The 54,612-nt window shown below is 63.3% G+C and carries 60 protein-coding genes and 1 pseudogene (1 of these 61 only partly in view); 31 read left to right on the forward strand and 30 right to left on the reverse strand.

The window, feature by feature from the left end; all coding sequences use genetic code 11:
- Positions 1-128 precede the first annotated feature (128 nt).
- The 3 genes from NKJ20_RS24610 to NKJ20_RS24620 form a co-directional block, all read right to left on the reverse strand.
- Complete coding sequence (locus tag NKJ20_RS24610) at positions 129-416, reverse strand: ArsR/SmtB family transcription factor (RefSeq protein ID WP_023678497.1); 288 nt, start codon at positions 414-416, stop codon at positions 129-131.
- A gap of 31 nt (positions 417-447) precedes the next feature.
- Entirely contained in the window at positions 448-1,695 is a 1,248-nt protein-coding gene (locus tag NKJ20_RS24615; RefSeq protein ID WP_023678496.1) for an MFS transporter, read from the reverse strand.
- Between the two features lie 96 nt (positions 1,696-1,791).
- Complete coding sequence (locus NKJ20_RS24620) at positions 1,792-1,986, reverse strand: DUF1192 domain-containing protein (RefSeq protein WP_023678495.1); 195 nt, start codon at positions 1,984-1,986, stop codon at positions 1,792-1,794.
- A 124-nt stretch (positions 1,987-2,110) separates the two neighbouring features.
- Here NKJ20_RS24620 and NKJ20_RS24625 point away from each other — a divergent pair, with 124 nt between their 5' ends.
- Positions 2,111-3,121, forward strand: a complete 1,011-nt coding sequence (locus tag NKJ20_RS24625; RefSeq protein WP_352452476.1) for an NAD(P)H-quinone oxidoreductase — start codon at positions 2,111-2,113, stop codon at positions 3,119-3,121.
- 132 nt (positions 3,122-3,253) lie between these two features.
- Positions 3,254-3,394, forward strand: coding sequence for a DUF1127 domain-containing protein (locus NKJ20_RS24630; protein WP_023678493.1), 141 nt, complete (start codon positions 3,254-3,256; stop codon positions 3,392-3,394).
- Here NKJ20_RS24630 and NKJ20_RS24635 read toward each other — a convergent pair.
- On the reverse strand, positions 3,391-3,756 hold the full coding sequence (locus NKJ20_RS24635; RefSeq protein WP_352452477.1) for a hypothetical protein: 366 nt from the start codon (positions 3,754-3,756) through the stop codon (positions 3,391-3,393). The two genes, NKJ20_RS24630 and NKJ20_RS24635, sit on opposite strands and share 4 nt — an antisense overlap.
- On the opposite strand from NKJ20_RS24635, the gene NKJ20_RS24640 reads away from it, so the two are divergent.
- Positions 3,749-4,444, forward strand: coding sequence for a DUF1013 domain-containing protein (locus NKJ20_RS24640; protein WP_023678492.1), 696 nt, complete (start codon positions 3,749-3,751; stop codon positions 4,442-4,444). The two genes, NKJ20_RS24635 and NKJ20_RS24640, sit on opposite strands and share 8 nt — an antisense overlap.
- A gap of 58 nt (positions 4,445-4,502) precedes the next feature.
- Here the strand turns inward: NKJ20_RS24640 and NKJ20_RS24645 are convergent, their stop codons facing one another.
- From NKJ20_RS24645 to NKJ20_RS24655, 3 genes are all read right to left on the reverse strand, one after another.
- Entirely contained in the window at positions 4,503-5,222 is a 720-nt protein-coding gene (locus tag NKJ20_RS24645) for a helix-turn-helix transcriptional regulator (protein WP_023678491.1), read from the reverse strand.
- A gap of 18 nt (positions 5,223-5,240) precedes the next feature.
- Positions 5,241-5,648, reverse strand: coding sequence for a hypothetical protein (locus tag NKJ20_RS24650; protein ID WP_352747633.1), 408 nt, complete (start codon positions 5,646-5,648; stop codon positions 5,241-5,243).
- A 141-nt stretch (positions 5,649-5,789) separates the two neighbouring features.
- Positions 5,790-5,957, reverse strand: a complete 168-nt coding sequence (locus tag NKJ20_RS24655) for a hypothetical protein (RefSeq protein WP_023678489.1) — start codon at positions 5,955-5,957, stop codon at positions 5,790-5,792.
- 202 nt (positions 5,958-6,159) lie between these two features.
- Here NKJ20_RS24655 and NKJ20_RS24660 point away from each other — a divergent pair, with 202 nt between their 5' ends.
- A complete protein-coding gene (locus NKJ20_RS24660) occupies positions 6,160-6,321 on the forward strand; it encodes a hypothetical protein (RefSeq protein ID WP_352540257.1) in 162 nt (53 codons plus the stop codon).
- Positions 6,322-6,438: 117 nt separating this feature from the next.
- Here NKJ20_RS24660 and NKJ20_RS24665 read toward each other — a convergent pair whose 3' ends face one another.
- The 7 genes from NKJ20_RS24665 to NKJ20_RS24695 all read right to left on the reverse strand — a co-directional run bounded on the left by NKJ20_RS24665 (position 6,439) and on the right by NKJ20_RS24695 (position 13,163).
- Positions 6,439-7,170, reverse strand: coding sequence for an SGNH/GDSL hydrolase family protein (locus tag NKJ20_RS24665; protein WP_352634153.1), 732 nt, complete (start codon positions 7,168-7,170; stop codon positions 6,439-6,441).
- An 86-nt stretch (positions 7,171-7,256) separates the two neighbouring features.
- Positions 7,257-7,994, reverse strand: coding sequence for a DUF899 domain-containing protein (locus NKJ20_RS24670; RefSeq protein WP_352747636.1), 738 nt, complete (start codon positions 7,992-7,994; stop codon positions 7,257-7,259).
- A gap of 150 nt (positions 7,995-8,144) precedes the next feature.
- Positions 8,145-9,170 carry a class I fructose-bisphosphate aldolase gene (locus NKJ20_RS24675; RefSeq protein WP_352747639.1) on the reverse strand — a complete coding sequence of 342 codons (1,026 nt, stop codon included), beginning with the start codon at positions 9,168-9,170 and terminating at the stop codon, positions 8,145-8,147.
- A 140-nt stretch (positions 9,171-9,310) separates the two neighbouring features.
- Positions 9,311-10,507: a phosphoglycerate kinase gene (locus NKJ20_RS24680; protein ID WP_352746021.1), complete on the reverse strand. Its 1,197-nt coding sequence runs from the start codon at positions 10,505-10,507 to the stop codon at positions 9,311-9,313.
- Positions 10,508-10,668: 161 nt separating this feature from the next.
- Positions 10,669-11,523: a lytic transglycosylase domain-containing protein gene (locus tag NKJ20_RS24685; RefSeq protein WP_352746007.1), complete on the reverse strand. Its 855-nt coding sequence runs from the start codon at positions 11,521-11,523 to the stop codon at positions 10,669-10,671.
- A 4-nt stretch (positions 11,524-11,527) separates the two neighbouring features.
- Positions 11,528-12,781, reverse strand: a complete 1,254-nt coding sequence (gene ispG, locus NKJ20_RS24690; RefSeq protein ID WP_352683417.1) for a flavodoxin-dependent (E)-4-hydroxy-3-methylbut-2-enyl-diphosphate synthase — start codon at positions 12,779-12,781, stop codon at positions 11,528-11,530.
- Between the two features lie 202 nt (positions 12,782-12,983).
- A complete protein-coding gene (locus NKJ20_RS24695) occupies positions 12,984-13,163 on the reverse strand; it encodes a YdcH family protein (protein WP_023678481.1) in 180 nt (59 codons plus the stop codon).
- Positions 13,164-13,402: 239 nt separating this feature from the next.
- On the opposite strand from NKJ20_RS24695, the gene NKJ20_RS24700 reads away from it, so the two are divergent.
- Entirely contained in the window at positions 13,403-13,606 is a 204-nt protein-coding gene (locus NKJ20_RS24700; RefSeq protein WP_023678480.1) for a YdcH family protein, read from the forward strand.
- 50 nt (positions 13,607-13,656) lie between these two features.
- On the opposite strand, the gene NKJ20_RS24705 is transcribed toward NKJ20_RS24700, so the two are convergent.
- Positions 13,657-14,460 (reverse strand): IclR family transcriptional regulator, encoded by an 804-nt coding sequence (locus tag NKJ20_RS24705; protein WP_352747644.1) that lies wholly within the window; start codon positions 14,458-14,460, stop codon positions 13,657-13,659.
- Positions 14,461-14,588: 128 nt separating this feature from the next.
- On the opposite strand from NKJ20_RS24705, the gene NKJ20_RS24710 reads away from it, so the two are divergent.
- The 12 genes from NKJ20_RS24710 (at position 14,589) to NKJ20_RS24765 (ending at position 23,976) form a co-directional block, all read left to right on the forward strand.
- On the forward strand, positions 14,589-15,470 hold the full coding sequence (locus tag NKJ20_RS24710; RefSeq protein ID WP_031212143.1) for a transporter substrate-binding protein: 882 nt from the start codon (positions 14,589-14,591) through the stop codon (positions 15,468-15,470).
- Between the two features lie 66 nt (positions 15,471-15,536).
- On the forward strand, positions 15,537-16,202 hold the full coding sequence (locus NKJ20_RS24715; RefSeq protein ID WP_352746000.1) for an amino acid ABC transporter permease: 666 nt from the start codon (positions 15,537-15,539) through the stop codon (positions 16,200-16,202).
- Position 16,203: 1 nt separating this feature from the next.
- On the forward strand, positions 16,204-16,854 hold the full coding sequence (locus NKJ20_RS24720; protein ID WP_023678476.1) for an amino acid ABC transporter permease: 651 nt from the start codon (positions 16,204-16,206) through the stop codon (positions 16,852-16,854).
- Between the two features lie 4 nt (positions 16,855-16,858).
- On the forward strand, positions 16,859-17,653 hold the full coding sequence (locus NKJ20_RS24725) for an amino acid ABC transporter ATP-binding protein (protein WP_023678475.1): 795 nt from the start codon (positions 16,859-16,861) through the stop codon (positions 17,651-17,653).
- A gap of 34 nt (positions 17,654-17,687) precedes the next feature.
- The gene (locus NKJ20_RS24730) at positions 17,688-18,149 is read left to right on the forward strand and encodes a RidA family protein (protein ID WP_023678474.1); all 462 of its coding nucleotides are present in this window, start codon (positions 17,688-17,690) and stop codon (positions 18,147-18,149) included.
- Positions 18,150-18,172: 23 nt separating this feature from the next.
- Positions 18,173-19,378, forward strand: a complete 1,206-nt coding sequence (locus tag NKJ20_RS24735; protein WP_352747646.1) for an aminotransferase class V-fold PLP-dependent enzyme — start codon at positions 18,173-18,175, stop codon at positions 19,376-19,378.
- A gap of 165 nt (positions 19,379-19,543) precedes the next feature.
- Complete coding sequence (locus tag NKJ20_RS24740; protein WP_502895005.1) at positions 19,544-20,491, forward strand: metallophosphoesterase family protein; 948 nt, start codon at positions 19,544-19,546, stop codon at positions 20,489-20,491.
- Between the two features lie 11 nt (positions 20,492-20,502).
- Positions 20,503-20,850 carry a cupredoxin domain-containing protein gene (locus NKJ20_RS24745; protein WP_352747649.1) on the forward strand — a complete coding sequence of 116 codons (348 nt, stop codon included), beginning with the start codon at positions 20,503-20,505 and terminating at the stop codon, positions 20,848-20,850.
- Positions 20,851-20,875: 25 nt separating this feature from the next.
- Positions 20,876-21,436, forward strand: a complete 561-nt coding sequence (locus NKJ20_RS24750) for a sigma-70 family RNA polymerase sigma factor (RefSeq protein ID WP_352817726.1) — start codon at positions 20,876-20,878, stop codon at positions 21,434-21,436.
- Positions 21,433-22,281, forward strand: coding sequence for an anti-sigma factor family protein (locus tag NKJ20_RS24755; protein WP_352747652.1), 849 nt, complete (start codon positions 21,433-21,435; stop codon positions 22,279-22,281). The genes NKJ20_RS24750 and NKJ20_RS24755 overlap by 4 nt, the downstream gene beginning before the upstream one ends.
- A gap of 124 nt (positions 22,282-22,405) precedes the next feature.
- Positions 22,406-22,903 (forward strand): 5-(carboxyamino)imidazole ribonucleotide mutase, encoded by a 498-nt coding sequence (gene purE / locus NKJ20_RS24760; RefSeq protein WP_023678468.1) that lies wholly within the window; start codon positions 22,406-22,408, stop codon positions 22,901-22,903.
- Positions 22,900-23,976 carry a 5-(carboxyamino)imidazole ribonucleotide synthase gene (locus NKJ20_RS24765; protein ID WP_352747654.1) on the forward strand — a complete coding sequence of 359 codons (1,077 nt, stop codon included), beginning with the start codon at positions 22,900-22,902 and terminating at the stop codon, positions 23,974-23,976. The genes purE and NKJ20_RS24765 overlap by 4 nt, the downstream gene beginning before the upstream one ends.
- A gap of 92 nt (positions 23,977-24,068) precedes the next feature.
- On the opposite strand, the gene NKJ20_RS24770 is transcribed toward NKJ20_RS24765, so the two are convergent.
- Positions 24,069-24,491 carry a lysozyme inhibitor LprI family protein gene (locus tag NKJ20_RS24770; protein WP_352454859.1) on the reverse strand — a complete coding sequence of 141 codons (423 nt, stop codon included), beginning with the start codon at positions 24,489-24,491 and terminating at the stop codon, positions 24,069-24,071.
- Positions 24,492-24,726: 235 nt separating this feature from the next.
- Here NKJ20_RS24770 and ykgO point away from each other — a divergent pair, with 235 nt between their 5' ends.
- Together ykgO and NKJ20_RS24780 are read left to right on the forward strand one after the other, a co-directional pair.
- Complete coding sequence (ykgO, locus tag NKJ20_RS24775) at positions 24,727-24,852, forward strand: type B 50S ribosomal protein L36 (protein WP_006203764.1); 126 nt, start codon at positions 24,727-24,729, stop codon at positions 24,850-24,852.
- A gap of 94 nt (positions 24,853-24,946) precedes the next feature.
- Complete coding sequence (locus NKJ20_RS24780; protein WP_352747657.1) at positions 24,947-25,546, forward strand: tetratricopeptide repeat protein; 600 nt, start codon at positions 24,947-24,949, stop codon at positions 25,544-25,546.
- A 133-nt stretch (positions 25,547-25,679) separates the two neighbouring features.
- On the opposite strand, the gene NKJ20_RS24785 is transcribed toward NKJ20_RS24780, so the two are convergent.
- From NKJ20_RS24785 to NKJ20_RS24795, 3 genes are all read right to left on the reverse strand, one after another.
- Complete coding sequence (locus NKJ20_RS24785) at positions 25,680-26,762, reverse strand: NAD(P)H-dependent flavin oxidoreductase (protein WP_352747660.1); 1,083 nt, start codon at positions 26,760-26,762, stop codon at positions 25,680-25,682.
- Between the two features lie 215 nt (positions 26,763-26,977).
- Positions 26,978-28,408: a pyruvate kinase gene (gene pyk, locus NKJ20_RS24790; RefSeq protein ID WP_352452495.1), complete on the reverse strand. Its 1,431-nt coding sequence runs from the start codon at positions 28,406-28,408 to the stop codon at positions 26,978-26,980.
- On the reverse strand, positions 28,405-28,851 hold the full coding sequence (locus NKJ20_RS24795; protein ID WP_473505739.1) for a DUF1036 domain-containing protein: 447 nt from the start codon (positions 28,849-28,851) through the stop codon (positions 28,405-28,407). The genes pyk and NKJ20_RS24795 overlap by 4 nt, the downstream gene beginning before the upstream one ends.
- Positions 28,852-29,137: 286 nt before the next feature.
- Between NKJ20_RS24795 and NKJ20_RS24800 the strand changes: the two genes are divergently transcribed.
- The 4 genes from NKJ20_RS24800 (at position 29,138) to NKJ20_RS24815 (ending at position 32,069) form a co-directional block, all read left to right on the forward strand.
- Entirely contained in the window at positions 29,138-29,935 is a 798-nt protein-coding gene (locus NKJ20_RS24800; RefSeq protein ID WP_352747663.1) for an N-formylglutamate amidohydrolase, read from the forward strand.
- A gap of 26 nt (positions 29,936-29,961) precedes the next feature.
- Positions 29,962-30,270, forward strand: coding sequence for a DUF1244 domain-containing protein (locus NKJ20_RS24805; protein ID WP_352747666.1), 309 nt, complete (start codon positions 29,962-29,964; stop codon positions 30,268-30,270).
- A gap of 9 nt (positions 30,271-30,279) precedes the next feature.
- Complete coding sequence (locus tag NKJ20_RS24810; RefSeq protein WP_352452498.1) at positions 30,280-30,741, forward strand: cupin domain-containing protein; 462 nt, start codon at positions 30,280-30,282, stop codon at positions 30,739-30,741.
- A gap of 146 nt (positions 30,742-30,887) precedes the next feature.
- On the forward strand, positions 30,888-32,069 hold the full coding sequence (locus tag NKJ20_RS24815; protein ID WP_352747668.1) for an MFS transporter: 1,182 nt from the start codon (positions 30,888-30,890) through the stop codon (positions 32,067-32,069).
- Here NKJ20_RS24815 and NKJ20_RS24820 read toward each other — a convergent pair.
- A complete protein-coding gene (locus NKJ20_RS24820) occupies positions 32,027-32,938 on the reverse strand; it encodes a LysR family transcriptional regulator (protein WP_352745982.1) in 912 nt (303 codons plus the stop codon). The two genes, NKJ20_RS24815 and NKJ20_RS24820, sit on opposite strands and share 43 nt — an antisense overlap.
- 93 nt (positions 32,939-33,031) lie before the next feature.
- Between NKJ20_RS24820 and NKJ20_RS24825 the strand changes: the two genes are divergently transcribed.
- Positions 33,032-34,003, forward strand: a complete 972-nt coding sequence (locus NKJ20_RS24825) for an SDR family oxidoreductase (RefSeq protein WP_352745979.1) — start codon at positions 33,032-33,034, stop codon at positions 34,001-34,003.
- Positions 34,004-34,056: 53 nt separating this feature from the next.
- Here NKJ20_RS24825 and NKJ20_RS24830 read toward each other — a convergent pair whose 3' ends face one another.
- The 6 genes from NKJ20_RS24830 to NKJ20_RS24855 all read right to left on the reverse strand — a co-directional run bounded on the left by NKJ20_RS24830 (position 34,057) and on the right by NKJ20_RS24855 (position 42,216).
- Positions 34,057-34,215, reverse strand: a complete 159-nt coding sequence (locus NKJ20_RS24830) for a DUF3309 family protein (RefSeq protein ID WP_023678456.1) — start codon at positions 34,213-34,215, stop codon at positions 34,057-34,059.
- A 99-nt stretch (positions 34,216-34,314) separates the two neighbouring features.
- Positions 34,315-37,491: an efflux RND transporter permease subunit gene (locus NKJ20_RS24835; protein ID WP_352747672.1), complete on the reverse strand. Its 3,177-nt coding sequence runs from the start codon at positions 37,489-37,491 to the stop codon at positions 34,315-34,317.
- Positions 37,492-37,493: 2 nt separating this feature from the next.
- Entirely contained in the window at positions 37,494-38,705 is a 1,212-nt protein-coding gene (locus NKJ20_RS24840; protein WP_352747674.1) for an efflux RND transporter periplasmic adaptor subunit, read from the reverse strand.
- Between the two features lie 281 nt (positions 38,706-38,986).
- On the reverse strand, positions 38,987-40,117 hold the full coding sequence (locus NKJ20_RS24845) for a patatin-like phospholipase family protein (RefSeq protein ID WP_352747698.1): 1,131 nt from the start codon (positions 40,115-40,117) through the stop codon (positions 38,987-38,989).
- Positions 40,118-40,143: 26 nt separating this feature from the next.
- Complete coding sequence (locus NKJ20_RS24850; protein WP_352747676.1) at positions 40,144-40,926, reverse strand: 3-hydroxybutyrate dehydrogenase; 783 nt, start codon at positions 40,924-40,926, stop codon at positions 40,144-40,146.
- 201 nt (positions 40,927-41,127) lie between these two features.
- Entirely contained in the window at positions 41,128-42,216 is a 1,089-nt protein-coding gene (locus NKJ20_RS24855) for a citrate synthase/methylcitrate synthase (RefSeq protein WP_352747679.1), read from the reverse strand.
- A gap of 92 nt (positions 42,217-42,308) precedes the next feature.
- On the opposite strand from NKJ20_RS24855, the gene NKJ20_RS24860 reads away from it, so the two are divergent.
- On the forward strand, positions 42,309-43,457 hold the full coding sequence (locus NKJ20_RS24860; RefSeq protein ID WP_352747700.1) for a citrate/2-methylcitrate synthase: 1,149 nt from the start codon (positions 42,309-42,311) through the stop codon (positions 43,455-43,457).
- Between the two features lie 66 nt (positions 43,458-43,523).
- Here NKJ20_RS24860 and phaR read toward each other — a convergent pair whose 3' ends face one another.
- Positions 43,524-44,132, reverse strand: coding sequence for a polyhydroxyalkanoate synthesis repressor PhaR (gene phaR, locus NKJ20_RS24865; protein WP_352747681.1), 609 nt, complete (start codon positions 44,130-44,132; stop codon positions 43,524-43,526).
- 278 nt (positions 44,133-44,410) lie between these two features.
- Here phaR and NKJ20_RS24870 point away from each other — a divergent pair, with 278 nt between their 5' ends.
- From NKJ20_RS24870 to NKJ20_RS24895, 6 genes and pseudogenes are all read left to right on the forward strand, one after another.
- Complete coding sequence (locus NKJ20_RS24870) at positions 44,411-45,595, forward strand: acetyl-CoA C-acetyltransferase (protein WP_352747684.1); 1,185 nt, start codon at positions 44,411-44,413, stop codon at positions 45,593-45,595.
- Positions 45,596-45,699: 104 nt separating this feature from the next.
- Entirely contained in the window at positions 45,700-46,425 is a 726-nt protein-coding gene (gene phbB / locus NKJ20_RS24875; RefSeq protein WP_352747686.1) for an acetoacetyl-CoA reductase, read from the forward strand.
- A 731-nt stretch (positions 46,426-47,156) separates the two neighbouring features.
- Positions 47,157-50,564 (forward strand): helicase-related protein, encoded by a 3,408-nt coding sequence (locus NKJ20_RS24880; protein ID WP_352747688.1) that lies wholly within the window; start codon positions 47,157-47,159, stop codon positions 50,562-50,564.
- Between the two features lie 12 nt (positions 50,565-50,576).
- A pseudogene (locus tag NKJ20_RS24885) lies at positions 50,577-50,964 on the forward strand (RNA-binding S4 domain-containing protein).
- A 148-nt stretch (positions 50,965-51,112) separates the two neighbouring features.
- A complete protein-coding gene (gene fdxA, locus NKJ20_RS24890; RefSeq protein ID WP_352452512.1) occupies positions 51,113-51,451 on the forward strand; it encodes a ferredoxin FdxA in 339 nt (112 codons plus the stop codon).
- Between the two features lie 368 nt (positions 51,452-51,819).
- Complete coding sequence (locus NKJ20_RS24895) at positions 51,820-52,401, forward strand: CarD family transcriptional regulator (protein ID WP_006327799.1); 582 nt, start codon at positions 51,820-51,822, stop codon at positions 52,399-52,401.
- 78 nt (positions 52,402-52,479) lie between these two features.
- On the opposite strand, the gene NKJ20_RS24900 is transcribed toward NKJ20_RS24895, so the two are convergent.
- The 3 genes from NKJ20_RS24900 to NKJ20_RS24910 form a co-directional block, all read right to left on the reverse strand.
- The gene (locus NKJ20_RS24900; RefSeq protein WP_352747691.1) at positions 52,480-53,250 is read right to left on the reverse strand and encodes an amino acid ABC transporter ATP-binding protein; all 771 of its coding nucleotides are present in this window, start codon (positions 53,248-53,250) and stop codon (positions 52,480-52,482) included.
- Positions 53,247-53,927, reverse strand: a complete 681-nt coding sequence (locus NKJ20_RS24905) for an ABC transporter permease subunit (RefSeq protein WP_352747694.1) — start codon at positions 53,925-53,927, stop codon at positions 53,247-53,249. The genes NKJ20_RS24900 and NKJ20_RS24905 overlap by 4 nt, the downstream gene beginning before the upstream one ends.
- 122 nt (positions 53,928-54,049) lie before the next feature.
- Positions 54,050-54,612, reverse strand: the 3' portion of a protein-coding gene (locus NKJ20_RS24910) for an amino acid ABC transporter substrate-binding protein (RefSeq protein ID WP_352452514.1). It continues 211 nt past the right edge of the window; only the last 563 of its 774 coding nucleotides appear in the window; its start codon lies beyond the right edge, outside the window; its stop codon occupies positions 54,050-54,052.

The raw sequence follows: 54,612 nt of genomic DNA on the forward strand, positions 1-54,612 counted from the left end.
CGAAAGCTCATCATCCTCGCAAACGCACTACTCAGGGACAATCGGACCTGGACACCATCTCTCCCTTGACCAACACGGATACTCTAGGCCCGATGCTGCATAGTTGCTCGACGCGCTGACGATGCCTCTCAGCTTCCGGGTGAACCGAGCTGCTCCGCATCCCAGAACTGGTCAAGCCAGATGTTGAGCTTCAGGAAGCCGGCATTGCTGACCGTATAGACGCGCCTGGTGCCTTCCGGCTTGGCGTTGACCAACCCCGCATCAAGCAGCACCTTCAGGTGCTGCGAAACGGCCGGGCGGGACACCGGCAAGCCGGATGCCAATTCGTTGACGGTCTTCGGTCCGCGCCGGAGCTCTTCCAAGAGATGGCGCCGGTTGGGATCGGCAATCGCCATGAAGGCGTCGGAAAGCATCATGCCTTATTTGTGGGGCAAAGCGCCTCGAATCTCAACTGTCGGCTTCAGCTTTTCTACGCGGGTCGAGCCGCAACGCTTCCGGCGTCACCGAGCGATCGGCGGGCTGGGTCTTGAAGGCATCGCGGCCTTCGATCGGCACCGGCGCGCGACGGCTGATGCGCAGCAGCGTATAGCCAGCCAGGCTGAGATGCGCGAGCGCAGTGGCCAGGAACAGCCCCTCAGGGCGCATCCAGCCCATCAGGCCGGCGGCCACCAGCGGACCGATCATCGTGCCGAAGCCATAAAGCAGCAGCAGGCCGCCCGACACTTTGACGAAGTCCTCCGATCGCGCATGGTCATTGGCATGCGCCACCGCGATCGAATAGAGCGTGTAGGCGAAGGCGCCGTAGGCGGCGGTGCAGACGATGACGAAGACGCCGGAGCGCGGTTCGAACAGGAAGATGGCGATGGCAAACAGCGCAGCGCCGAAGGCCGCGCCCGCCAGCACGAAACGACGGTCCGTCGTGTCGGAGAGCCGCCCGGCCGGAAGCTGCATGGCAGCGCCGGCGATGACCACGAGGCTCATCATCAGCGCGATCTCGGCTGTCGAGATGCCGATGCGCGCTCCATAGACGGCACCAAGTGTACCCCAGGCGCCGTTGGCGATGCCGATCAGCACGCAAGCGATCGCCGACACCGGCGAATTGACGTAGAGCCCCTTGACGTCAAGCGACACGTCCTGCAGCGGCTTGGGGTGAGACGCCGTCGAGACCGCCGTCGGGATCAGCGACAGGCAGAACAGAATGCCGGTGATCATGAACAGCGACGCCGATCTCACATCGCCGCCGGCAACGATCATCTGACCGCCCATGATCGAGGCATAGGTGACCATCATGTAGAGGCCGAAGACGGTGCCGCGGTTTTCGTTGGTGGCCTTCTCGTTGAGCCAGCTTTCGATGACCATGAAGGCGCCGGCCATGGTGAAGCCGGTGAAGGCGCGCAGCAGGATCCAGGTATATTCGTCGATGATCAGGCCGGTGAGCAGTGCGACGATCGCTCCCGATGCGGCAAAGGCGCCGAAAGCCCTGACATGACCGGCGCGGCGCACGATGCGTGGCGCAAAGAAGCAGCCGGTGACGAAGCCGCCGGCCCAAGCCGTGCCCATCAGGCCGAGCGATGCCGTCGAGAAGCCCTCCACCTGGCCGCGCAGCGGCAACAGCAGACCGTGCAGTCCGGATGCCGCCAACAGGAACGCGGTGCCGCGCAGCAGCGAGAGGATCGGTCTGTAGCTTGCGAACATTTTTCAATCCGGCTGGGGGTTAGGGCACAAGTCTGGAGACAGCGGCATTCGGGCTTTTCGGCGGCGTGCCCGAGCTTTTGGAATTACCCGCAGTAACTACCCGCGGCGAAACAGCGCCTCTGCCGCCGACTTGGTCGAGCCCTTGGTCTTGAGCTCGGCTTCCAGCCGGGCGATCTCGTCGCGCAGGATGCCGATCCGTTCGGACAATTCATCGACGGAAAGCAGCGACAGATCCTGCCCGATCTCGTGCGGGCGCGCTTTCTTCTTGGGTTCGTCGTCGAAGATCGCCATCGTCGCTCCTCCGTGATTGCCCATTTGCCTGATTTGCCAATGAGCATACATAGGGCAAGGGTATGGATGCAAATGGCGGGCAAGAGCTGGCACGAGAAACCGGCGGAGCACGACGGGAAAATTCATGGCGAACGCACAGAAAATTCCGGCGAAGATGATGGCGATCGCCATATCGGAACCGGGCGGGCCGCGGGTGCTGAAAGCGGAAACCCGCGACGTACCGGTTCCCGGTCCCGGCGAGATCCTGATCCGGGTGCGGGCCGCCGGCGTCAACCGGCCGGACGTGCAACAGCGCAAGGGCGCCTATCCGCCACCGCCGGGAGCGTCGGATCTGCCGGGCCTGGAAGCAGCAGGCGAAGTCGCTGCCCTTGGTGACGAGATATCGCGCTGGCGCGTCGGCGACCGGGTCTGTGCGCTGACGGCGGGCGGCGGCTATGCCGAATATGTCAGAGTGCACGCCGGCAGCGTGTTGCCGCTGCCCGCCGGCTTTACCTACACCGAAGCGGCGGCGCTGCCGGAAAACTACTTCACTGTTTGGCACAATGTCTTCGAGCGCGGCGGCCTGAAGAGCGGCGAGACCCTGCTCGTGCATGGCGGCTCGTCGGGTATCGGCACCACGGCGATCCAGCTTGCTGCCGCTTTCGGCGCCTATGTCGTCACCACCGCCGGCAGCAAGGAGAAATGCGACGCCTGCCTCAAGCTCGGCGCCGACCGGGCGATCAACTACCGCGAGGAGGACTTCGTCGCCGCAGTCAAGGAGGCAACCGGCGGCAAGGGTGCCAATGTCATCCTCGACATGGTCGGCGGCGACTATGTGGCGCGAAACTATGAGGCTGCAGCCATGGAAGGCCGCATCGTCCAGATCGCGACGCAGGGCGGGGCGGTGGCGAGCGCCGATTTCTTCAAGATCATGGCCAAGCGGCTCGTGCACACAGGATCGCTGCTCAGGCCACGCACCGTGGAGTTCAAGGCGGCAGTTGCGGCTGCGCTGGAGGCGCAGGTTTGGCCGCTGCTCGGCACGCGCAAGGTTGCGCCGGTGATGGATACGATCTTCCCGCTCAAGGAAGCGTGGCGGGCGCATGAGCGGATGGAGGAGGGTGAGCACATCGGCAAGATTGTGCTCGATGTCGCCTGACGGCCCGCAAACAGGCTGAACGAAAGCCTAATGGTGCAATGCAACAAACGCATTGCGGCCATGCAAAAGCGTCTGTTCAATTTTTCATCGCCGATGCCTATTTACGCGGCATCAAAACGATGGAGGACTATCATGAACCCGATCCGCGCTTTCCGTAACTGGCGCATGTACAACGAAACCGTGCGCGAACTGAACCGGCTGAATGCTCGTCAGCTCAACGACCTCGGCATCAACCGCGGCGACATCGAGAGAATCGCCCGCAAAGGGCTTTAATCTCGAGCACGATCCCGCTCGAAGACCGGGCGCTGCTTTTCGGCAACGCCGAGCCGCGGTTCGGGATCAAGCTTTAGAAGCCAGAGCCGCAGCAGACGGATTTCCGTCGCCGGTTCCGAGCCCGCCCGACCTTGGTCTGGCGGGCTTTGTCTTTTTGAAGCTTTCGACTGCATGGCGTCATCTGCCGACCCTTCGCGGTCTGCTGGTCGCGCTGCCGTGCCGTCCTTGACGCGCGCCTGCCAAAAACATTGCGAAACGGCGAGCGAGCGGTTATATAGACCGCGATTTTCCCATTTTGGTGGCTCTAAACCACCGCCCGCGCGGGAACGCGGGCGAACGAGAAGGATTTTTGTAATGGCCAATACGCTGCTGATGCCAAAGGCGACCGCCGTCTGGCTGGTTGACAACACAGCGCTTTCCTTCGAGCAGATCGCGCAGTTCTGCGGACTGCATCCGCTTGAGGTCAAGGCGATCGCCGACGGCGAGTCGGCGCAAGGCATCAAGGGCATGGACCCGATCATGACCGGCCAGCTCACTCGCGACGAGATCGCGCGCGCCGAGAAGGACGCGAACCACCGGCTGAAGCTCTCGGATCCCAAGGTGCGGGTGCCGGAATCCAAACGCAAGGGTCCGCGCTACACGCCGCTGTCGAAGCGCCAGGACCGGCCCAACGCCATCCTCTGGCTGGTGCGCAACCATCCCGAGCTCAAGGATGCGCAGATTGCCCGCCTTGTCGGCACAACGAAGTCGACGATCGACCAGATCCGCGACAGAAAGCACTGGAACTCCGCCAATCTCCAGCCGATGGATCCGGTGACGCTCGGCCTGACGTCGCAGATCGACCTCGATATGGAAATCAACCGCGCCTCGCGCGGCCGCGAGCAGGCGCAGCCGGTCGGCGATACGCTGCTGCCGGCCGCCTTGACCGAACGGCTGGTGCCGGCGCCCGAAAAGCCGAAGGACGAGGACCGCGAACTTGACGCCAACGCCGTCTTCGCCAAGCTTTCAGCGCTGAAGTCGAAGGACAAGGACGCCGACGAAGAGGAATAGGTCTGGCATCCAAAACAAAAAGCCCGCTTTCAAGCGGGCTTTTTTGTGATCTTCCGTGTCAGCTTCGCGCCGCCCGGTCCGGCGCCATGCCGTAATCCTCGCTGCGCTCCACCGCGCGATAGAAATCGGCGAGCTGCTTGCCGCGCTCCGGCTTGAAGGTGCGGCCGGCGATGACCACCGAGGCGATGCGGTCGATGCGGAAGGCGCGGAAATCGCCGCGCATCTCACACCAGGCGACCAAGGTCCACACCTTGCCCCAGAACCACAGGCCGAGCGGGCGGATGTCGCGCGCGGTGCTGCGGCCGGCCTCATCCGAATAGTCGATGGTCAGCACCTGACGTTTCTCGATGGACCGCTCGATCAGGTCGATGGCTTCGCGGGCGGCATCGCTTACCACCCACATCGGCGTGTGGATCTCGGTACGGGCGATGCGGTCCTTTTCGGCGTCGGGCAACACGGCGCCTATCTTGACCAGCGCCTCGTCGGCGGCTCGCGCCATGGCCGCGCCACCAAAGGCGCGCACCATGCGGGCGCCGGCGACCAGCGCGACGATCTCGTCACGCGTGAACATCAGCGGCGGAAGGTCGAAACCCTCCCTCATCATGTAGCCGACACCGGCCTCGCCGTCGATCGGCACGCCGGTCGACTGCAGGTCTGCGATGTCGCGATAGATCGTCCGCTCGGAAACCTCGAGCCACGTGCCCAGCTTCTGGGCGGTGACCAGACGACCACCACGCAGATGCTGCACGATTTGGAAGAGCCTGTCGGCGCGGCGCATCGTATGGTCCCTCGGCGTCTATCGTTCCAGCCCTTCGCGCTTGCGCTGCGCGGCGACGAAGGCCGCGCCGAAGGACAGTTTCTTCGTTGTCGGCGTGCTTGCGTCGACCACCCGCCAGAACGGCGCAACATCGCCCAGCGCCATACCACGCTCAAGATCCTCGTTGGCGGCCTCGGCGACGGTGCGCAGATGATAGCCGATGGTGACCGGACATGTCATCTCGGCACCGTGCTCGATGGCGAGAGCGGTGCGCAAAGCGCGGATATTCATGTCCATGCCTTCGGGGATAGAGCGGATGAATGCGTGGACCTGGCGAGCTGTAGGAACCAGCATCGGCTGGCCTTCGACGACGTCGCCGATGGTGCGTGGCGACGGTGTTATGCCGTTGATGCCAGGCGTGTTCAGCCTGTCGTTCCAGCTTTTCATCGATCGTCCTCTCGGCCATCCGGCTCCGGCGGCCATTGCACTATGGCACGAGCCTCCTGACACCATACTGTCAGGAGGCTTCAGCATGCCCATTTCAGCTCGTCGCCAGGTCGCATCCAAACGCCACGCGGAAAGCTTGCCTCAATTGCCGCCATTGCGGCGGTCGCCATACATGTCCGGCCAACCAATATCCTTGCGGATGTCCGCCGGCAGGGTGTTCATGAATCGCTGGGTGCGGATCTCATTGCGGATCGTCCGGATCTTGCCGACATAGTGCTGCACGCTACGCAGAATGGTAATACCGTTCATGGCTGGTCTCCTCTCTTTCGATGCAGGCACTATCGCACACCCCTGCTGACAGCAGTCTGTCAGGAGGGTGCGGCTCTCATGACCGGCGTTCCGATTTATCCATCGAAGTGACAAGGCAGTGCTGAAAAGAGGCTTGCCGCAGTGGAAGCCGGCGATCCCGGAGCCGCTTTGACAGCCAGCCGCGATGCTGATCAAAGGCTGCATGTCGAAACTTCTCGCGCTCGTCATCATCTTCATGATGGTCATCCAGCTCATCAAGCCGCTCGGCTGGCCCGGGCTGAAGCGGCGCAGCGATTTCTGGAAGCTGGCGCTGCTGGCGATGGCGGCGATTTCGATTACGGCGGTGCTCGGGCACTGGACGTAATGCATGTCGCGCAAAATTGTGCAGCGGTTTTGCGACAACGACATGCATAAAAACAAGAACCTGAAGCGCGTCGGATGAGACCAATCGAACGCGACGCGCTTTAGTGCGGGCGGCCCGCTACGCGACGCCCGGTTCGTTGGCGAGCACCAGGCTGACCAGATGTTCCGCCCAGGCTCGGTAGCCGGCTTCCGAAGCGTGAAATCCATCCGATGCGAAGCCGGCATCGGCATCCGTGATCGGCAGCCGGGGCGCCGGTATGGCGCCGCGTTCGAGGCAAAGGCGCTCGCCCATCCGGTTCACCTCGACGGCGCGGATTTCGAGGATCTTGCCGAGCAATGGCGGCATTGCCGGAGCCCGGGTGAACTCCAGCACCGGCGACCACACCACGCGCGCTTCCGGCCATTTGGCGCGCAGCGCGTAGAGCAGGCCGCCAAACTCGCGCTTGAAGCGCGGTACGGAATGAAAATTCTTGGTGTCGTTGGTACCGATGGCCAGCACGATATGCGTCCACGGATCGGCCGATAGATTGGGCAGCACATGATCGCGGATCTGGCCAGAGGTTGCCGAGTTGAAGCCGGCCGCCCGCCAGCGCACGGTGCGGCCGGTGCGTTGCGCAATCAGAACTGCCAGTTGCGCGGCCAATCCGTTTTCGGAATTGCCGATGCCGACCGAGGCGGCGGAGGAATCGCCAAGCACCAGAACCGAGATTGCTGGCGCCAGGCCAGATATCTCGTGCATGACCGGACCTTGTGCCGGCAGCATGCGGGCGGTGCGGCGACGCACGCCAAGTCCTTGCCAGACATAAACCGGAAAGGCGAGCCAGGTGAGAAGGGTCGGAAAGCGCCGCATGGCAAGTCCCTTTTAGGGCATAGCGAACAGCACTTAGCGCATGTTGCACTGAAGGTGAACGACCTTGCAGCGACACCCTTGTCGCCTCAATGGCAGCAGTCATGTGTTCCGGATCGGTCTTCATACTCGTCGTGCAGCCGCACCCAGTCGCCGAGGCTATGATGCGGGCCAGTTTCGTTGCGGCCTTTCGGCGTCAGGTCGAGATAGTGATAGGCGCCGATCAGCGGATCGCCGCCTCTGGAGCGCGAGATGAAAGTCAGGAAGATGTCGCCTTTCTCGTCGCGATAGAACACGCTGGTGCCGGGAAGGTCTTTCGATCTCCGCGCGCGCCGCTCGAAATTGTAGGTCGTGTCGCCGGCCGCGATCTGCTTGTCGGTGAATGACACCTGCATGTCGAAGTTGAAGTCCGAAGCGTACGACGACACCCAGTCGAATTTCCAGCCCATGCGCTGCTTGTAGGGCAGAAGCTCGGCCAGCGGCGCCCGCGCCACCACCACGAGCGAGACGTCGTGGTGCCTGAGATGCTGGTTGGCACCGTCAATGTGGTCGGCAAGGAACGAGCAGCCCTCGCAACGATAATCGGCGCCCGGCCCGAACATGAAATGGTAGACGATCAGCTGGCTGTTGCCGCCGAACAGGTCGGGCAGTTTCTTTGGCCCTTGCTCGGTCTCGAAGACATAGTCCTTGCGGATCTTCAGCCACGGCAATTCGCGGCGTTCGGCGGCGACGCGGTCGCGAAAGCGCGTCAATTCCTTTTCGCGCGCCAGATGCGCCTTGTGCGCCTGAAACCAGTCTTCCTGCGATACGGTCTTGTTGTTTGGCATAGGTCTGCTCCTCTTTTCACGGAGGACGTTCGGCAGCGAGGAATGCCGACACCGAGCTGCATTTTTAGTTGCAGGAAATTGCGGCCCTTGCTGCTTTCAAACAAACCCGGGCACATGGCCCGGGTCGGAGGGAACGCAACCTGAATTCCGTCAGGCGGCTTGCTCCAGCGTCGGCTGCCATTGTCCAAGGGCTGCCAGATGGTTCATGTGGGCTCGATGGGCGAAGGCGGCCTGCGCGGCGGCGACGTTCGCCGGCTTGCCGCTCCAGGCCTTCTGCGGAGCGGCCTGCAAGGCGCGACCGTAGGAAAAGGTCAGCTTCCACGGATGCGGGCCAATGGCATTGATGGCGTTGAGGTTGGCGGTCGCCTCCTCGTCAGATTGTCCGCCCGAAAGGAAGGCAATGCCTCCAATAGCGGCCGGCACCGTCTCGCGGAACAGTTTTATCGTCTTTTCGGCAACTTCGTCGGGGCTGCTGACCTTGCCTGATTTCTTGCCGGCCAGCACCATGTTCGGCTTCAGGATGGTGCCTTCGAGGACGACGCGCGCCGCATAGAGTTCCGTGTAAAGCTTTGTCAGCGTCGCCTTGCTGATCTCGTAGCAAATGTCGATGTCGTGAGCGCCGTCCATCAGCACTTCCGGCTCGACGATCGGCACGATGCCGGCCTCCTGGCAAAGCGCTGCATAGCGGGCGAGCGCATGGGCGTTCGAGCCGATCGAGGTGGCAGAGGGCACGCCCTTGGCAACATCGATGTCGATCACCGCGCGCCATTTGGCAAAGCGGGCGCCGAGCTTGTAATAGTCGGCAAGGCGTTCGCGCAGGCCGTCCAGGCCCTCGGTGATGGTGTCGCCGGGAAAGCCGGCCAGCGGCTTGGCGCCGGCGTCGACCTTGATGCCGGGGATAGCGCCTGATGCCTTGATGATGTCGACCAGCGGTGTGCCGTCGGCGGCCTTCTGGTGAATGGTCTCGTCGTAGAGGATGACGCCGGAAATGTACTTGGTCATTGCATCGCTGGCGCGGAACATCATCTCGCGATAGTCGCGGCGACTGTCGGCGGTCGACTCGACACCGATGACGTCGAAGCGCTTCTTGATGGTGCCGGAGCTCTCGTCGGCGGCCAGCAGGCCCTTGCCATTGGCCACCATCGCGGCGGCAATGTCCTCGAGACGTTCGCTCATCGTGCTTCTCCTGAAAGAATTGATACGCGCCCAGCAGACCACCAGAGCAACGCAGGTTCAAGTCGAACCATTTCGTCAAACAAGCGCGAATCGATTGAAAGTCGCGGGCGCACTCCTTCGCGCTGCTCTTGCGGCCGCGCTCAGCGCTTCAAGACGTCGACGCCGGGCAAGGGCTTGCCTTCCATCCATTCGAGGAAAGCGCCGCCGGCCGTCGAGACATAAGTGAAATCATCGCTGACGCCGGCATGATTGAGCGCCGCCACCGTGTCGCCTCCGCCAGCGACCGAGATCAGTCTGCCGGCCTTGGTGCGCGCTGCCGCGTGCCTGGCCGTCGCCACCGTTGCATGGTCGAACGGCTCGATCTCGAAGGCGCCGAGCGGCCCGTTCCAGACCAGCGTCGCGGCGCGGTCGATCCATTCGGCAATGGTTTTCACGGTCTTTGCGCCTACGTCGAGGATCATGCCGTCGGCCGGCACGTCTGCTATGGCGACGGTCTCGCTGGCGGCGCCGGCCTTGAACTCCCTGGCGACAACGCCGTCGGCGGGCAGGATGATGGCGCAGCCGGCCTCGGCCGCCTCGATCATGATCTGCTTGGCGGTGGTCGCGAGATCATGCTCGCACAAGGATTTCCCGACGTCGGTGCCGCGCGCCGCTAGAAACGTATTGGCCATGCCGCCGCCGATGACCAGCGCGTCGACCTTCTTCACCAGGTTCATCAACAGGTCGATCTTGGTCGAGACTTTGGCGCCGCCGACGATGGCGACAACCGGGCGGACGGGATTGCCAAGCCCCTTTTCCAGCGCATCGAGCTCGGCCTCCATGGTGCGGCCGGCGAACGCCGGCAGCACATGCGCCAGCCCTTCCGTCGACGAATGGGCACGGTGCGCAGCAGAGAAGGCGTCGTTGACGAAGATATCGCCGTTAGCGGCGAGCTTTTCGGTGAAGGCCGGGTCGTTCTTCTCCTCGCCCTTATTGAAGCGGGTGTTCTCGAGCAGCAGCACGTCGCCATTATTCATGGCAGCAACTGCATTTGCCGCCTTGTCACCGATGCAGTCGGCGGCAAAGCCAACCGGACGGCCGAGCACGTCCGCCGTCGCCTTGGCGATCGGCTCGAGCGAGAATTCCGGCGCAGGTCCATCCTTGGGCCGGCCGAAATGGGCAAGCAGGATGACCTTGGCTCCCTTGCCGGAGAGCTCGGCAATGGTCGGCGCAATGCGCTCGATGCGGGTGGCGTCGGTGACCTTGCCCTCGGTGACGGGAACGTTGAGGTCGACACGCACCAGCACACGCTTGCCGCTGATATTGCCGATGTCGTCCAGTGTCTTGAAGCCGGCCATGCTGATCCCTTTCACGAAAAATCGCGGGGACCTTACCCCGCATCGACGACGATGCAAGACCTGCCTAACGGTTCACCGAAAATATGATTCACGTATCGAGGACGAAGTGCCACGGGGAGCGAGATGGGCAGCAATGGCGCAAAACGCTCCGACATATGGCTTTACCGGTTGCGTACCACGATGCAGGCGCCGCCGACGCTTTGCAGCTTGTCGCAGATCGTGTCGGCCTTGGCTCTGTTATCGGCGCCGATCCGCACGGCATAGATGCCGCGCCTGCCGATCGGGGTACGGACCCGGCTGACCACCGGATCGTGGCCGGCAAGCATTGCCGGGAACCGGCTTTTCACTCTCAGCCACTGGTTGAGCGCCGCGGCGCGGCGAAAATTGCCGGCCACCTGCACGCCCCACGGCTTGATGTTGATCGACGACATCGGCACGGTTCTGGACATGATCACCGGCAGCTCGCGGCAAGCAGCAGCGAAACTCGCCTTCTTGTCGAGCGGCCGGATGACGCCGGCGTAGGCGGTATTGGTGAAGTTGTCGGCCGGCTCGCCCATGACGTCCAACACGTAGCTTTCGGTCTCCATCGGCAAGAAGCCGCCGGAATGCAGCCAGCGCGTCACCCGGCTCTCGCCGGCATTGTAGGCTGCGGCGGCGAGGCCGAGATTGCCGAAACCGGATTTCATTTCGGCGAGGTATTTTGCCGAGGCCGGGATCGCCTGTTCGATGTCGAAGGAATTGGCGAGCCCGCGCATCCTGGCGGTGCCCGGCATGAACTGGGCAATGCCTTCGGCGCCGACCGGGCTGACCGCATTGGGATCGAAACGGCTTTCCTTCCAGATCAACCGGGCAAAGAAATCCCTGGGCAGCCCGTTCCGGTCGGCATGGGCCTCGATCAGGTTGCAAACCTGGTCGATCAGCTTCTTTTTGGCGGGCCGTGGTGGATCGGCCTGAACGGCTGTCGCCCAGATCAGCCCGCAAATGAGAACCAGCGCCGCGCCCAGCAAACGCCGCATTCAACTACTCCGCCGCGGCTTTGTCGTGCTGCCCGAACCGCCGTTCGATATAGTCGGCGACCATCTTCTCGAAATCCGCGGCAATCGATGGGCCGCGCAGCGTCGCCGCCTTCTTGCCGTCGACGAACACCGGGGCGGTCGGTGTCTCACCGGTGCCGGGCAGCGAAATGCCGATATCGGCATGTTTGGATTCGCCCGGACCGTTGACGATGCAACCCATCACCGCGACCTTGAGGTTCTCGACGCCGGGATAGCGTTCGCGCCACACCGGCATGTTCTTGCGCAGGTCGGCCTGGATGTTCTGGGCAAGCTCCTGGAACACGGTCGAGGTCGTGCGGCCGCAGCCCGGGCAGGCGGCGACGATCGGCACGAACTGCCTGAAGCCCATGGTCTGCAACAGCTCCTGCGACACCTGCACTTCGCGTGTGCGGTCACCGTTCGGCTCCGGCGTCAGCGAGATACGGATGGTGTCGCCGATCCCTTGCTGGAGCAGGATGCCCATGGCCGCGGACGAGGCGACGATGCCTTTCGAGCCCATGCCGGCCTCTGTCAGGCCGAGGTGCAGCGCATGGTCGGATCGGGTGGCAAGCTCGGTGTAGACGGCGATCAGATCCTGCACGCCGCTGACCTTGGCCGACAGGATGATCTTCTCGCGCGCAAGGCCGATCTCTTCGGCCATTTCGGCCGACAGGATCGCCGATTGCACGATTGCCTCGCGCGTCACTTCCTGCGCGGTCAGCGGAAAGCCTTGGGCCTGGTTGTCATCCATCAGCCGGGTCAGCAGCTCCTGGTCGAGCGAACCCCAGTTGACGCCGATGCGCACCGGCTTGTCGTATCGGATCGCCATCTCGACGATTGCCGCGAACTGCCGGTCCTTCTTGTCCTTGAAACCGACATTGCCGGGGTTGATGCGGTACTTGGCCAAGGCCGCGGCGCAGGCCGGATGATCGGCCAGGAGCTTGTGGCCGATATAATGGAAATCGCCGACCAGCGGCACGTTGATGCCGAGCCGCTCCAGTCGCTCGCGGATGGCCGGCACAGCGGCAGCGCTTTCGTCGCGGTCGACCGTTATGCGCACGATCTCGGAGCCGGCGCGATGCAGCGCCGCCACTTGCGCGACCGTCTGGTCGACATCGGCCGTGTCGGTGTTGGTCATCGACTGGACGACGACTGGGGCGCCGCCGCCGACAATCACGCCGCCGACATCGACACCGACCGACCTGCGGCGTGGGAAGGGTGAGGAAAAATATCCGGTCATGCCGGCTACCTTTAATCTTGAAGGTCCGGGCATGAGGTGGAGGAGCAAAGATGGCTTGTCAATGGCAACTGGCGCGCAGGCCCAGCAAATCGGAAACAACAAGACGGCAGCTTGCCGCAAATCCATGAGCGTTTCCGGCAGCATAGAGACATGCCACCGGAAAGATCGCGCTCCGGGCGGCGCTTCTAGTCCTGGAAGGGTTTCAGTGGGTCGTCGGTTTCGCCTTCAGTTTTTCAATCTCGTCCTTGAGCGCCAGCTTGCGCCGCTTGAGATTCACGATTTCGAGGTCGTCTACCGATGGATGGGTCATCGCATCATCGATTTCGCGTTCGATGTCGCCGTGTTTCCGCTGCAGCTCATCAAGATGGGATGCAAGAGACATGATTGGTTCTCCCTTTCATGGTTTCCTCGGATTGCAGCCGTCATGGCACGTCCACCGCAGGCTCGCTTCTATGACGGCATAATGACAGTGTGCCACCATCGCGCACCGATGTCGAATGCTGCGTGGTAGCATTCCACGCCAATATGAAATGTGATATGGGCTGCGCGCCGGGGCAAGAAGCCCCGGTCCCGCCCAATCAGGCCCATAGTTTGGGCGCCGCAGACGTGCAGACGGTAAAAATGTCCGATCAGGAACAGGCAGATATCCGCCTCGAATATTCCCGGCTGAAGCAGGAACACGCCGATTTCGACGCGGCCATCAATGCGATGATCGCCATGAATTGCGACCCGCTGCAGATCCAGCGCATGAAGAAAAAGAAGCTTTTCCTGAAGGACAGGCTGATGGCGCTGGAAGACAAGATCATTCCAGACATTATTGCTTGAACGAACGCCATTGTTTGAACGAACGCCGGCGGGGCCTGCTGGAAAAGCGGTTATGCCGCGATCGAAAGCCGTGCGGCGCGCTCGCGCAACAACGCTATCAGGTTGTCGGTCTTTTCGGTCGAGGTATCGATCGGAACCACCAGGCACATCGTCGCCTCGACCCTGCCCGGCGCTGAAAAGACCGGCGCGGCCAGGCATTTCGTGTAGGCATCGACAAGGCCGGAGGTGACGCAGTAGCCGGCCGACTTGGCGACGGCGATGTCGTCTATGAAATCGTCGAGTTGCAATCTGCGGCCGTCCGGCAGCACGAGATCGTCCTCGGAGACCATATCCTCAATCGCTGCCCTGTCGAAGCCGGCGAGGAGCAGTCGCCCGGAAGCTGTCCAGGGGAGCGGTATTTGCAGACCGGTCGCCGAGCTGATCCGGAATGGCCTCGTTCCCGGGGTTGAATGGACGATGGTGTAGCGGCCGCTTTGCAGCATGCACAACTCCGAGGTCTCGCCGGTCTCGCGTGACAGATGATCGACTTCCTGGCGTCCTCGCCTGAGCAGGTCGTTGCCCCGCACATAGTCCATTCCGTAGAGATAGAGCTTCTTTCCGAAATAGACCCGATTGCCGTCTCCGGCCATCTCCAGCAGGCCTGCGTCGACCAGCGAGCGCACAAGCGTATAAGTCGTCGAACGCGGCGCGTTTACCCCCTTGGCAAGGTCGCCGATGCCGATCGCACGCTGGGTCGTGTGGAGAAACTCCAGAATCTGGAGGACCCGGTTGAGGCCCTTCTCCCGAGAAACCGAGTTCTTGTCTTCGTCCAGACCGGCGTCCGGTCGAGCGGCCAAGGCATTACCTTCTTGCATTATCGATTCCTGATGTTAATCTGTCTTGTACAGAGTACAGGCGTCCCTTGTAAGGGACAATGGCGTCAGTTGCAACCGATGCCTGTATTACTGCTCCAAAGGGGAACACAACACGAAAGGAGGTCGCCGTGAACGACACATCCAAAAGGCGTGAATTTCTGAAACTGGGAATGGCCGGGCTTGCAACGGCCGGAGTGATGAGCGCCGCTACCGCGGTCGACGTTCAGAAAGCGGCGGCCCAGGCAGCGCCGGACAGCCTGCTGCGCACCGTCCTCGAGCGCGGCAAGGTGATCGTCGGGACCGGCAGCACCAACGCGCCCTGGCATTTCGAGAACGACGCCGGCGAACTGGTAGGCATGGACATCACCATGGGTCGCATCCTCGCCAAGGGGCTTTTCGACGATCCGACCAAGGTCGAATTTGTCATGCAGGATCCGGCTCAGCGCATTCCGAACGTGACCACCAACAAGGTCGACATCACCATCCAGTTCATGACCATGACCGCCCAGCGCTCGCAGCTGATCCACTTCTCCCGACCCTACTACGTCGAAGGCATCGCCTTGCTGACCCTTCCGAACGCCGAAAACAAGACCTTCGACAAGCTGCTTGCCGGCGGTTCGGCGACGCGGATTTCCATCCTGCAAAATGTCGATGCCGAGGCTAACGTGCATATCGTCCTGCCGGAGTCGCAGGTGATGCAGATAGACACGCAGGCCAACGTGCTGCAGGCCTTGGAATCGAAGCGCGTCGACGCCGCCGCGGTCGATCTGTCAACGGTACGCTGGCTCGCCTCGCGCAATCCGGATAAGTACTTCGATGCCGGCAAGAGCTGGTTCTCGATGCTTTATGGTGCCGCGCTGCGGCAGGGCGACCTCGACTGGCTGACCTTCGTCAACCAGACCTTCACCATCGCCATGTTCGGCCATGAAACGGCCCTCTACGACGCTGCGTTCAAGGATTATTTCGGACAGGAGCCGCCGGCGCGCCATCCCGGTTTCCCGGTCATCTGATGCAAGCAGGCGGAAGGACAACGTCCTTCCGCCTTCTCTCATCACAGCCCTCCATGACGAGGACGCATGGGTTATACTCTCAACTTCAACCTTATCTGGCGGCATTTCGACAAGCTCTGGGGCGGACTGCTGCTAAGCCTCGAACTGGCCGTCATCTCGATCGCGATCGGCATCGTCATCGGACTCGTTCTGGCGGTCTGGTACGTGTCGGCCGGGCGTGCGGTGCGGACCATCATCGCGGGGTATGTCGAGTTCATCCGCAACGTGCCGCTGATCCTGCTCGTCTATCTGGTCTTCTACGGCTTGCCGACGGTGGTCGACATTACCTACAGCGCGCAAACCTCATTCATTGCCACGCTGTCGCTCTACAGCGGCGCCTACCTGGTCGAGGTGTTTCGCTCGGGGCTCGAGGCGGTGCCGCGCGGTCAGCTCGACGCCGGCAAGGCAATCGGCCTGACGCCATGGCAAAGGCTGCTCGATGTGCGCCTGCCGACGATGCTGCGCATAACCCTGCCGGCGCTTTCCAACACATTCATATCGCTCTTCAAGGATACGTCCGTGGCGTCGGTCATCTCGGTACCCGAACTCACCTATGGCGCCCAGTGGATCAACTTCAACACGTTCCGCATTGTCGAAGTCTATCTGGTGGTGACGGCAATGTACCTGTTGACCGGCTACACGCTGCTTTTCGCGCTGCGGCTCGTCGAGCGCCGGTTCAAGGCGGCGCGCTGACATGCTGAGCCAGATCATCTACGCCTTGCCGTTCCTCGCCGAAGGCTTTGCCGTAACCTTGTGGGTGTCGCTGCTGGTCGTGGTGTTATCGCTCATCGCCGGCGTGTTGATGGGCGTCGGCCTTGTCTATGGTCCTTTTCCGCTACGCTGGGCAGTGCGCATCTTCAGCGACACCATACGCGGCATTCCGATCCTGGTGCTGATCTTCTTCGTCTATTACGGCCTGCCCGCGGTAGGGCTGCATCTGGAATCCTTTTGGGCGGCCGTGTTCGCCCTCACCCTCTTCAAGACCGCACAAGTCGTCGAGTATCTCAGGGGCGCCGTCGGCTCGATTCCCAAGGGTCAGTCCGAGGCGGCGATGGCGATCGGACTGACCTTTCGCCAGCGGCTGGTCTACGTCATTTTTCCGCAGGCGTTCAGGCGCTTCCTGCCACCCTGGATCAATGGCGTCACCGACGCGGTGAAGGGCAGCGCGCTGGTCTCGCTGCTCGGCATCACCGACCTCATGCAGGCAATCAACCAGGTCATCGGCCGCACCTATGAGGCGATGCCACTCTACATTCTCGGTGCGCTCGTCTACTTCGCCGTCAACTACGCCCTCTCCTTGGCCAGCCGGCGCCTGGAGCGGCGTTTCTCCTTCATCCGGGAATAGCACGATGTCCAACGCCTCGCACCAGAATCCGGCACTTCTCGATGTCACCGAGGTTTCCAAAGCCTTTGGATCCGTCGAGGTCCTGCGCTCCGTCAGCCTGCAAGTGACGCGCGGCGAGGTCGTGACTATCATCGGCCCCTCCGGCAGCGGCAAGACCACGCTACTGCGCTGCGTCAACTTCCTGGAGAGCTACGACAGCGGCTCGATCCGTATCGACGGCAAAGAAGTCGGCTATCGCGAGACGGGAACGCGCCAGCGACGCAGCGAGCGCGACCTGGCGGCGATGCGAGCCGAGACCGGAATGGTGTTCCAGAGCTTCAATCTGTTTCCGCATTTGACTGCGGCCGGCAACATCATGCTTGGCCTGCGCAAGGTGCGCGGCAAGAGCAATGCCGAGGCCCGCACCATTGCCGAGCACTGGCTCGGCCGCGTAGGCCTCGCCCACAAAGCCGACAGTCTGCCGGCCGAGCTTTCCGGCGGCCAGCAGCAGCGCGTCGGCATCGCCCGCGCCGTGGCGATGGAGCCGAAGATATTGCTTCTCGACGAGATAACCTCGGCGCTCGACCCCGAACTGGTTGGCGAGGTGCTCGAGGTCGTGCGCAGCCTCGCCGAAGACGGCATGACGATGCTGATGGTCACGCATGAAATGGCTTTTGCGCGCGACGCATCGAGCCGCATCGTTTTCATGGCGGATGGCGGCGTCAGTGCCGTCGGACCACCCGCCGAGATTCTGGCGGCGGGGTTCGACAATGAACGCCTTCGCAGTTTCCTGGCGCGGTTTCGCGCCTCGCATTTTTGACATCGGACGGCGAAAGCTGTCGCAAGGAGCTTTTATGACGCCTTACATCCGGCTCGCGGAATTGGGCCTGACACTGCCCGAGCCGCCGAAGCCCATCGCCAACTTCGTCACCTATGCCGAGAGCGGACGGCTGATCTTCCTCTCCGGCCAGGGGCCGTTGCGCGCCGATGGCGCGCTCTGCACCGGCAAGGTCGGAGAGGATGTCAGCGTTGAAGAGGCCTACGGGCATGCGCGTCTGACCGGCCTGAACCTACTCGCCGTCATGCATGCGGCGGCCGGCGACCTCGGCCGCATCGTGCGCGTCGTCAAGCTGCTTGGCTTTGTCAATGCGACGCCGACATTCAGCGAGCACCCCAAGGTGGTGAACGGCTGTTCCGATCTTTTCGCGGCCGTCTTTGATACGCTTGGCGGACATGCCCGTTCCGCGATCGGTGTCGGCTCGCTGCCGGGCAACATCACAGTTGAAATCGAGGCGGTCGTCGAGATCGCCGCCTGAAATCTTAAACAGGATCTACAGAGATGACGACCTATGCCGCTGACCGTTCCAACACGACAATCCGCGAACGGCTTGGCCTTCGCCCGATCATCAATGTTTCCGGTACGATGACGGCGCTCGGCGCTTCGATCATCGTGCCAGAAGCGATTGCCGCAATGTCGGAAATCGCCTCGCAATGGGTCGAGATGGACGATCTGCAGCGCGCCGCAAGTACTGTGATTGCACGCCTCACCGGCGGCGAGGCCGGCTTCATCACCGCATGCTGCGCCAGCGGCATAACAATGGCGATTGCCGGCGCGATGACCGGGACCAGCCTTCTTGCGATCGAGCGGCTGCCGGACGACACCGAGGGCCTCAAATCGGAGGTCATCGTTCAGCTTGGTCACATCGTCAATTACGGCGCGCCGATCGACCAGTCGATCCGGCTTGCCGGAGCCAAGGCAGTGCCTGCCGGCACGGTCAGCGTCACCCAGGATTATCATGTTGCCGAGGCGATCCGGGACCGGACTGCGGCAGCCCTCTACGTCGTTGCGCACCACACCGTGCAATACGGCATGCTCTCGCTTGAGGAGTTCTGCGAGATTTGCCACGCCAAGGGCGTGCCGGTGATCGTCGACGCCGCCTCGGAATACGATTTGCGTGGCTTTCTGGCGCGCGGCGCCGACATTGTTGTCTACAGCGGGCACAAATTTCTCTCAGGGCCGACAAGCGGCATCGTTGCCGGCCGCAAGGATCTGGTACGGGCCGCCTATCTCCAGAACCGCGGCGTTGCGCGCGCCATGAAGGTCGGCAAGGAGAGCATTGCCGGCACCATGGCGGCCCTGGAAGCCTGGGAGCGGCGCGACCATGCCGGCATTCGCCAGCGGGAAGAAGCCGCACTGCATCTGTGGCAAGCCGCATTGCAGGGCCTGCCTGGCATCGAGGCACGTATCATTCCAGATCCGACCGGAAATCCTCTCGACCGCCTGCAGGTGTTCGTTGCGCCGGAAAGCCGCTTCACCGCCGCCGGCCTCGCCTCGGCGCTTGCGGCGGGTTCACCGCCCGTGATCGTGCGCAACCACGAGGTCGAGCGCGGTCACTTCTTCCTTGATCCGTGCAATCTCCATCCCGGCGAGGCGGAGATCGTTGCCGAACGCCTGCGGGCGGTGTTGAGTGCTGCCGATCGGCCGGCGGATGCGATGAAACCCGCTCGCAAGCAGTCCGCCGGAGCGCTGCGCTGGCCGGACTAGACATCGCCAGAGCGTGGTCGAGCCAGTGCCTTCCAGCACCGGCTTCGCATCGGGCCAGTGCGCCATCACGGCAGTGTGAATGAACTTTTAGTCTTCGGGCGGAATAAACCACCCCGCCCATTGGTCTCCCAAACAGACGCCATTTCCGGCGTGCAGGAGACCGGTATGATCCACCACCACGACAATGAAGCTGACGGCATCAGCCGCCGTCATGCACTGGAATGCATGATCTGGGCCGGCACGGGAGTGCTGTGGACAATTTCGGCCGGCGTGCCGGTCTCGCTCAGCCTGCTCGGTGCGTCGCAAGCCGCCGAGGCCTTGGCCACCGGCTTCACTTTCCTCCAGATCTCCGACAGCCACATCGGCTTCGACAAGGCTGCCAACCCGCACGCCATCGACACGCTGAAAGAGGCGATCGGCAAGATCCAGGCGTTGCCGCAAAAGCCCGCTTTCATGATCCACACCGGCGACATCACCCATTTGTCGAAAGTCGCGCAGTTCGACAACGCTGCCCAGATCATCGGCGGCGCAGGCTTCGACGTGCATTATGTGCCCGGTGAGCACGACCTGATCGATGACGGCAATGGCCAGGCCTATCTCGACCGCTACGGCAAGGGCACCAAGGGCGCCGGCTGGTATTCGTTTGACCAGAACGGCGTCCATTTCATCGGGCTGGTCAACGTCGTCAACCTGAAGGCTGGCGGGCTGGGCAATCTCGGCGCCGACCAGTTGGCATGGTTGGCCGATGATCTGAAGGCGGTCACCGCCTCGACGCCAATCGTCGTCTTTGCCCACATCCCGCTATGGGCTGTTTATCCCGAATGGGGCTGGGGCACCGACGACGCGGCGCAGGCCTTGGCCCTGCTCAAGCGCTTCGGCTCTGTCACCGTACTCAACGGCCATATCCACCAGATCATGCAGAAGGTCGAAGGCAACGTTACCTTTCATACCGCGCGCTCGACCGCTTTCCCGCAACCGGCGCCGGGCACCGCAGCCTCACCCGGGCCGATGACGGTACCTGCCGGCCAGTTGCGCAGCCTGCTCGGCACAAGCAGCGTGACAGTCACGCAAGGCGGGCAGGACCTCGCCATCATCGACAGCACGCTGGCCTGAGGGGAAATGCGATGATCCGCTTCCCATCCCGCGTCTTGGTCGTATCCCCTGTCACGTTCGGTTTGGCGGCGATCCTGACAATGGTTGCCATGCCACTGAACGCAGCAGACCAGCCAATGGTCAAGATCGAGAACTTTGCCTTCACACCGGCGGTGCTGACGGTAAAGCAGGGCACTACCGTGACCTTCGAGAATGACGACGACATCCCGCATCTGGTGGTCGCCAACGATGCCTCGTTTCGCTCCAAGGCGCTTGACACCGGTGACACATATGCCTTCACCTTCACCAAAGTGGGCGACTATGCCTATTTCTGCGGGCTTCACCCGCACATGCAGGGCAGGATCACCGTCGCTCCGTGAGGATTTTCGGAAGGTTCTGCCCGGGATGCCGGGCGATGCGACGGTGTTGAACCAAGAGGCCGCGACCGAGCGCTTTCGCGAGGTGGTTCTGCCCCATCTCGCCGATGCGCTTGCGCTTGCCCGTTGGCTGACCGGCAACGCCGCCGACGCGGAGGATGTGGTGCAGGAGGCCTGTTTGAAGGCGCATGCGGGCATCGCCGGCTATGCCGGCGGCAATGCGCGCGCCTGGCTGCTGGCGATCGTGCGCAACGCCTCTTACTCCTGGCTGGCGCGCAACCGGCCGCGCAGTATCGTCGCCGTCGGCGACCTGAGCGACCTCGATGACATGACGGCTGCATATGGCGCCGGCCTGCCGGATACGGATAGTCCTGAGGCAAGCCTGATCGCCAAGGCCGACACGGCCGCACTCGAGGCGGCGATCGCCGCGCTGCCGCACCAATTTCGCGAGACTGTGGTGCTGCGCGACATCAACGGCCTCAGCTATCGCGAGATCGCGACGCTGCTTGGCGTGCCGCTAGGCACGGTGATGTCGCGGCTGGCGAGGGCGCGCGGTCTGCTGATATCCCAACTTGGGAGGGCGCCATGAGCGCGCACAACGATGGACTGCCCGATGACCCGGCGGGCGTGGAGCTGATGATCCATGCCTTGGTCGATGGCGAGCTCGACGCAGCAGCAGCATTGGCTGTCGAGCGACGCATTGCCGCCGATCCGGCGCTCGCCGCCGAGCATGCCCGCATCGTGGCGCTGCAGTCCGCTGTCGGCAGGCTGGCGCTGCCACAGGTCAGCGACGCCCTCAATGCGCGCATCGCGGCGATCGGCGCGACTGGCGAGGCACAGGCTCGGCCGGCGCCGACGCGGCCGCCGCAAACCGTGCCAACCCACATGCGGCCAACCCAAACGCGGCCGGGCCGCTTCGGCGCGTTCGACTGGCGCGCAATGGCGGCATCGATCCTCGTCACCGCCGTGCTGGCCAGCGGCGCGACGCAATGGATGATGCTGAGCAGGGCGCCCGACAGCTTTGCCGCCGCGGTCGCCAGCGGCCACCGCCGCAGCCTGCTGGCCGCCAGCCCGGTGGACGTCGTCTCGTCGGACAGGCATACGGTCAAACCCTGGCTCGATGGCAGGGTCGGTCTGTCGCCGCCGGCACCTGACCTTGCCAATGACGGCTTCGCATTGCTCGGCGGCCGGGTCGAGGTGATCGCCGACCAGCCGGTGCCGGCACTGGTCTACCGCCATCGCGAGCACCTGATCACCCTCGTCGCCGCGCCACAGCAAACCGGCTCGACAACCGCGCCGGTCGATCTTTCTGCCGGTGGCTTCTCGCTGGTGCACTGGAGCGACGGCGCCTTTTCCTATTGGGCGATTTCCGATACGGAACGGCCCGAACTTGACGACTTCGTCAACCGCTTCCGAGCAGCGGCCGCCCGATGACAGACCGCCCCTGTCCATGTGCATAGCCACGGAGATGGCCCAAGCGGCTTTGCCGTTTCCGGCCATCCTTGCGGCTCCCCTCGATTTCAGCTAATGCGCGCTTTTGCCGCCGGAGAGCAGAAGCTTGGACGATCACCGCGCCGACGTCGCCATCATCATGGGCAGCCAGTCCGACTGGGCGACGATGCGCCACGCCGCCGAAACGCTTGAGGCGCTTGGAATTCCGCACAAGCGCCTGATCGTCTCGGCCCACCGCACGCCCGACCGGCTCTATGACTTCGCCAAGGGCGCCAAGGCGGCCGGCTACAAGGTGATCATCGCCGGTGCCGGTGGTGCGGCGCATCTGCCCGGCATGACGGCGGCGATGACGCCGCTGCCGGTGTTCGGCGTGCCGGTGGAATCGAAGACGCTGTCGGGCCAGGACTCGCTGCTATCAATCGTGCAGATGCCGGCCGGCATTCCGGTCGGCACTTTGGCCATCGGCAAGGCCGGCGCTGCCAATGCTGCCCTTCTGGCCGCCGCGGTGTTGGCGCTGAGCGACGAAAAGCTCGCCGCCCGGCTGGATAGCTGGCGCGCCGCGCAGACCGCCAAGGTGGCCGCCGAGCCCACGGACGCGCCGTGAGCCTGCCGGCGGGATCGAGCATCGGCATCATCGGCGGCGGCCAGCTTGGCCGCATGCTGGCGATGGCCGCGGCCCGCCTCGGCTACCGCATCGTCGTGCTGGAGCCGCAGCCGGATTGCCCGGCGGCACAGGTCGCCAACCGGCAGATCGTCGCCGCCTATGACGACGCGGCCGCGCTTAGCGAGCTGGCTGCGGCCAGTGCCGTCGTTACTTATGAATTCGAGAACGTACCGGTCGCGGCCGCCGCGGCACTTGCCTCTACGGTGCCGGTCTATCCGCCGGCACGCGCACTGGAAGTAGCGCAGGACCGGCTGGCGGAAAAGAAATTCCTCAACGGCATTGGCATACCGACCGCGGATTTCAGCCCCGTCGACAATGACGAGGAACTGACGGCTGCGCTGAAACAGTTCAACGGCAGCGGCATATTGAAGACGCGCCGCATGGGCTATGACGGCAAGGGCCAGCGTGTCTTCCGCAACATGGAAACAGGCGGCTTTGCCGGCACTTGCGAGGCGATGGGCAACGTGCCGTTGATCCTGGAATCCTTCGTCACCTTCGAGCGCGAGATTTCGGTGATCGCCGCCCGCGGCAGCGACGGCTCGCTCGCCGCCTACGATCCGGCCTGGAATGTCCATCGCAACGGTATTCTGCACAGCTCGACGCTGCCGGCCGGGGTGAAGTCCGAGACGGCGGCTGCGGCTCAAGCGGCGGCGGCCGAGATACTCGCGGCGCTCGACTATGTCGGTGTCATCGGCGTCGAATTCTTTGTCCTTGCCGACGGTTCGCTGCTGGCCAACGAGATCGCGCCGCGCGTCCATAATTCCGGCCACTGGACGGAGGCCGCCTGCACCATCTCGCAATTCGAACAGCATATTCGAGCCGTCGCCGGCCTGCCGCTGGGAAGTCCCGCCCGGCAGTTCGACTGCGTCATGGAAAACCTGATCGGCGACGATGTCAGGCGCGTTCCTGATCTGCTCGCCGAGCCCGATCTGATGCTGCACCTCTATGGCAAGGCCGAGGCGCGGCCCGGCCGCAAGATGGGCCATTTTACGCGCGTGAGCCGCCGCAGCTAGAGCATGATCCCGAACCGAAGGTCCGCGCTAGCGAAAAGTGGAATCCGGTTTTCGGAAAAGATCATGCTCAAACACAAAGTTAGAACCTACGCTTACTGGATTTCGCCGCTCTCGTCCTCGTCGGGGCTGGCGCAGCTCACATCGCCTTCCGCGCAGGTCGAATCGGCGGTGAGCTGTTTGGTGCGATCGTCGGTCAGCCGCGTCAGGCATTCCGATATCAGCATCGGATAGATCGAGCCGCCTTCGCTGTCCGCGGCGGAATAGCTGCATTCCGCGTCGCGAAAAGCGATCCAGGCGCGCTGCGCCGTCTGCAACAGCTTCCTGGCTTTTGCGTCACTTCCGCCGATGAGATCCTGGTAGGCCTTGTTGAGCTTGGCGTCGGCGGATTTGTAGTCCGCGTCGGCGCAGATGTTCATCATCTGCTGGCTGTCGTCGTTGCGGTCGCATTCCTGCGCATAGGCAACAGAACCTGCCGCGAGGACGACAAGACAGGCGGACACAAGAATTCGGCGCATGACGATCTCCAATTCGCAACCGCATCATTCCAGCCGTCTCAACCCTGCGCAACGCCGCAAGACGCCAGTGGCGGATATTTGATGATACGAAACGGTCCGTATCGTTTAGGCAACGCGCTTGCGGTTGACACGGGCAACGCTCCTCGTCTATGAGCCACGCACAGTTCAAAGGCGCGTCTGTGGGCGCGCCTTAATAATTCGGCCCGTGACCGGGCCCAGACCGACGGGCAAGACCATGAAAATCAAGAATTCGCTCAAGGCGTTGAAGGCGCGTCACCGCGACAACCAGCTGGTTCGTCGCAAGGGCCGCATCTACATCATCAACAAGACCGCGCCGCGCTACAAGGCGCGCCAGGGTTGAGTTTTCGACGGAGGCTGCGCGCCTCCGTTCGCATGATACGCCTCTCACGCTAAATTCAGTTTGACGATCCGGCGTCGGGGGCTAGATTCCCGCGATGCGGATTCTTTTTGCATTTTTCACGGCTTTCCTCGTTTCCGGCGCTGTCTCGCTGCCGGCGTGGGCTGAAGATCCGACCACAACTCCGCCGGCAGCACCTCCGGTCGTCAAGACGAAACAGGCGCGGCTCGATCAGCTGTTTGCCGATCTCAAGCGCGAACGCAATGAAAAGGCCGCCGAGCGCATCGCCGGACGGATCGGCAGCGAGTGGTCCCAGTCGGGCAGCGCCTCTATCGACCTGATGATGCAATGGTCGCAGAAGGCGATCGAAACCCAGAAATTCGATGTTGCACTCGATTTCCTCGATCAGGTGGTGACTTTGCAGCCGACCTATGCGGAAGGCTGGAACCGGCGCGCCACTGTTCATTTCATGATGAAGAACTACGGGAAGTCGATGGCGGACATCGACCGCACTCTGCAGCTCGAACCACGCCATTTCGGCGCGCTTTCGGGCGTGGCTCAGATCATGGCCGAAACCGGCCACAAGCAGTCGGCACTTGAGGCCTGGCAGCGCGTGCTCGCCATCTACCCAATGATGCGCAGCGCCCAGGACCAGGTCGCCGCACTTTCCGAGGAGCTTGCCGGCGAAGGCATTTGAGACCAGTAAGGGAATAGGGGAATAGGGGAGTAATGCAGTATGTGAGTGGTGTAGATTGCACTGTGGAACGCATGCCCCTACTCCCCTACTCCCCTACTCCCCTACTCCCCTACTCCCCTACTCCCCTACTCCCCTACTCCCCTACTCCCCTATAGGCCCGATCTATGCCGTTTGCTTCCGTGACGAGTTTCTCCACAAGGGCGGCGGCCGGCATCTCCCGCAGCTTCGCGACGCCCTGCCCGGCCCAAATAGGCAAGAAGTCAGCCCGCTTGCTTTCATCCTTTGCCATCGAAAGCGGCATGACCAGACTCGCCTGCAGCGGAAACGCCAACGCTGCATCTTCCTCACCAGCCATTTCCATCACAAACCGGTTGCGCACCACGCGCGCTGGGCGGCCAGTGAAGCAGCGAGTCACCGACGTGCTCTCGTCGTTGGCCGAGCGCAATGCTTCGCGATAGACTGGCTGCACATTGGCTTCAGGACAGGCCAGGAAAGCCGTGCCGATCTGCACACCAGATGCACCAAGTGCAAAGCTGGCAGCAATGCCGCGACCGTCGAAGATACCGCCAGCGGCAATTACAGGCACCCGCACGGCATCAACAATCTGCGGTACGAGTGCCACAGTGCCGGCTGTGCCGATAGCAGGGTCGCCAGTGAATGTGCCGCGATGCCCACCCGCCTCGTATCCCTGGGCGATAATGGCGTCCACCCCTCCTGCCTCAAGCTGGCGCGCTTCCGAGACGGTGGTGGCCGAACATAAGACAGTACAGCCGGCCGTCTTCAACTGCTGCACAATTGCGGTGTCGGGTAGACCGAAGTGGAAGCTGACCACCTTGGGGCGCAGCTCGAGCACAATTTCGAGACGCTCACGATCGAAGGTGGGGAAGGGCTCGCCCGGCTCGGGCACCGGTCCGAGGCCGACCTCCTCATAGCAGCCGCGAAGGCGGTCTCGCATACTTTGGGCTGCCGCATCATCGTGTATCGGCGCCGGGTGCGCAAAGAAGTTGACGTTGATCGGACGATTGGTGGCGTGCTGTGTCGCCGTGAGCTGCTCGCGGATAGCCGCCGCAGGCAGAATGCCGCATCCGAGCGAGCCAAGCGCCCCGGCATTGCTGACTGCCGCCGCCAGTTCCGGCGTGGTGATGCCGCTCATCGGCGCCTGGATTATCGGGTGCTCTATGCCGAGGAGTTCCAGAAGATCAGTGCGCATCCACATTGGATCACCCTCCTCTTTCTCCCAGGAGAGATTACCTTAACTGACTTCCAGCTCAAGTCGGATAGGGCATTCGAACCGCTTCACGGCCGGCCACAGGCTGATGCAAGCTGGCGGAATTCGGCGTCTATCCTAACCCGACTGCCGTCGATGCGCCCGGCTGGCGCCGTGTTTACGACGCGCGATGCAGCCGGCCTATCCGGCAGCCGCGGCCGACATTAGCGGCCGACTTCCGATCCGACATAGGCGATGCGCAACATGTTGGTCGAGCCCGGCGTCCTCAGCGGCACGCCGGCCGTGATGATGACGCGGTCGCCCGGCTTGCCGAAACCTTCATCGAAGGCGATGCGGCAGGCGCGGTCGACCATGTCGTCGAGGTCGATGGCGTCGGGGGAAACGACGCAATGCGTGCCCCACAACAGCGACAGCCGCCGCGCCGTGTTGAGGATCGGCGACAGCGCCACGATCGGCACTTGCGGCCGCTCGCGCGCGGCGCGCAAGCCGGTCGTGCCGGACGCGGTATAGGTGATGATCGCTGACAGCTTCAGCGTCTCGGCTATTTCGCGGGCGGCGAGCGAGATCGCGTCGGCGCCGGTCGCTTCCGGTTCCGAGCGCTGCGCGTTGATGATGCCGGCATAGGTCGGGTCGGTTTCGACCTTGGTGGCGATCCGGTTCATCATCGCCACCGCTTCGACCGGGTAGGCGCCGGCGGCGGACTCCGCCGAAAGCATGATCGCGTCGGCGCCTTCAAACACGGCGATCGAGACGTCCGAGACTTCGGCGCGGGTCGGCACCGGCGCGGTGATCATCGATTCCAGCATCTGCGTGGCAACTACCACAGGCTTGCCGGCGCGGCGGGCGGCGCGGGTGATCTGCTTCTGAATGCCAGGCACGGCTTCGAGAGGCATCTCGACGCCGAGATCGCCGCGGGCGACCATCAGCGCATCCGAAAGCTCGATGATCTCGGCCAGCCGGGCGACGGCCTGCGGCTTTTCGATCTTGGCCATGATCAGTGCCCGGCCGCGTGCGATCTTGCGCGCCTCGGCCAGGTCCTCGGGCCGCTGCACGAAGGACAGCGCCACCCAGTCGACGCCGGTCGCCAGAACCGCGTCGAGATCCCGGCGGTCCTTTTCCGTCAGCGCGCCGACCGGCAGGTCGGTGTCGGGCAGGCTGACGCCCTTCTTGTCGGAAATGGTGGTGCCGGCGACGACGGTGCAGACGATCGCCTTGCCGTTGCTGCTGACCGCCTTGAGCTCGAGCTTGCCGTCGTCGATCAGCAGGCGATGACCAGCCTCGACCGAACGCAGGATTTCGGGATGCGGCAGGTAGACCCTCGTCGAATTGCCGGGCTCGGGATTGTCGTCGAGCGTGAAGGTCTGACCGACGGTCAGCACCTCTTTGCCGTTGGCGAACTTGCCGACGCGCAGCTTTGGCCCTTGCAGGTCGGCGAGAACGCCGATCGGCCGGCCGACCGCCTCCTCGACGGCACGAATGCGGCCGACAAGCGTACGCATCAATTCATGGTCGGTGTGGCTCATATTGATGCGGAACACGTCGGCGCCGGCTTCGAACAGCTTCTTCAGCATCTCCTCGGACGAGGAGGCCGGACCGATGGTGGCGAGGATCTTGACCTTGCGGCTGCGTCTCATTGACTGTTTGTTCCCGGGGCGGCTGGAGCGCCATCCGTTGCGGGCTCGTCAGTCAGCTGGACCATCCAGCTTGCCTGCTCGCCCGTGTCATATTCCTGGAATCCGGCGCGCTGAAAGCCCCGGGCGACGCAATCGGTAACGCCGGCGATCTTGAACTCTTTTTCGGCCACGCACATGTTGATCGGGCCATCCCAGCGTCCGCCGCGCTCGGCGTCTTCTGCATAAAGATAGTAAAACCTTGATGACAACGGTCCCTCGATCAGCGTCTTGCAGCTCGATCCTTCGATGTGCCACCAGCCTTCGGTGATCCAGCCGGCCTTGGCGCGATAGCCGATGCCGACACCGACCAGGTTCTGCGTGGCGTTGCAGACCCGGAAATCGGCCCGTGCCGGCGAGGCCGAAATCACCGCGAAAAGGCCCATGGCCGGTATCAGGAGCGGCATGGCCAAGGCGTGGCGCACACGCAGCCTGCCGGCGAAACCCATCCTGAAACCCCTCAAGAACCACATTTGCATCTCTCAACGCCCCTTTTCGGAAAAGTCCGTACGCATGTCAACGCGCCGATCTGTCCAATTCCAATCGATTTAGAAGGCTCTGGCGCGCTTGCGGTCGCCCCTGCTCAGTTTTTTGGCAGAAACCGTGGCCAAACAACGGCATTGCGCAAGCGTTCTCTTCGTGGAATGACGATACCACCCTCCCCGAAAGCCAGCGAACAGACCTTTCCCGCCAATGACCCGATCCACAGTTTTCGCGCCTTTCGATATAGTCGAAGGCGATCGCAAGCGCGGCATGGTGCTTCTGGCCGATCACGCCCGCCGCGACCTGCCGGAGGAGTATGGCAGTCTCGGCCTGCCGGCGGCGGAGTTCGACCGCCACATCGCCTACGACATCGGCGTCGAGACTGTAACCCGCGAACTCGCAAGTCTGCTCGGCGTTCCGGCGGTGCTTGCCAATTTTTCGCGACTGCTGATCGACCCCAATCGCGGCGAGGACGATCCAACACTGATTCGGCAGCTCTATGACGGAACCGTCATCCCGGGAAATTACCCCATCGCGCCGGAGGAGCGCGAAAGGCGGCTGGACCGCTTTTACCGCCCCTATCATGATGCCGTCGGCGCCATGATCGCCTCTGTGGCGCGAGCATCCGCGCAGGCACCCTTCATCTTTTCGGTGCATTCCTTCACACCGACCATGCAGGGATTCGTGCGGCCGTGGCACGTCGGCATATTGTGGGACCTGGACGACCGCGTTGCGCGGCCGCTGATCGACATGCTCGCCGAGGACAAGAGCCTCATCGTCGGCGACAACGAACCCTATGACGGCGCACTGCGCGGCGATACCATGTTCAGGCACGCCATCGTCAACGGCTTTGCCCATGCGCTGCTCGAGGTCCGCCAGGACCTGATCGCCGACCGCAAGGGTGCCCTCGCCTGGGCCGAACGGCTGGCGCTGATCGTTGACGCGATAGATCGACGTGCCGATATACATGCGGTGAAAATATTCGGCTCTCGCACCGGGCCGGTATGATGAGGCCCAAGGGAGGCCAACATGACATGACCGAACTCAGCGACGAACAAAAGCGCGATTTCGAAGCCGCTGCCTTCCGCCGGCTGGTCGCGCATCTGCGCGAGCGTTCCGACGTACAGAACATCGACTTGATGAACCTCGCCGGCTTCTGCCGCAACTGCCTGTCCAACTGGTACCGCGATGCGGCGCAAGCCGAAGGTGTCGAACTCAGCAAGGACCGGTCGCGCGAGATCATCTACGGCATGCCCTATGCCGAGTGGCAGGCACGGAACCAGATCGAGGCCTCCGACGCCAAGAAGGCCGAGTTCGAGGCAAGACGCCCTAGGGATCACTAGGGGGACGCCGTGCCTAAGATTGACGTTGCCGACGTGCCCGGACGCAAGGGCTCATCCTATCCACCGCCGTTCGATGCACCCTGTGCCGAACGCGTGCGGCAGCGGCTAGGCAACGCAGGCGGGCTCACCGACTTCGGCATCAATCTCATGCGCCTGCCGCCGGGCAACTGGTCGAGCCAGCGCCACTGGCATTCGCACGAAGACGAATTCGTCTACGTGCTTGAAGGCGAGCTGACGCTCGTCGAAGATGCCGGCGAGACGGTGCTGCGCGCCGGTGATTGCGCGGCCTTTCCGAAAGGATCAGGCAACGGCCATCACATGATCAATAAATCGGGCGCGATGGCGATCTATCTCGAAGTCGGTTCGCGCTGGCCCGACGACGTCGCCACCTGCTCCGACATCGACATGATGAGCACCAACGCTGACGGCCGGTTTGTGCACAAGGATGGCGCGCCTTATCCCGAGCCGTAGGGATTTCGGAGTGGACCGCCGAGATGGTTGGCCGACGCGAGAGGACGTAGCGTCTGGTCCAAGCACTTTCGGCGAAGAGCGCTTGACTGTGAATTGAATCGATCTAATTTGCCGCGCAACGCCATTTCCGGACCGGATTCTACCCGATGGACGCGCAGAAAATCACGCAGATCGCGATTCGTGGACGCTGGGCAGTGGCCGGCATCTTCCTCGCCAACGGCTTTTTGACCGGCAGTTGGGCGCCGCAGATCCCGGTGTTCCTGACGCGACTCGACATTTCGAAGTTCACGCTCGGCTTGCTGATTCTGTTGTTCGGTGCCGGCGCCGTCACCGCCATGACCTGGTGCGGCCATCTGATCTCGAAGCATGGCTCGCGCACGGTGCTGCGCTGGTTCGGACTTGCCGGCAGCTTCGGCCTTTTGGTTGTGGCTCTGGCCCCCAACGTGCCCCTTGCGGCCGTCGCCATGTTCATCTTCGGCGGTTCGATCGGCGGAATGGACGTCGCCATGAATGCCAATGCAGTGGCAGTCGAACGGCGGCTGTCCCGTGCCATCATGTCGTCCTCGCACGGCTTCTGGAGCCTTGGCGGTTTCGCTGGCGGCGCTTTGGGCGGTTTCGCCATCCAGAACTACGGTCACCTCGCCCATGCGACAGTGGTGACGGCTCTTGCCTTTGCCGTAATCGCTGTAGCGGTCCGCTACCTGATCGCCGAGGACAAGCACCCGGTCGCCGAGCACCACAAATTCGCGCTGCCGGCAAACCCGCTGGTCTATCTGGTTGGGCTGATGGCGCTGCTGACGATGATCTCCGAAGGTGCGGTACTCGACTGGGCGGCGCTGTATCTCAGGCAGGAGCTCGGCGCCGATCTTGCCATCGCAGGCCTGGCCTATGCCGCCTTTTCCGGAGTCATGGCCATCATGCGCTTTCTCGGCGATGGCGTCCGCAACCGTTTCGGTGCCGTTACGACGTTGCGCGCCTCGGCCCTTGCCGCTGCTGCCGGCATGCTGGTGGCCGGGCTGGCTCCCTCGCCTTGGCTGGCCATTGCCGCCTTTGCCTTCTGCGGCCTCGGCATTGCCAACATGGTGCCGATCATCTTTTCGGCCGCCGGCAACCAGGAGGGCATGGCGTCCGGCACCGGCATGAGCGTCGTCACCACAATGGGTTACTCAGGCATTCTGGTGGCGCCGTCGGCGATTGGCTTCATCGCCGAGCACTCGAGCTTCGGCCCGATCTTGGTCGCTCTGTCCGGGCTGCTGGTCGTCGTGCTGTTGATGGCCGGCCTCGCTCACCGCGCCGAATTCGCTGCCGAGCCCGCACCGGCCGAATAGCGCTTGAACTCTTCGTAGAGGAAATCCGCCACGCGGCGGATGCGCACGCTGGTGCGCACGTCGCGATGCATGGCCAGCCACACCGGCAGCGTCGGCAGCGGGAGACCCGGCAGCACTGTCTCGACCAGCGGATCACGGTCGGCGAGCGGCTCCTGGCCAAAGCCGATGCCGTTTCCCGCCCGCACCGCTTCCCACAGCACGATCTGATTATCGGTCCTGAAGCGGAAGGCATTGCGGGCGAGCGGGACGCCGAACTGGGCGAAGCCGCGAATGATCTCATCGCTGCGGTCGAAGCCGACCAGATCATGGCCGGCAAGATCGCGGGCCTCGCGCGGACGGCCACGCCGGTCGAGGTAGGATTTTGCCGCGCAGGCGCGGAGCGGAATGTCGGTCACCTTGCGCGCGACCAGTTCATTCTGCGCCGGCTTGACCATGCGGATGGCGATATCGGCGTCGCGACGCAGCAGATTCTCGACCTGGTTCGAGGCGACGATCTCGACTTCGATGCCCGGCTCCTCGAACCCAAGCCTCGCTGTGATTTCCGGCAGCACATAGGCCGCCACCACTTCGCTGGCGGCAATGCGCACCGTACCCTCTATCGCCTCGACCGATCCCAGCGCCAGCAGCGAAAAGGCGCTCGCCTGCTCGCTCACCGCGCGGCCCCGTTCAAAGAGCGTGCTGCCCGCTTCCGTGAGCGCATAGCCACGCCGCCCGCGCCGGAACAGGGTGACGCCGAGCGCCTGTTCCAGCTCGGCGATGTGGCGGCCGAGCGTCGGCTGGCTTGCGGCAAGTTTTCGTGCGGCCGCCGACAGGCTGCCGGTCTCCGCCACGGTGACGAAACTCTTGATCAGGTTCCAGTCAATATCCATTCAAAATTGAATATCATATCGCCAATCGTAGTCAATTTTCATTCGTTTGCGAAGAGACAATATTGGCGTCGTAACGCAACACGGAGACGAACAATGACCACGATCGCAATTCTCGGCGCCAATGGCCGCCTCGGCCGCACGGTCGCCAAGGCCTTCATCGATGCCGGCTACGACGTCCGCGCTGTCACCCGCAGCGGCAAGGTGCCGGCCGAGCTCAAAGGCGCTACGGCGATCGCCGGCGACGCGCTCGACCGTGCTGCGCTGATCCGCGCGACCGAAAGCGTCGATATCATTTTCAACGGCCTCAACCCGCTCTACACCGACTGGAGCAAATGCCTGCCGATGGCCGAGAATGTGATGGCTGCCTGCCGGGCGAACGGCGCGCTGCATCTCTTCCCGGGCACCGTCTACAATTACGGCTCGCAAATGCCGGCGGTGATCGCCGAAGACACGCCGTTTCGCCCGACGACGGAAAAGGGCCGTATCCGCGTCGCCATGGAGGACCTGTTTCGCCGCGAGGCTGATGCAGGTCGAGTGCGCACGATCCTGCTGCGCGCTGGTGATTTCTTCGGCGGCACCGGCAGCGGATCGTGGTTCGATCTGGTTGTTGCCGCCAAGATGACCAAGGGCGTCTATACCGCCCCAGGGCCGGTCGATCTCGTGCATGAATGGGCCTATTTACCCGACCTGGCCAAGACCTTCGTCGGGCTGGCTGACAATCTCGACAAGCTCGGCTTCTACGAGGCGCTGAACTTTCCTGGCCATGCGGTGACCGACCTGCAGCTCAAGGCGGCCGCCGAGAAGGCGCTCGGGCGCTCGCTGAAACTGACGTCGATGCCGTGGTGGGTGCTGCGCGCCGGCAGCCCGTTCGTGGCGATGTGGCGCGAGATCGTTTCGATGTCCTATCTCCGCTTCGAGCCGCACCGGCTGGTTTCAGGCAGGCTGGAAAGCGTGATCGGTACGATCCCGCACACGCCGCTGGAAAATGCAGTGTCGGAAGCGCTTGAGGATATCGGCATCGCCACGATCAAGACGACGCAAAAAGCTGCCCAACAAGGAACTTAAAAAAGGCGGATGGCCTGATGGTCATCCGCCGCTGTTCGGGAGGAAGGTTGCGCTCAGATCCGGCCCATCAACAGCAGCACCAGGACAACGATCAGGATGACGCCGACGATGCCGGATGGTCCGTAACCCCAGGACCGGGAATGCGGCCATGCCGGAACCGCGCCGATCAGAATAAGAATAAGGATAATGATGAGAATGGTGCTGATCGTCATCTGAAAATCCTCGCTTTGAGGTTGCAATGACGGAACAATGCAGAAGGCCGCCCATTGTTCCCGGGCGGCCTTTGCTTGATCAGGACGGCGATCCGGACTCTATTCGGCGGCCTTCGGGAAGGCGATCGCCGGTTCGGCACCCAGATCGGCGTCCAGGCCTTTCGACGGGATTTCGGCCTTTCGACGCCCCAACAGGCGACTGAACCAGCCACGACGCGCACCGGGTTTGACCTTGGCGCGAGTGAACACCATCAGCATCGACGGCGTCACCACCAGCGTCAGCACGGTGGCGAAGGACAGCCCGAAGACGATCGCCGAAGACAGCGAAATCCACCATTGCGTCGACGGCGCGTTGATCGTCGTCTCGTGATGGAAGATTTCGAGGCCGAGGCCGAAAGCAATCGGCAGCACGCCGAGGATCGCCGACACCGCCGTCAGCACCACCGGACGGGCACGTTCGCGGCAGGTCTGTAGAACGGCTTCGTATTTGTCCCAGCCCTCTTCGCGCAACCGGTCATAGGTGTCGATCAGCACGATGTTGTTGTTCACCACCACCCCGGCCAGCGCGATGACACCGATGCCCGACATGACGATGCCGAATGCCTCTCCCGTCAGCAGCAGCCCGAGGAACACGCCGATCGTCGCCATGACCACGCAGGACAGCACCAGCCAGACGCTGGTGAACTTGTTGAACTGCGCCAGAAGCACGATGAAGATCAGGAAGATCGCCGCACCGAAGGCTTTGCTGAGGAAGGCGCCGGCCTCTGCGCTGTCCTCATTCGAACCGGCAAGCTTCCAGCGAATGCCGCTGCCGAGGTTCATGTCGGCGACAGCTTTGGTGACCTCCTGCTGGACGGCAGCCACCTGGGCGCCGGCAGCGACGTTGGCCTGGACGACGACCGTTCGCGCACCGTCGATGCGGTTGAGGATACCGACCGTCGGCTCCGGCTTGCGCACGACGAAGTTCGAGATCGGCACCGAGCCTTGCGCGGTCTGCACCCTGAGTTCGTCGAGCGTCGACAGCGTGCGCCGATCCTCGGGCAGGCGCAGCCTGATGTCGACTGCATCGTCGGCGCCGGCGGGCCGGTACTCGCTGAGCTTCAGCCCGTTGGTCACCAGTTGCACCACCGTCCCGACCGCGGTCGGGCTGATGCCGTACTGCGCCGCCTTGGCGCGATCGACCTCGAGCGCCCAGTCGACGCCGGGCGGCGCCAGACCGTCGGAAATATCGATGACGCCGGGCACCTTGGCAATGCGCGCGGCGACGGCGCGGGCCTTGTCGTCAAGGCCCTTCGGATCGACGGCCGAAAGCCTGATCTGGATCGGCTTGCCGGTAGGCGGGCCGGCTTCCGGCACGCGAACCTCGACGTCGACGCCGGGAATGCCGGCCATAACGCCGCGCAGTTCGTCCAGGATTGAGTTCGCCGATTTACGCTCGCGCCAGTCGACGAATTCGTACTGGATCACGCCAACCACGTCTTCCGGAACATCCTGGCCGCCGCTCTGCGTCTTGCCGACACGGGTATAGACAGACTTCACGCCCGGCCAACCGAGCAGCCGATTTTCCGCGGTCTTGGTGGCCGCGTCCATTTCGGCAAGCGAAAGATTGCCGCGGGCGTGGACATAGAGCAGGCCGTAGTCAGGCTCGACATTCGGGAAGAATTCGACGCCGGCGCCGAATTTCGAATAGGCGTAGCCGACGCCGAACAACAGCGCCACAGTGAGGACAAGCACGGTGATGGGATAATGCACCGCCTGCTTGACCACGGCCATGTACCAGCCGTCGCGATTGTCGTCGGGGTGATGGGCCGGCGCCTTGGCAAATATCGCGCCCAGCGTCGGCGCGAAGACCAGCGCATAGAGCATCGAGGCCGAGAGCGTCACGATCAGCGTGATCGGCATGTATTTCATGAAGTCGCCGATAATGCCCGGCCAGAACAGCAGCGGCGAGAAGGCGGCAATGCGCGTCATCGTCGCCGCGATGACCGGGCCGGCCATGCGCTTGGCGGCAAGCGCGAACGCTTGCTCCTTCGGCATGCCCTCGCTCATGCGTCGCTCGGCGAATTCGGTGACGATGATGGCGTCGTCGACCAGCATGCCGACCGCCAGGATGAGGCTGAACAGCACGATCATGTTGATCGTGTAGCCCATCATTGCCAGCAACAGGATGCCGATCAGGAAGGACGAGGGGATGGCCAATCCGATCAGCAACGAGGCACGGCCAGACAGCGCGTAGAGAATGACGATGAACACCAGGATCACGGCGATCATCACGTGGTTCTGCAAATCGCCGAGCAACTGGTTCACGAAGACGGACTTGTCTTGCGTGTAGGTGACGTGCATGCCCTCCGGCATCGTCTTGATGAAGGCGTCGGACACCTCCCTGACCTTGCCAATCGTATCGATCAGGTTGGAGCCGATGCGCTTCTTCACCTCGATGGCGATCGCCGGCTTGCCGTCGAGGCGGGTAACCGTCTCGGCGTCCTTGAAGGTCGAGCGGATGGTGGCGATGTCCTTGGCCTGCACCACCGCATTGGGGCCGGCGACGACCGGCAGCGCCGCCACATCCTCTGGCGTCTCGATAAGCGACGGCACCTTGACCGCGTATTTGCCCTCGGATCCTTCGATGTTGCCGGCGGCGACAAGACTGTTGGAAGCGCCGACCGCACCGATCAACTGGTCGAGCTGCAGCCCGTAGGAAGACAGCTTCATCGGATCGATGACCACTTCGACGAGGTCGTCGCGCGCACCCTGCAGCGAGCCCTCGAGCACGCCAGGCACTTCCTCGATGCGGTCGCGCAGCTCGCGCGCCGCCGCCGTCAGCACGCGCTCGGGCACCTCGCCCGACAGCGTCACGACCAGGACGGGGAACTCGGAGATGTTGACCTCGGAGACCACGGGCTCCTCAGCCGCTTGCGGCAGGTCGGCCTTGCCGTCCTGCACCTTGCTGCGTGTGTCCTGCAGCGCGGTGGCGAGGTCCGTCTGTGGCTGGAATTCGACCAGCACATAACCGCCGCCCTGGAAGGCGGCCGACCGCATCTCCTTCAGGCCCTTCAGGCTCTTCAGCTTGGCTTCCATCGGCCGCAGCAGGAGGCGTTCGGAGTCTTCCGGCGAGATACCCTGGTAGATCAGGCTGACATACATCATCGGAATCGGAACGTCGGGTTCCGCTTCCTTCGGCGTCGACTGGTAGGCGACCGCACCGGCAAGAATGAGAAAGACCAGGACCGCAATGGTCAGCCGGGCATTGCTGATAGCAAGTTTGACGATGTCCATGATTACTGCGTCCCGGCCGTCGCTTCGCCCAACAGCTTTTGGATGGTCGCCTGGTCGGCTGCGACCGGCTTGACCACCTCGCCTTCCTTCACCAGCTCCTGGCCGGCGACGATGATGCGGGCGTCGGCCGCAATGCCGCCGAGCACCAGGCCGGTTGGCGTGTCGTCGACCAGATCGATCGGGAAGAACACGACCTTGTCATCCCTGTCGACGGCGCGGATGCCGAGGTCGCCCTTGTCGCCGAGCGTCACCACCGATCGCGGCAGCATCACGGCGTCGGTCGGCTGGGCGCTGAGCGCAATTTCTGCCGTCATGCCGGCCGGTACGGACCCATCGGCGTTGGGGATGGCGACTTCGACCCGAAAGGTACGGGTTGCCGAAGATGCATCCCGGCTGATGTAGCGCACCGTACCCTTGACGGTCTGGCCACTGACCAGGCGCACATTGGCTTCGTCACCGATCTTCAGATAGCCGAGATCGCGTTCGCTGACTTCGCCGCGGGCGATCACCGGATCGAGCTTGAGAATGGTCGCCACCTCGCCGCCCTGCATGACGGAACTGCCAAGCTCCACCGGCACCCGGTCGATGACGCCGTCGAAGGGCGCCTTCACCTCGTTGCGGTCGAGCTCAGCTCGCGCGGCGTCCAGTTGCGACTTGGCCAGCGTCAGGTTGGAACGGGCCGTATCGAGCTGCAGCTTGGGCAGATTGCCGGTTTTCATCAGCCGCAGGGCCGCAGCCAGCTCGGCCTCACGTTGCACGACAAGCTGCTTGGCGTTGTCGACCGCCGAGATCTTTTCCTCGGCGGCAAGCATCAGGATGAGGTCGCCGGTCTTGACGTGCTGACCCTGCTTGACCGGCAGCTTGTCGATGACGCCGGCGACGCGTGTCGCCAGGACGGCGCGCTTGTCGGCTTCGGTCAGTCCGGAAATGCGGATAGCGCGTGCATAGGTGCGCCGCGGCGGGGTTATGATCGCGACCGTGCGTAACGGCGCCTTGGGCTGTTCCGCCTCGGCAGTCCCCGGCTTGGCAGCCCCCTGTTTGCCAGTTTGGGGCTTGCCTGCGTCGGCTGCCTTGGGCTGCTCGACCTCTCCTGCCTTGGGCTTGTTGTCGGCGGACGCGCTGCCGACGGACGAGAACTCGCCTGTCGCCATCCAGCCAGCGAACCCGATGAGCACAACAATGGCTGCAAGCTTGTGAAACCTGAATTTCGGCATCGTCATTTTTTCCAGTGCGCGGGGTTCGGCCAGGCCGCATCTTCTACTTGGGGCGCGTCGCCGATATGGGTGCGCGCGAGGCCGTATTCAAATTGCCGTGATCGGCGAAGCGCGCTTCTACCTCAAAGTTGCATCGCAATATAGTCAGAAAAGTTGATGGGTTGTTGCTTTGTCCGCAAAGATGCGGCTGCAGCATCGGCTGTTGATCGCCAAAACAGCAGTATGGCAGCAAGTGTCAGGATGATTGGACAGATTGCGAATGCCATCTGCTTGCGAAGCAGCTAGGCCGGACGGCGGGCAGCCTCGGGCTGCTTGCGCGCCGCAAGAAATTCCTTGACCCGCCGGCCCGGCGCCGGCCCGCGCACCGGCTTCAAGCCGTCGTCGAGTTCGCCGGACAGATCGATCGTCGGCCGCTTGCCGACGGCGTCATAATTTTCTTCCAGCCAATCACTGGCTGCGGTGCGGCCGAGGTCGCGCAGATAGACAAGGAACGCCCATTCGGCATTGACCTTGGACGATGCCGACAGATCCTTGAACGCTTCGTCGGCATCGATGCGGTGCATGCGGATGTCGCGATATTCGCCGTGCGGCAATCGGCCGGCGGCGATCAGTTCCTTGACGAAGGCGATCGAGCGGAATTCGCGCAACAGCCCGGCATTGAAGGTAATCTCGTCGATGCGGTTCTGGATCTCATTGGCGCTCTTCGGCGTCCCCTCGCGGACCACCGGATTGATCTGCACCAAAAGCACGTCCTCGGTGGCCGCCGTCTTGAAGAACGGGAACAGTGCCGGGTTGCCGCCATAACCGCCATCCCAATAGGGCACGCCCTTGATCTCGACGGCACGGAACAATTGCGGCAAGCAGGCCGACGCCATCACCGTGTCGAGGTCGATCTCGCCGTCCGAGAAGACCCGCAACTGGCCGGTCTCGACATTGGTAGCGGAAATGAACAGTTCAATCGACTTGCAGGCGCGCACATTGTCGAAATCGATCTCACGTTCGACCACGTCGCGCAGCGGATTGATTGCGAGCGGATTGGCGACATAGGGCGAAAATACCCGAGACATCGTATCGAACAGGAAATAGCCGGGCGTGTTCTCGATCGACCAATTGCCCCAGGCGACGTCCCAGGGCATGCGCTGTACCGGGCTGAAGCGGCCCTTTGCCGCCACCGCACGCCAGAAATCGTCGAGCTTCCGCCGCGCGCCCTCGACACCGCCGCGGACAAAGCCGTCGGCCAGCGCCACGGCATTCATGGCGCCGGCGCTGGTGCCCGAAACCGCCGTTATGTCGAGGCGCCCGTCCTCGAGCAGCCGATCGAGCACGCCCCAGGAAAACGCCCCGTGCGAGCCGCCGCCTTGCAGCGCGACATTGATCTTCTTTGGCTCTTCCGCCTTGCCGTTTTTCGGCATGGCGTGGCCCTTGACCGCTGGAAGCCTCACTGAGCGGTCCAGCCGCCGTCGACAGAGATGTGCGTGCCGTTGATCTGCGCCGCCGCATCCGAGCATAGGAACACTGCGGCCGCCGCAACCTGCTCGACGGTGACGAACTCCTTGGTCGGCTGCTTTTCGAGCATGACCTCACGGACCACCGTCTCGCGGTCCATCTTGTTGGCCTTCATCTGGTCGGGGATCTGCGCCTCGACCAGCGGCGTCAGCACATAGCCCGGACAAATGGCATTACAGGTGATCTTGTCGCGCGCCAGCTCCAGGGCGACAGTCTTGGTCAAGCCCATAATGCCATGCTTGGCCGAGACATAGGCCGACTTGAACGGCGAGGCGACAAGGCCGTGGGCCGAGGCGACGTTGACGATCCGGCCGCCACCAGCCTGTTTCATCAACGGGATGGCGGCTGCGATGGTGTGGAAGGCCGATGACAGGTTGATGGCGATGATCGCATCCCATTTCTCGATCGGGAAGCTTTCGACCGGCGCGACATGCTGGATGCCGGCGTTGTTGACCAGGATGTCGACCGAGCCGAATGCCTCGGCTGCCTTCGCCACCAAAGCCCGGCACTCGGCCGGCTTCGACATGTCGGCCTTGACGTAGACGGTCTTCACCTCGTGGTGCTTCGCGATCGCGTCGGCGATGGCGTGATCGTCGGCGGTGTCGGAAAAGGAATTGACGACAACGTTGCAGCCTTCGGCCGCGAGCGCGTGGGCAATGGCCAGGCCGATGCCCGAGGTGGAACCGGTGACGATGGCGGTTTTTCTGGCGGTCAAGGCGGCTTTATTCCTTTCGAGGCGGGCTCCCGTGGAACCATGCTGCACTGCAACATATAGGCTCTCTGTCACCCAAGAACAGCGGATGTGTGGAGCAATGACATGAAATTTTTGTCATGTAGACCGCTCTCGTCCCGATGAGAGAGGTGTCCGGCACCGGCTGTTGCGACCGGTTTTCGCAAGTACGCGAGGGAAAAATCCTCAGGCGACGAGGTCTGGGACCGGCCCGATATAGCGCGACTGCGGCCGGATCAGCCGTCCGCTCGTCTGCTGCTCGCGCGCATGGGCAATCCAGCCGGCGACGCGCCCGGCAGCAAAGACGTTGGTGAACGCCTCTTTCGGAAAGCCCGCCGCTTCCAGCAGGAGCGCTGTGAAGAACTCGACATTGGTCTGGAGCGAGCGCGACGGCTTGGCGATGCGGAGCACTTCGAGCGCCGCCTGCTCCACGCTTTCGGCAAAGGCCAGCCGGTGGCCGGCTTCGCCCTTGGCGCCGAGCTGCCGCACCACCGCTTTCAGCACGTCGGCACGCGGATCGCGCACGCGATAGATGCGATGCCCGAAGCCCATGATGCGGCGGCCGCGCGCGATCTCGTCGCGCAGCCAGCGGGCGGCGTCGCCATTCGCCTCGATCGCATCCAGCATCTCGATCACCGGACCTGGCGCGCCGCCATGCAGCGGCCCCTTGAGCGCTCCGAGCCCGGCCAGCACCGCCGAAGTAAGCCCGGCCTGCGTCGAGGCGACCACGCGCGTGGCGAAAGTCGATGCGTTGAGGCCGTGGTCGCTAACCGTCACGAGATAGGCATCGAGCGCCTTCGCCAATTTAGGCGAGGCCGCAATGCCGGTCAGCATCCGCAGCATGTCGGCGGCATGATCGGCCTTGCTATCGGGCGCAATCGGGCTGTCGCCGCGCTGCAGGCGCAGCAAGGCCGGCGTCAGCACGGCAGGTGCCGCAACCAGCCGCAGCGCGTCCGGCAATTTGTCGCCGTCCGGCAGCAGGGCAATGCCGGCGCGCATTGCGCTGTAGATATCGAGGGATGCGAGAAACGGCAGCAAGGGTTTGATCTGCTCGAACACTTCGCTGCGCGCCCGACCGATCGCGTTCGCCAGCTCCTTGTCGCCGGGAAGATCGTCGAAAAAGCCGTCGAACAGCAGATGAACCACCTCGGCGTATTTCCAGCGGCCTGCCAGTTCGGGCAACGAATGGCCCCGGATGGTCAGGCGGCCACCAAGACCGTCAACATCGGAGAGCACCGTTTCCGCCGCCACCACATCATCGAGCCCATTCGCCATTGGTTTTCTCCTTGACCCTTTCCGGGTGGAAGATAAGGGTTGGTGACTGGACCATCAATCTTGATCAACTGAATCAATATGCCAAGGCTGACATGACGGAGTGGCTGACGCGGGACGAAGCCCTGGAGCGTCTCAAGGTGCGCGCCCAGACCCTTTATGCCTATGTCAGCCGCGGACGCATCGGCGTGCGGCCGGACCGGGCGGATCCACGCCGCAGCCAGTATCGCGCCGACGACATCGCGGCGCTGGCGAGCCGCCGGGCTCGTGGCCGAAATCCCCAGGCAATCGCCGAAAGTGCAATTGCCTGGGGTGAGCCGGCGATCGCCACCACGATCTCGACCGTTTTGCATGGCCGCCTTGTCTATCGCGGCCAGGATGCGGTTGCTCTCTGCGAGGCTGCCACGCTGGAGCAGACGGCAAACCTGCTTTGGGCATCTGACGCAGCAGTGTCGTTCGTCTCGGCGAGCCGCCATGGCAACAGCGCAACTGGCCGGCCGGCTGCCTTCGCGGAATTGGCCGCGTTGGCGGCCAACGGCCGGCCTTCGCTCGGCCGAAGATCGGCTTCGCTCAACCACGATGCGGCCGGCGCCATCGCCGCTTTGGCGCAGGCGCTCGGCGCGATTCCCGGAACTGGTGCCGCGCACGAAAGGTTGGCGCGGGGATGGTCGCTCGATGCGGCCGGCGCAGACTTGATCCGCCGCTCACTGGTGCTGTTGGCCGATCACGAATTGAACGCATCGACCTTCGCCGCACGGGTCGCCGCGTCCACCGGCGCACCTGTTTCGGCCTGCCTGCTTGCCGGCCTCGCCACGCTCTCCGGGCCGCGTCATGGCGGCGCCGCGGAGGCGGTCATGATGCTGGCGGAAGATGCGCAGAGATTGGGGCCGGATGCGGCTGTCGGACGCTGGCTCGGTCACGACAGGCCGCTGCCCGGATTTGGCCATCCGCTTTATCCCGACGGCGATCCGCGTGCGGAACCGTTGCTGGCCGCGATAGATGTCGATGATGGGCTGTTACGGCTTTGCGATGCGGCCTTTGCGGCAACGGGCATGCGCCCGAACGTCGATTTCGCTTTGGCCGCGCTGACGCGCAGCCTCCGTTTGCCGTCCGATGCGCCGTTCCGCCTGTTCGCGCTCGGCCGCAGCGTCGGCTGGGCCGCGCATGCCGTGGAGCAGGTGACAAGCAACGGCCTGATCCGGCCACGCGCCCGCTACCAGGGGCCGCTGCCGGAGCAGCTCTAGCCGCGCTGTTTGCGAAGTCTCAGCGGCACCTGAGCGAAGGTTCGACGCGGCGCCTCGCCCCGGCAATCACGACATGGTGTCGAGCTTGCGCTGCATCGCGGCGATCTGCTCCTTCAGCTCCTGAAGGTCGTCGGGTTTTTCCGGCGTTTCCTTCCTGGCCGGTTCGGCCGGCGCTGCTGCCGGCGCCGAGCCCGCGGGCGGGAACGGCGTGAACAGCCGCATGGCGTTCTGGAACATTTCCATGTTGCGCCGCGTCTGCTCCTCAAGCACCTTGATCGGCGTGGCAATCTTCATCATGTCCATCGGCGACTTGCCGAGCGCATCTTTCATCTGCTCGCGAAAGCGTTCCTGCTCCTTCGAGAAGGCCAGCATCGACTGTTCGAGAAAGCTCGGCACGATCATCTGCATCTGGTCGCCGTAATAGGCGATGAGCTGACGCAGGAACGGGATCGGCAGCATGTTCTGCCCGTCCTTGTTCTCCAGCTCGAAGATGATCTGGGTCAGTACCGGATGCGTGATGTCGTCACCGGTCTTGGCGTCCTGGACAGTAAAGTCCTCGCCTCTTTTGATCATTTCAGCGAGATCCTCGAGCGTCACATAGGTGCTGGTGCCCGTATTGTAGAGACGGCGATTGGCATATTTCTTGATAACAATAGGTTCGTCTTTTGCGGCCATCTGCATCCTCCCCGGACACCGGGCAGCTTAAGTAAGCCGCCGGTAACGATTGCGCCTTTTTAAAGGATATGCGCAAAAGCGTCATGAATCCAAGCAGTTTGTGCAGTGCGGGAACATTTTATGCTGCGCAGCACGGACGGGCCGCCGTTGCAGCGACGGGCGGCATGCTTGCGGCAGTGGGACGCCATGCCCATTTCGGGTTTGACTCGGGTTGTGGAAAGGGCAAGAAAAGTCCCCGACGGCACCCGAAATCGTTCCCCGAAAGCCTGGAGAAGAACATGTCCGCTTCCAACGCCATCGTTGTCGCCAGTGCAGCGCGCACGCCCGTCGGCTCCTTCAACGGCGCCTTCGCCAACACCCCAGCCCATGAATTGGGTGCCGTCGCCGTCAGGGAAGCGCTGGTCCGTGCCGGCGTCGACGGCAAGGAGGTGGACGAGGTCATCCTCGGCCAGATCCTGACCGCGGCTCAAGGGCAGAACCCGGCGCGGCAGGCGGCAATGGCTGCCGGCGTACCGCAGGAGGCGACCTCCTGGGGCCTGAACCAGCTCTGCGGCTCGGGCTTGCGCGCCATCGCGCTCGGCATGCAGCAGATCGCCCAGGGCGATGCAAAAATCATCGTTGCCGGCGGCCAGGAATCGATGTCGATGGCTCCGCATGCGCAACATCTGCGCGATGGCGTCAAGATGGGCGACTTCAAGCTGATCGACACCATGATAAAGGACGGCCTGACCGATGCCTTCTACGGCTATCATATGGGCAACACCGCGGAGAACGTCGCCCGCCAGTTCCAGATCACCCGCGACGACCAGGACCAGTTCGCACTGGCTTCCCAGAACAAGGCCGAGGCCGCGCAGAAAGCCGGGAAATTCAAGGACGAGATCGTTGCCTTTACAGTCAAGGGCAGGAAGGGCGACACCGTAGTCGACCAGGATGAATACATCCGCCACGGCGCGACAATCGATGCCATGACCAAGCTCAAGCCCGCCTTCGACAAGGAAGGCACGGTGACTGCTGCCAATGCTTCCGGCATCAACGACGGCGCCGCCGCCGTGGTGCTGATGACCGAAGCGGAAGCCGCAAGGCGCGGCATCACACCGCTGGTGCGTATCGTTTCCTGGGCGACCGCCGGTGTCGACCCGCAGATCATGGGGACGGGACCGATCCCCTCCTCGCGCAAGGCGCTGGCCAAGGCCGGCTGGTCGGTTGGCGACCTCGATCTGGTCGAAGCCAACGAGGCCTTTGCCGCGCAGGCCTGCGCCGTCAACAAGGACATGGGCTGGGATCCGGCCATCGTCAACGTCAATGGCGGCGCCATCGCCATCGGCCATCCGGTCGGCGCCTCGGGCGCCCGCATCTTCAACACGCTGGTCTACGAGATGCGCCGCAGAAGTGCCAAGAAAGGCCTTGCCACGCTGTGCATCGGCGGCGGCATGGGTGTTGCCATGTGCGTGGAAGCATTGTGATGAGATAAGCGATACGAATAGGATGCTGGCGCAAAGCGAGTAGGGAATAGAGGGCAAACCCCACCGCTTCAACGCTCAGTCATCTGCATTTCCCGGGAGGACATATGACAAAGGTTGCAATCGTCACAGGCGGGTCGCGCGGCATCGGCGCGGCGATTTCGGTCGCCTTGAAAAGCGCCGGCTATTCGGTCGCCGCAAACTACGCCGGCAATGAAGAAGCGGCGGCAAAGTTCAAGGCCGCGACCGGCATCCCGGTCTACAAATGGTCCGTCGCCGACTACGAGGCCTGCGCCGCCGGCATCAAACAGATCGAAGCCGATCTTGGTCCCGTCTCGGTGCTGGTCAACAATGCCGGCATCACTCGCGACGCGATGTTCCACAAGATGACGCGCGAGCAATGGAAAGAGGTCCTCGACACCAACCTTTCCGGCGTCTTCAACATGACGCATCCGTTGTGGGGCGGCATGCGCGACCGCAAGTTCGGTCGCATCATCACCATCTCCTCGATCAACGGCCAGAAAGGCCAGGCCGGCCAGGTCAATTATTCGGCCTCGAAGGCCGGCGATATCGGCTTCACCAAAGCACTGGCCCAGGAAGGCGCGCGCGCCGGCATCACCGTCAACGTCATTTGCCCCGGCTACATCGCCACCGAGATGGTCAAGGCAATGGACGAGAAGGTCCTCAACGAGCGGGTCATCCCGCACATCCCGGTCGGCCGTCTCGGCGAGCCGGAGGAAATCGCGCGCTGCGTCGTCTTCCTCGCTTCCGACGATGCCGGTTTCATCACCGGCTCGACCATATCAGCCAATGGCGGCCAGTACGTCGCCTGATCGTTTGTCTTTACGTTGAGACAGATCCGCGCTTGGACGAACGGGCCTGCAAAACGGCCCGTTTCTATAGCGGTCTTCCCGTTGCAAGATCTCGATGCAGCACGCTGCCCCAATCCGGCACGCAAAGGTTAACGGCAAACTCGCAGCTTGTGCAAAAGCCGCCCGGCAGCCTGTGGATTCTCGGTGGAAAAGCTGTTCACAACACAACATGTTGCGGTGAACAAACCAAGAAACTTCGGCTATCTCTGATTCGTCGCCGATTCGTTCCGGCTTTGAGCGGAACGTTAACGGCGAGAGCTGAAAACACCCTCGAAATGATTAAAGCGCGTTAGGAAACATCAATAATTTCATAACGTTGTGCGAAGCAGATTGGCCGGCCACGACCATTCACCGGCAAAGGTTAACCGCAGTGCTCGCTTGGATGCCGCTTGCATAAATCGGGCCAGTTTCCGTGATTCAGCATGTGGTGAGATACGCCGACAGAAAACCCAGATGTAGCCGTGAACAAACCCTGAATCAGCGCGAGTCAGTGATTCGTCGCTGATTCGTTCCAGACTCGTTCCAACTGTTAATCGGGAACAGATTTTCTGGCTTCGAACCAACCAATCGGCCTGCCCTCGGCATATTCCGCTTTCGCTTCGCGCCCGAAATCCCTATGTGTCGCCTGTCATACGCGGCCAATATGGGCGCGCTCCCGACAATGCGAGGCAGAGAGCCTTATTTCCAGGCCGATGAACATCCATCCGAAACACACTGAACCGCTGATCCTGTCGGGTCGAGACGTGACGGCCGTGCTCGGCCCGACCAACACCGGCAAGACCCATCTCGCCATCGAACGCATGGTGGCGCATGAAAGCGGCGTCATCGGCCTGCCGCTCAGGCTGCTTGCCCGCGAAGTCTATACGCGCGTCTGCGAGAAGGTCGGCGCCCATAAGGTGGCGCTCATCACCGGCGAGGAAAAGATCCAGCCGGCGGGCGCGAAATACTCGGTCTGCACCGTGGAAGCGATGCCGCGCGAGACCGACGCCGCCTTCGTTGCCATCGACGAGGTCCAGCTCGCCGGCGATCTCGAACGCGGACACATCTTCACCGATCGCATCCTGCATCTGCGCGGCCGGCAGGAGACGCTGCTGCTGGGCGCGGCCACCATGCACGGCATCCTGCAGCGCCTGCTGCGGGGCGTGTCGGTGGTGACCCGGCCACGCCTATCGCATCTTGCCTATGCCGGCTCGAAGAAGCTGACCCGCCTGCCGCGGCGCACCGCGATCGTCGCCTTCTCGGCCGACGAGGTCTATGCCATCGCCGAGCTGATCCGCCGCCAGCAGGGCGGTGCCGCCGTCGTGCTCGGCGCGCTCAGCCCGCGCACCCGCAACGCCCAGGTGGCGCTGTTCCAGTCGGGCGACGTCGACTACCTCGTCGCCACCGACGCCATCGGCATGGGCCTCAACCTCGACCTCGACCACGTCGCCTTCGCCCAGAACCGCAAATTCGACGGCTACCAGTACCGCAACCTGACGGCGGCCGAGCTCGGCCAGATTGCCGGCCGCGCTGGCCGGCATCTGCGCGACGGCACCTTCGGCGTCACCGGCCAGGTCGATCCGCTGGATGATGAACTGGTCAACAAAATCGAGGCGCATGATTTCGACCCGGTGAAAGTGCTGCAGTGGCGCACCGCGCATTTCGATTTCGCCAACCTCGATGCGCTGAAGCGGTCGATTGAGACCAACGCCCCGGTCGAAGGCCTGACGCGCGCGCTGCCGGCAGTAGACGCACAGGCGCTCGAGCATCTGTCGCGCGACGAGGACGTCCGGGCACTCACCACCGATGCCAGGCGCGTGGCGCTGCTGTGGGAAGCCTGCGCGCTGCCCGACTACAGGAAGATCGCGCCGGCCCAGCACGCCGACTTGATTGCCTCCATTTACATGGACCTTGCCAGGCATGGCCATGTCGACGAGAACTACATGGCCGAGCAGGTGCGCCGTGCCGACACCACCGAAGGCGACATCGACACGTTATCGCACAGGATTGCCCAGATCCGCACATGGACCTTCGTTTCCAACAGGCCCGGCTGGCTGGCCGATCGGGCACACTGGCAGGAAAAGACGCGCGAAATCGAAGACAGATTGTCCGATGCGCTGCATGAGCGGTTGACGAAACGTTTTGTAGACCGCAGGACTTCCGTCCTCATGCGGCGCCTTAGAGAAAACACGATGCCTGAAGCCGAAATCAGCCCAACCGGAACCGTCCTCGTCGAAGGCCATCACGTCGGCGAGTTGCAAGGTTTCCGCTTCACCGCCGACCAGAGCGCCGGCGGCGAAGACGCCAAGGCGGTGCGGGCGGCGGCGCAGAAGGCGCTTGCCGCCGAGTTCGAGGCGCGGGCCGAGCGCTTCGGCGCCTCGGCCAATGGCGACATCGCGCTGGGTTCGGATGGCACGCTGCGCTGGATCGGCGCGCCGATCGGCACGCTGGTCGCCGGCGAAGACGCTTTGAAGCCGCGTCTGGTTCTGCTGGCCGACGAGCAACTCACCGGCCCGGCCCGCGACAAGGTTGCGGCGCGCGCCGAGCGCTTCGTCAATTTCCAGATCGAATCCCTGCTGAAGCCGCTGGTCGATCTCAAGAATGCCGAGCAGATCACCGGCATCGGCCGCGGCATCGCTTTCCAGCTTGTCGAGCATTTCGGCCTCATCAACCGTCGCGACATCGCCGACGAGATGAAGTCGCTCGACCAGGAAGGCCGCGCGGCGCTTCGCCGTCTCGGAGTGCGCTTCGGCGCCTACCATGTCTTCGTGCCGGCGCTGATCAAACCGGCGCCGGCCGGGCTGATAACGCTGCTGTGGGCGCTGAGAAACGACGGCAAGGACAAGCCCGGTTTCGGCGATGTCGTTCACGCACTGGCCTCCGGCCGCACCTCGGTGGTCATCGATCCGACCTTCGACAAGACCTTCTACAAGCTTGCCGGCTACCGCAATCTTGGCCGGCGTGCTGTACGCGTCGATATTCTCGAACGGCTGGCCGACCTGATCCGGCCGGCGACCAACTGGAAGCCGGGCCTCGGTCCTCGCCCCGACGGCGCCTATGACGGCCAGTCCTTCATGGTGACGCCGCCGATGATGTCGATTCTCGGCGCCACCGCCGACGACATGGAAGAAATCCTGAAGGGACTCGGCTATCGCGCCGATGCCAAACCGGCGGCCGAGGTCAAGGCGCGGCTCGAAGCACAGGATAATGCCGCGCGTGACGCGGCCGCTGCAAAGCAGGCGGCGGAAGAGGCTGCGCGAGTCGAGCAGGCGAGGATGGCGGAAGCATCTGCCGCGGCAGAGCCGCCGGCGGAGGCTTCGGAACCTGTGTCGGATGCGGCTCCTGTTGCGGAGGCGGCGGCCGAAGCTGTGACCGAAGCGACGGCAGAGCCTGTCGCGGAAGCTCCAGCCCCTGAAGCTGCGGCAGAAGTCACGCAAGAGACCCGGCCCGCCGCGGAGGCGACTGCTGAAGCGCCTGCGGAACCGGCGGCCGAGCCAACGGCGGAACCTGGGGCGGAAACTGAGGCTGCGGCACCGGCAGAACCGCCGGTTTCCGACACTACGGAAGCATCGCCGGCCGAACCTGCAGCGACGGCAGGAGCCGTCGCCGGCGAAGCTGCTCCAGAAGCCGAGGAGCCAAAACCCATCCTGTTATGGCGGCAGGGTCGTTTCGACCAGCGCCCGCGTCATCGCCAGCATGACAACCGCCCCCGGGACAATCATCGGGACAATCGCGCGCGCAATGGTCAAGCTGCGCCGGACAGCCGCAGCGATGCGCCGGTAGATGCCGGCGGGCAACCGACGCCGGGCGACCGGCCCGCCCGTCAGGGGCGCCACGACCAGCGCGACGGCGCCGGCAAGCCGCGCTTCGATCGCAGCAAGTTCAAGCCCAGGCCGCAAGGCGACGCGGCAGATCAGCGCGCCGGCAAGCCGCAAGGTGAACGCCCGGACTGGCGCGAAAACCGGCCCGACTGGAAGGCTGGCCGGCAGGACGGCAAAGGCGGCGCCCAAGGCGCAAAGCCGGCGTTCCAGCCAAAGCCGCGTGAGGAACGCCCGGTCCGCTTCGATCCGGACTCGCCCTTCGCCAAGCTCGCCGCGTTGCGCGACCAGCTGAAGAAGTAAGCTGCTCGTCCAATGGTCACTGATGCCCGCCAGCGCATCGACAAGTGGCTGTTCTTCTCGCGCGCGGTAAAATCGCGCACGCTGGCAGCCAAGCTGGTCGTCGCCGGACGCGTCCGCATCAATCGCGACAAAGCAGCGCAGGCCTCCGATACGGTCCGGCCGGGCGACGTTTTGACCATCACGCTGGAGCGGCGGATCTTCGTCTGGAAAGTCCTTGGCACCGGCGTACGGCGTGGCCCGGCCGAAGAGGCCCGCCTGCTCTACGAGGACATGTCGCCGCCCCCCCGCGCCCAAGGGCGAGGCGCTTCCGGATGCGGTGCCGCCGTTGCGCGAGGCCGGCAGCGGTCGCCCGACGAAGAAGGAACGCCGCCAGACCGACCACCTGCTCGGCGACGATTGAGCAAGGTCGAACGCCCGCTTTGCCGGCCTTCCGGAATTCCATTCCGGAAACCGCGGCACCGCTGGCAGGGGCCGCCCTTGCCACCGGCGGACAAAGGCGTTACCTCACCAAAAAAGCCCAACAAAATGGGACGTCCCGGAGCCGACCAATGACCTACGTCGTGACCGACAATTGCATAAAATGCAAATACATGGACTGCATCGAGGTCTGTCCGGTCGACTGCTTCTACGAAGGTGAGAACATGCTCGTCATCCACCCGGACGAGTGCATCGATTGCGGTGTCTGCGAACCGGAATGCCCGGCCGACGCGATCAAGCCCGACACCGAGTCGGGCCTCGACAAATGGCTGCAGATCAACACCGAATATGCCGACAAATGGCCCAACATCACCGCCAAGAAGGAGCCGCCGGCCGACGCTAAGAATTTCGATGGCGAAACTGGCAAGTTCGAGAAATATTTCTCCCCCGAGCCCGGCGAAGGCGACTGACGAGCCTGCCGGCTGCGGCGGCCTGACGCCGCGTAACAGCCGTGATACATTAACCGCCTTGACAGGCGGCGACGGCGCGTGGCCTTCGCGCGTGCAGCAAAACCTTGATTCTTCCGACTTTTTGTGTTATATCAACCAAACATGCCGGTGACACAACGTCGATTTATGGCGCAAACGCCCCAAATCACTGAAAGGTGAATTTCTCAATCCGGACCAGAGCGATCTGGGGCAGGCGGTCGCAATGTTGCGATTTGCCGGTCCTGGCCTTTCCGGTGAGTTCATCGTTGTGTGGCTGAGGACCGGTCACCCCGGTCGCACGAGTTCGGGCCGGCACGATGCCGGTACCACAACAAGGAGTTCAGGGCGTAATGGCAACGATCACCCCGCAGAAGAAGTCCACCGCAGCGCGCCACGGTTTCAAGACCGGCGAGTACATCGTTTATCCGGCGCATGGTGTCGGCCAGATCGTCTCGATCGACGAGCAGGAAGTCGCGGGCCACAAGCTGGAGCTGTTCGTCATCGACTTCCAGAAGGACAAGATGCGCCTCAAGGTGCCGGTCGCCAAGGCGACCTCGATCGGCATGCGCAAGCTGTCGGAAGAGGATTATGTCGAGCGCGCGCTGAAGGTCGTGCAGGGCCGCGCCCGCGTCAAGCGCACCATGTGGTCACGCCGTGCCCAGGAATATGATGCCAAGATCAACTCCGGCGATCTGATCTCGATCTCGGAAGTGGTGCGCGACCTTTACCGCGCCGATAACCAGCCGGAGCAGTCCTATTCCGAGCGCCAGCTCTACGAGGCGGCCCTCGACCGCATGGCCCGCGAGATCGCGGCCGTCAACCGCATGTCGGAGACCGAAGCGGTCCGCCTCATCGAGGTGAACCTCAACAAGGGCCCGAAGCGCGGCGCCAAGGCCGACAACGAGGAAGCCGAGCAGGAAGAAGCTGCCTGAGCCTTTTCGCCCAGGAAACATGGAAAACCCGGCCTCGCGCCGGGTTTTTTTGTCTTAGCTGACCGGCGACGGGCATATCTAACCTTCGCCGCCCTCCCTTTCCGCCTCGTGCTTCAGCGTGGCGATGAACCGCTTGGTCCGCTGGCGTTCCGGGTTGCTGAACAGCACCGCGGCCGGGCCTTGTTCGACGATGTTGCCGGCATCGAGGAACACCACTTCCCGCGCGATCTTGGAGGCGAGCCGCAGGTCATGCGTCGCCATCACCATGGTCGTGCCCTCGCTGGCGAGCTTGCCGAGCACGTCAACCACCTCCTGCGCCAGTTCCGGATCGAGTGCCGAGGTCGGCTCGTCGCAGAGCAGGACCTTCGGCGAAGGCGCCAGCGCCCGGGCAATCGCCACGCGCTGCTGCTGGCCGCCCGACAGGGTCGCCGGCCAGGCATCGGCCTTGTGCGCCATGCCGACTTTTTCGAGCAGGGCCAGCGCCCGTCCGCGCGCCCTCTCCTTGGGCCATTTCAGCACCGTCACCAGCCCCTCCATGATGTTCTCGATCGCAGTGCGATGCGGAAACAGCTGGAAATTCTGGAACACCATGCCGGTCTGCAGCCGCAGCCGCTGGATATCCCTGGTCGAGACCCTGCCGCCGGGATGGAATTCGAGTGCATCGTCGCCGATCCGTACCGTGCCTGAAGTCGGCAGCTCGAGCAGGTTGATGCAGCGCAAAAGCGTGCTCTTCCCTCCGCCCGACGGCCCGACAAGCGCCGTAACGCTGCCTTCCTCGATCGTGACGGTGACGCCCTTCAGCACCAAATTGTCGCCGAAACGCTTTTCGATGTTGGTGAGGCCGATCATGCGCGCGCCTCCAGGAAGCCGCCATAACGGTTGAGCCGCGTTTCCAGCCGCGCCTGCAAGGCCGACAGCACGGAGCTCATGACCAGATAGAGGGCCGCTGCCTCGACATAGAGGATCAGCGGCTCATAGGTGGTGGCGACGATGCGCTGCGCTGCCTGGAACATCTCCGGCACAGTGATGGCGGCGGCGAGCGAAGTGTCCTTGACCAGCGAGATGAAGGTGTTGGACAGCGGCGGCACGGCGACGCGGCCCGCCTGTGGAAGAATGGTGCGCCGCATTGCCTGGGCCCAGGTCATGCCGATCGAATAGGCCGCTTCCCACTGGCCCTTGGGCACCGAACCGATGACGGCGCGGATGATTTCCGACGAATAAGCACCGATGTTCAAGGTGAAGCCGATCAGTGCTGCTGGAAAGGCGTCGAGCAGGATGCCGACCGATGGCAGGCCGTAGAAGATAAGGAACAGTTGCACGAGAAGCGGCGTGCCGCGGAATATCCAGACGTAGAAGCGGACCACGGCGACCAGCGGTTTGGGACCGAACAGCCGGACAAGCGCTACAACCAGGCCTAGGACAAGACCGAATGCAAACGACAGCAGCGTCAACGGCACGGTGAAGATCAGTGCAGCCCACAGCAGCGTAGGCAGGGATTCCAGCATCAATTGCAGCGAGTGCGGCACGAAGGCTCCTCCTTGCCAGATTGCCGTCGCTCATATCACGCGAAAGCGGCGGGCCGTCGAAAGACAGCTCGCCGCGATACGAACGACGCGGGCCGGCATTCGGCCCACACGAGAAAGCCGTTTTACTTCGAAACGTCCTGGCCGAAATAGGTGTCGGCGATTTTCTTGTAGGTGCCGTCGGCCTTGATGTCGGCCAGCGCCTTATTGATGGCGGCCACCAGTTCCGGATCGCCCTTGCGCACGATGACGCCGGAATAGTCGGCGTTTTCTTCCTGGGCGGCAATCTTCACATTGGCGTCGGGCTTGTGCTTCTTGAAGTCGAGGAAGGACAGGCTGTCGTTGATGGTGGCGTCGGCGCGGCCGGTAAGAAGCAGCTGGATCGACTGGTCGAAGCCGTCGGTGCCGACGAGTTCGGCGCCGTTGGTTTCAGCCAGCTTGCCGAAGTTCGAAGTCAACGACTGCGCCGCCTTCTTGCCCTTGAGATCGGCGAAACCCTTGATGTCGGTGTTGTCGCCGCGCACGATCAGCACTGCCTTGGAGGCGATGTAAGGATCGGAGAAATCATATTTAGCCTTGCGCGCCTCGGTGATGCCGACCTCGTTGATGACGGCATCGTAGCGGTTGGCGTCGAGACCGGCGATCAGCCCGTCCCATTTGCCTTCGAGGAACTGGGCCTTGACGCCGA

The organism is Mesorhizobium sp. M0185, from assembly GCF_040322175.1.
Taxonomy (GTDB): Bacteria; Pseudomonadota; Alphaproteobacteria; order Rhizobiales; family Rhizobiaceae; genus Mesorhizobium.

Bases quoted from the DNA above. Each gene is read 5' to 3' on its own strand.
- NKJ20_RS24610 (WP_023678497.1), bottom strand. From the start codon at position 416: ATGATGCTTTCCGACGCCTTCATGGCGATTGCCGATCCCAACCGGCGC.
- NKJ20_RS24615 (WP_023678496.1), bottom strand. From the start codon at position 1,695: ATGTTCGCAAGCTACAGACCGATCCTCTCGCTGCTGCGCGGCACCGCG.
- NKJ20_RS24620 (WP_023678495.1), bottom strand. From the start codon at position 1,986: ATGGCGATCTTCGACGACGAACCCAAGAAGAAAGCGCGCCCGCACGAG.
- NKJ20_RS24625 (WP_352452476.1), top strand. From the start codon at position 2,111: ATGGCGAACGCACAGAAAATTCCGGCGAAGATGATGGCGATCGCCATA.
- NKJ20_RS24630 (WP_023678493.1), top strand. From the start codon at position 3,254: ATGAACCCGATCCGCGCTTTCCGTAACTGGCGCATGTACAACGAAACC.
- NKJ20_RS24640 (WP_023678492.1), top strand. From the start codon at position 3,749: ATGGCCAATACGCTGCTGATGCCAAAGGCGACCGCCGTCTGGCTGGTT.
- NKJ20_RS24645 (WP_023678491.1), bottom strand. From the start codon at position 5,222: ATGCGCCGCGCCGACAGGCTCTTCCAAATCGTGCAGCATCTGCGTGGT.
- NKJ20_RS24650 (WP_352747633.1), bottom strand. From the start codon at position 5,648: ATGAAAAGCTGGAACGACAGGCTGAACACGCCTGGCATCAACGGCATA.
- NKJ20_RS24655 (WP_023678489.1), bottom strand. From the start codon at position 5,957: ATGAACGGTATTACCATTCTGCGTAGCGTGCAGCACTATGTCGGCAAG.
- NKJ20_RS24660 (WP_352540257.1), top strand. From the start codon at position 6,160: ATGTCGAAACTTCTCGCGCTCGTCATCATCTTCATGATGGTCATCCAG.
- NKJ20_RS24665 (WP_352634153.1), bottom strand. From the start codon at position 7,170: ATGCGGCGCTTTCCGACCCTTCTCACCTGGCTCGCCTTTCCGGTTTAT.
- NKJ20_RS24670 (WP_352747636.1), bottom strand. From the start codon at position 7,994: ATGCCAAACAACAAGACCGTATCGCAGGAAGACTGGTTTCAGGCGCAC.
- NKJ20_RS24675 (WP_352747639.1), bottom strand. From the start codon at position 9,170: ATGAGCGAACGTCTCGAGGACATTGCCGCCGCGATGGTGGCCAATGGC.
- NKJ20_RS24680 (WP_352746021.1), bottom strand. From the start codon at position 10,507: ATGGCCGGCTTCAAGACACTGGACGACATCGGCAATATCAGCGGCAAG.
- NKJ20_RS24685 (WP_352746007.1), bottom strand. From the start codon at position 11,523: ATGCGGCGTTTGCTGGGCGCGGCGCTGGTTCTCATTTGCGGGCTGATC.
- ispG (WP_352683417.1), bottom strand. From the start codon at position 12,781: ATGACCGGATATTTTTCCTCACCCTTCCCACGCCGCAGGTCGGTCGGT.
- NKJ20_RS24695 (WP_023678481.1), bottom strand. From the start codon at position 13,163: ATGTCTCTTGCATCCCATCTTGATGAGCTGCAGCGGAAACACGGCGAC.
- NKJ20_RS24700 (WP_023678480.1), top strand. From the start codon at position 13,403: ATGTCCGATCAGGAACAGGCAGATATCCGCCTCGAATATTCCCGGCTG.
- NKJ20_RS24705 (WP_352747644.1), bottom strand. From the start codon at position 14,460: ATGCAAGAAGGTAATGCCTTGGCCGCTCGACCGGACGCCGGTCTGGAC.
- NKJ20_RS24715 (WP_352746000.1), top strand. From the start codon at position 15,537: ATGGGTTATACTCTCAACTTCAACCTTATCTGGCGGCATTTCGACAAG.
- NKJ20_RS24720 (WP_023678476.1), top strand. From the start codon at position 16,204: ATGCTGAGCCAGATCATCTACGCCTTGCCGTTCCTCGCCGAAGGCTTT.
- NKJ20_RS24725 (WP_023678475.1), top strand. From the start codon at position 16,859: ATGTCCAACGCCTCGCACCAGAATCCGGCACTTCTCGATGTCACCGAG.
- NKJ20_RS24730 (WP_023678474.1), top strand. From the start codon at position 17,688: ATGACGCCTTACATCCGGCTCGCGGAATTGGGCCTGACACTGCCCGAG.
- NKJ20_RS24735 (WP_352747646.1), top strand. From the start codon at position 18,173: ATGACGACCTATGCCGCTGACCGTTCCAACACGACAATCCGCGAACGG.
- NKJ20_RS24740 (WP_502895005.1), top strand. From the start codon at position 19,544: ATGATCCACCACCACGACAATGAAGCTGACGGCATCAGCCGCCGTCAT.
- NKJ20_RS24745 (WP_352747649.1), top strand. From the start codon at position 20,503: ATGATCCGCTTCCCATCCCGCGTCTTGGTCGTATCCCCTGTCACGTTC.
- NKJ20_RS24750 (WP_352817726.1), top strand. From the start codon at position 20,876: ATGCCGGGCGATGCGACGGTGTTGAACCAAGAGGCCGCGACCGAGCGC.
- NKJ20_RS24755 (WP_352747652.1), top strand. From the start codon at position 21,433: ATGAGCGCGCACAACGATGGACTGCCCGATGACCCGGCGGGCGTGGAG.
- NKJ20_RS24770 (WP_352454859.1), bottom strand. From the start codon at position 24,491: ATGCGCCGAATTCTTGTGTCCGCCTGTCTTGTCGTCCTCGCGGCAGGT.
- ykgO (WP_006203764.1), top strand. From the start codon at position 24,727: ATGAAAATCAAGAATTCGCTCAAGGCGTTGAAGGCGCGTCACCGCGAC.
- NKJ20_RS24780 (WP_352747657.1), top strand. From the start codon at position 24,947: ATGCGGATTCTTTTTGCATTTTTCACGGCTTTCCTCGTTTCCGGCGCT.
- NKJ20_RS24785 (WP_352747660.1), bottom strand. From the start codon at position 26,762: ATGTGGATGCGCACTGATCTTCTGGAACTCCTCGGCATAGAGCACCCG.
- pyk (WP_352452495.1), bottom strand. From the start codon at position 28,408: ATGAGACGCAGCCGCAAGGTCAAGATCCTCGCCACCATCGGTCCGGCC.
- NKJ20_RS24795 (WP_473505739.1), bottom strand. From the start codon at position 28,851: ATGCCGCTCCTGATACCGGCCATGGGCCTTTTCGCGGTGATTTCGGCC.
- NKJ20_RS24800 (WP_352747663.1), top strand. From the start codon at position 29,138: ATGACCCGATCCACAGTTTTCGCGCCTTTCGATATAGTCGAAGGCGAT.
- NKJ20_RS24805 (WP_352747666.1), top strand. From the start codon at position 29,962: ATGACCGAACTCAGCGACGAACAAAAGCGCGATTTCGAAGCCGCTGCC.
- NKJ20_RS24815 (WP_352747668.1), top strand. From the start codon at position 30,888: ATGGACGCGCAGAAAATCACGCAGATCGCGATTCGTGGACGCTGGGCA.
- NKJ20_RS24820 (WP_352745982.1), bottom strand. From the start codon at position 32,938: ATGGATATTGACTGGAACCTGATCAAGAGTTTCGTCACCGTGGCGGAG.
- NKJ20_RS24825 (WP_352745979.1), top strand. From the start codon at position 33,032: ATGACCACGATCGCAATTCTCGGCGCCAATGGCCGCCTCGGCCGCACG.
- NKJ20_RS24830 (WP_023678456.1), bottom strand. From the start codon at position 34,215: ATGACGATCAGCACCATTCTCATCATTATCCTTATTCTTATTCTGATC.
- NKJ20_RS24835 (WP_352747672.1), bottom strand. From the start codon at position 37,491: ATGGACATCGTCAAACTTGCTATCAGCAATGCCCGGCTGACCATTGCG.
- NKJ20_RS24840 (WP_352747674.1), bottom strand. From the start codon at position 38,705: ATGCCGAAATTCAGGTTTCACAAGCTTGCAGCCATTGTTGTGCTCATC.
- NKJ20_RS24845 (WP_352747698.1), bottom strand. From the start codon at position 40,117: ATGCCGAAAAACGGCAAGGCGGAAGAGCCAAAGAAGATCAATGTCGCG.
- NKJ20_RS24855 (WP_352747679.1), bottom strand. From the start codon at position 42,216: ATGGCGAATGGGCTCGATGATGTGGTGGCGGCGGAAACGGTGCTCTCC.
- NKJ20_RS24860 (WP_352747700.1), top strand. From the start codon at position 42,309: ATGACGGAGTGGCTGACGCGGGACGAAGCCCTGGAGCGTCTCAAGGTG.
- phaR (WP_352747681.1), bottom strand. From the start codon at position 44,132: ATGGCCGCAAAAGACGAACCTATTGTTATCAAGAAATATGCCAATCGC.
- NKJ20_RS24870 (WP_352747684.1), top strand. From the start codon at position 44,411: ATGTCCGCTTCCAACGCCATCGTTGTCGCCAGTGCAGCGCGCACGCCC.
- phbB (WP_352747686.1), top strand. From the start codon at position 45,700: ATGACAAAGGTTGCAATCGTCACAGGCGGGTCGCGCGGCATCGGCGCG.
- NKJ20_RS24880 (WP_352747688.1), top strand. From the start codon at position 47,157: ATGAACATCCATCCGAAACACACTGAACCGCTGATCCTGTCGGGTCGA.
- fdxA (WP_352452512.1), top strand. From the start codon at position 51,113: ATGACCTACGTCGTGACCGACAATTGCATAAAATGCAAATACATGGAC.
- NKJ20_RS24895 (WP_006327799.1), top strand. From the start codon at position 51,820: ATGGCAACGATCACCCCGCAGAAGAAGTCCACCGCAGCGCGCCACGGT.
- NKJ20_RS24900 (WP_352747691.1), bottom strand. From the start codon at position 53,250: ATGATCGGCCTCACCAACATCGAAAAGCGTTTCGGCGACAATTTGGTG.